43 protein-coding genes (1 of these 43 running past the window's edge) are annotated in these 57,671 nt (G+C 52.9%); 6 read left to right on the top strand and 37 right to left on the bottom strand.

The genetic code is table 11. From position 1 onward, the window contains the following. Positions 1-815, bottom strand: the 5' portion of a protein-coding gene (locus HGA34_00215; GenBank protein NTW21953.1) for an NAD-dependent epimerase/dehydratase family protein. 88 nt of this gene lie to the left of the window's left edge; the window shows 815 of its 903 coding nt (coding positions 1-815); it begins with the start codon at positions 813-815; its stop codon lies off the left edge, out of view. A 152-nt stretch (positions 816-967) separates the two neighbouring features. On the opposite strand from HGA34_00215, the gene HGA34_00210 reads away from it, so the two are divergent. Further along, entirely contained in the window at positions 968-2,167 is a 1,200-nt protein-coding gene (locus tag HGA34_00210) for a glycosyltransferase family 4 protein (protein ID NTW21952.1), read from the top strand. Between the two features lie 51 nt (positions 2,168-2,218). Here the strand turns inward: HGA34_00210 and HGA34_00205 are convergent, their stop codons facing one another. The 8 genes from HGA34_00205 to HGA34_00170 form a co-directional block, all read right to left on the bottom strand. Beyond that, complete coding sequence (locus tag HGA34_00205; GenBank protein ID NTW21951.1) at positions 2,219-3,073, bottom strand: hypothetical protein; 855 nt, start codon at positions 3,071-3,073, stop codon at positions 2,219-2,221. Between the two features lies 1 nt (position 3,074). Further along, positions 3,075-7,307 (bottom strand): hypothetical protein, encoded by a 4,233-nt coding sequence (locus HGA34_00200; GenBank protein NTW21950.1) that lies wholly within the window; start codon positions 7,305-7,307, stop codon positions 3,075-3,077. Between the two features lie 12 nt (positions 7,308-7,319). Next, positions 7,320-7,841, bottom strand: coding sequence for a hypothetical protein (locus HGA34_00195; protein NTW21949.1), 522 nt, complete (start codon positions 7,839-7,841; stop codon positions 7,320-7,322). Then, the gene (locus HGA34_00190) at positions 7,842-11,525 is read right to left on the bottom strand and encodes a LamG domain-containing protein (protein NTW21948.1); all 3,684 of its coding nucleotides are present in this window, start codon (positions 11,523-11,525) and stop codon (positions 7,842-7,844) included. Positions 11,526-11,694: 169 nt separating this feature from the next. Continuing rightward, positions 11,695-11,913: a hypothetical protein gene (locus HGA34_00185; protein NTW21947.1), complete on the bottom strand. Its 219-nt coding sequence runs from the start codon at positions 11,911-11,913 to the stop codon at positions 11,695-11,697. 227 nt (positions 11,914-12,140) lie between these two features. Next, a complete protein-coding gene (locus tag HGA34_00180; protein NTW21946.1) occupies positions 12,141-15,659 on the bottom strand; it encodes a hypothetical protein in 3,519 nt (1,172 codons plus the stop codon). Between the two features lie 480 nt (positions 15,660-16,139). Beyond that, complete coding sequence (locus HGA34_00175) at positions 16,140-16,928, bottom strand: hypothetical protein (GenBank protein ID NTW21945.1); 789 nt, start codon at positions 16,926-16,928, stop codon at positions 16,140-16,142. A 32-nt stretch (positions 16,929-16,960) separates the two neighbouring features. Further along, the gene (locus HGA34_00170) at positions 16,961-17,530 is read right to left on the bottom strand and encodes an RNA polymerase sigma factor (protein ID NTW21944.1); all 570 of its coding nucleotides are present in this window, start codon (positions 17,528-17,530) and stop codon (positions 16,961-16,963) included. A gap of 627 nt (positions 17,531-18,157) precedes the next feature. Between HGA34_00170 and HGA34_00165 the strand changes: the two genes are divergently transcribed. After that, positions 18,158-18,415: a helix-turn-helix domain-containing protein gene (locus tag HGA34_00165; GenBank protein NTW21943.1), complete on the top strand. Its 258-nt coding sequence runs from the start codon at positions 18,158-18,160 to the stop codon at positions 18,413-18,415. An 80-nt stretch (positions 18,416-18,495) separates the two neighbouring features. Here the strand turns inward: HGA34_00165 and HGA34_00160 are convergent, their stop codons facing one another. The 25 genes from HGA34_00160 to HGA34_00040 all read right to left on the bottom strand — a co-directional run bounded on the left by HGA34_00160 (position 18,496) and on the right by HGA34_00040 (position 49,054). Then, positions 18,496-19,710: an MFS transporter gene (locus tag HGA34_00160; protein NTW21942.1), complete on the bottom strand. Its 1,215-nt coding sequence runs from the start codon at positions 19,708-19,710 to the stop codon at positions 18,496-18,498. A gap of 284 nt (positions 19,711-19,994) precedes the next feature. Then, on the bottom strand, positions 19,995-22,262 hold the full coding sequence (locus tag HGA34_00155) for a protein kinase (GenBank protein ID NTW21941.1): 2,268 nt from the start codon (positions 22,260-22,262) through the stop codon (positions 19,995-19,997). A gap of 92 nt (positions 22,263-22,354) precedes the next feature. Beyond that, the gene (locus HGA34_00150) at positions 22,355-23,371 is read right to left on the bottom strand and encodes a hypothetical protein (GenBank protein NTW21940.1); all 1,017 of its coding nucleotides are present in this window, start codon (positions 23,369-23,371) and stop codon (positions 22,355-22,357) included. A 99-nt stretch (positions 23,372-23,470) separates the two neighbouring features. After that, positions 23,471-24,658: a hypothetical protein gene (locus HGA34_00145; protein ID NTW21939.1), complete on the bottom strand. Its 1,188-nt coding sequence runs from the start codon at positions 24,656-24,658 to the stop codon at positions 23,471-23,473. A 211-nt stretch (positions 24,659-24,869) separates the two neighbouring features. Next, on the bottom strand, positions 24,870-26,234 hold the full coding sequence (locus HGA34_00140) for an adenylosuccinate synthetase (GenBank protein NTW21938.1): 1,365 nt from the start codon (positions 26,232-26,234) through the stop codon (positions 24,870-24,872). Positions 26,235-26,265: 31 nt separating this feature from the next. Further along, positions 26,266-27,210 (bottom strand): hypothetical protein, encoded by a 945-nt coding sequence (locus tag HGA34_00135; protein NTW21937.1) that lies wholly within the window; start codon positions 27,208-27,210, stop codon positions 26,266-26,268. Between the two features lie 63 nt (positions 27,211-27,273). Further along, entirely contained in the window at positions 27,274-28,755 is a 1,482-nt protein-coding gene (locus tag HGA34_00130) for a hypothetical protein (protein NTW21936.1), read from the bottom strand. Positions 28,756-28,779: 24 nt separating this feature from the next. Further along, positions 28,780-29,745, bottom strand: a complete 966-nt coding sequence (locus HGA34_00125) for a serine/threonine protein kinase (GenBank protein NTW21935.1) — start codon at positions 29,743-29,745, stop codon at positions 28,780-28,782. A 24-nt stretch (positions 29,746-29,769) separates the two neighbouring features. Continuing rightward, the gene (locus HGA34_00120; GenBank protein NTW21934.1) at positions 29,770-30,396 is read right to left on the bottom strand and encodes an AAA family ATPase; all 627 of its coding nucleotides are present in this window, start codon (positions 30,394-30,396) and stop codon (positions 29,770-29,772) included. A gap of 149 nt (positions 30,397-30,545) precedes the next feature. Then, complete coding sequence (gene nadE, locus HGA34_00115; GenBank protein ID NTW21933.1) at positions 30,546-33,056, bottom strand: NAD(+) synthase; 2,511 nt, start codon at positions 33,054-33,056, stop codon at positions 30,546-30,548. Positions 33,057-33,161: 105 nt separating this feature from the next. Then, entirely contained in the window at positions 33,162-34,073 is a 912-nt protein-coding gene (locus HGA34_00110) for a hypothetical protein (protein NTW21932.1), read from the bottom strand. Positions 34,074-34,103: 30 nt separating this feature from the next. Beyond that, entirely contained in the window at positions 34,104-35,078 is a 975-nt protein-coding gene (locus tag HGA34_00105) for a ribose-phosphate pyrophosphokinase (protein NTW21931.1), read from the bottom strand. A 22-nt stretch (positions 35,079-35,100) separates the two neighbouring features. After that, a complete protein-coding gene (locus HGA34_00100; GenBank protein ID NTW21930.1) occupies positions 35,101-35,916 on the bottom strand; it encodes a hypothetical protein in 816 nt (271 codons plus the stop codon). A 134-nt stretch (positions 35,917-36,050) separates the two neighbouring features. After that, on the bottom strand, positions 36,051-37,607 hold the full coding sequence (gene pncB / locus HGA34_00095; GenBank protein ID NTW21929.1) for a nicotinate phosphoribosyltransferase: 1,557 nt from the start codon (positions 37,605-37,607) through the stop codon (positions 36,051-36,053). A gap of 21 nt (positions 37,608-37,628) precedes the next feature. Next, positions 37,629-38,693: a hypothetical protein gene (locus tag HGA34_00090; protein NTW21928.1), complete on the bottom strand. Its 1,065-nt coding sequence runs from the start codon at positions 38,691-38,693 to the stop codon at positions 37,629-37,631. A gap of 165 nt (positions 38,694-38,858) precedes the next feature. After that, positions 38,859-39,584 carry an isochorismatase family protein gene (locus HGA34_00085; GenBank protein NTW21927.1) on the bottom strand — a complete coding sequence of 242 codons (726 nt, stop codon included), beginning with the start codon at positions 39,582-39,584 and terminating at the stop codon, positions 38,859-38,861. Positions 39,585-39,607: 23 nt separating this feature from the next. After that, positions 39,608-40,699: an NUDIX domain-containing protein gene (locus HGA34_00080; GenBank protein NTW21926.1), complete on the bottom strand. Its 1,092-nt coding sequence runs from the start codon at positions 40,697-40,699 to the stop codon at positions 39,608-39,610. A gap of 275 nt (positions 40,700-40,974) precedes the next feature. Then, complete coding sequence (locus HGA34_00075) at positions 40,975-41,649, bottom strand: NUDIX hydrolase (GenBank protein ID NTW21925.1); 675 nt, start codon at positions 41,647-41,649, stop codon at positions 40,975-40,977. Positions 41,650-41,762: 113 nt separating this feature from the next. Beyond that, positions 41,763-42,746, bottom strand: coding sequence for a D-alanine--D-alanine ligase (locus HGA34_00070; protein NTW21924.1), 984 nt, complete (start codon positions 42,744-42,746; stop codon positions 41,763-41,765). A gap of 124 nt (positions 42,747-42,870) precedes the next feature. Beyond that, positions 42,871-43,875, bottom strand: a complete 1,005-nt coding sequence (gene trpS, locus HGA34_00065) for a tryptophan--tRNA ligase (protein NTW21923.1) — start codon at positions 43,873-43,875, stop codon at positions 42,871-42,873. A 326-nt stretch (positions 43,876-44,201) separates the two neighbouring features. Then, positions 44,202-44,543, bottom strand: a complete 342-nt coding sequence (locus HGA34_00060; protein NTW21922.1) for a hypothetical protein — start codon at positions 44,541-44,543, stop codon at positions 44,202-44,204. A 77-nt stretch (positions 44,544-44,620) separates the two neighbouring features. After that, entirely contained in the window at positions 44,621-44,845 is a 225-nt protein-coding gene (locus tag HGA34_00055; protein NTW21921.1) for a hypothetical protein, read from the bottom strand. 5 nt (positions 44,846-44,850) lie between these two features. Then, complete coding sequence (locus HGA34_00050) at positions 44,851-45,591, bottom strand: hypothetical protein (GenBank protein NTW21920.1); 741 nt, start codon at positions 45,589-45,591, stop codon at positions 44,851-44,853. 122 nt (positions 45,592-45,713) lie between these two features. Then, positions 45,714-47,186 carry a lysine--tRNA ligase gene (gene lysS / locus HGA34_00045; protein NTW21919.1) on the bottom strand — a complete coding sequence of 491 codons (1,473 nt, stop codon included), beginning with the start codon at positions 47,184-47,186 and terminating at the stop codon, positions 45,714-45,716. A gap of 137 nt (positions 47,187-47,323) precedes the next feature. Beyond that, entirely contained in the window at positions 47,324-49,054 is a 1,731-nt protein-coding gene (locus tag HGA34_00040) for a DEAD/DEAH box helicase (protein ID NTW21918.1), read from the bottom strand. A 265-nt stretch (positions 49,055-49,319) separates the two neighbouring features. On the opposite strand from HGA34_00040, the gene HGA34_00035 reads away from it, so the two are divergent. The 3 genes from HGA34_00035 to HGA34_00025 all read left to right on the top strand — a co-directional run bounded on the left by HGA34_00035 (position 49,320) and on the right by HGA34_00025 (position 53,268). Next, a complete protein-coding gene (locus HGA34_00035; GenBank protein NTW21917.1) occupies positions 49,320-50,291 on the top strand; it encodes a hypothetical protein in 972 nt (323 codons plus the stop codon). A 246-nt stretch (positions 50,292-50,537) separates the two neighbouring features. Continuing rightward, on the top strand, positions 50,538-52,427 hold the full coding sequence (locus tag HGA34_00030) for a hypothetical protein (GenBank protein ID NTW21916.1): 1,890 nt from the start codon (positions 50,538-50,540) through the stop codon (positions 52,425-52,427). 130 nt (positions 52,428-52,557) lie between these two features. Beyond that, entirely contained in the window at positions 52,558-53,268 is a 711-nt protein-coding gene (locus HGA34_00025; GenBank protein NTW21915.1) for a hypothetical protein, read from the top strand. 89 nt (positions 53,269-53,357) lie between these two features. Here HGA34_00025 and HGA34_00020 read toward each other — a convergent pair whose 3' ends face one another. The 3 genes from HGA34_00020 to HGA34_00010 form a co-directional block, all read right to left on the bottom strand. Next, positions 53,358-54,125 carry a MerR family transcriptional regulator gene (locus tag HGA34_00020; GenBank protein ID NTW21914.1) on the bottom strand — a complete coding sequence of 256 codons (768 nt, stop codon included), beginning with the start codon at positions 54,123-54,125 and terminating at the stop codon, positions 53,358-53,360. Between the two features lie 446 nt (positions 54,126-54,571). Continuing rightward, positions 54,572-56,275, bottom strand: coding sequence for a hypothetical protein (locus HGA34_00015; protein NTW21913.1), 1,704 nt, complete (start codon positions 56,273-56,275; stop codon positions 54,572-54,574). Continuing rightward, entirely contained in the window at positions 56,272-57,045 is a 774-nt protein-coding gene (locus HGA34_00010; GenBank protein NTW21912.1) for a hypothetical protein, read from the bottom strand. Before HGA34_00010 ends, HGA34_00015 begins: the two co-directional genes overlap by 4 nt. A gap of 400 nt (positions 57,046-57,445) precedes the next feature. Between HGA34_00010 and HGA34_00005 the strand changes: the two genes are divergently transcribed. Beyond that, positions 57,446-57,671 (top strand): hypothetical protein (locus HGA34_00005; GenBank protein ID NTW21911.1); only part of this gene is annotated, 226 nt, incomplete at its 3' end.

Below are 57,671 nucleotides of genomic sequence, written 5' to 3'. Positions count from 1 at the left end.
CCATTATCAGCCAACGTGACCTTGGGCTCCAGCCGCTCTGGCAATGGTGCGGTCGGGCCGCCGATTATAGCCGCAACCTCATTGACACTGAAATTACGGCCGCGGCCGATGTTGATGGACTCGCCCTTGCTAACGCCGCTCTCGGCGGCCATGATATTAGCGCGGACAATATCGATGACTGAAGTGTAATCGCGCTTCTGTTCGCCATTACCGACTATGGTCAAGGGTTCGCCGGCCAGCTTCTGGCGGATGAAGATGCCAATGACCAGTGTGTAGGCACCCTCCAGCGGCTGGCGATAGCCGTAAACATTGAAATAGCGCAAGCAAACGGTAGGCAAACCATAGACTTCGCTGAACAGGCGGCAATAGAATTCCCCGCAAAGCTTCTGCAAAGCATAGGGAGACAATGGGTTGGTCGGCATACTTTCGGTCAAAGGCATCTGCTCCTGGTTGCCGTAAACGGAAGATGAAGAGCTATAGACCACCTTCTTGACTTGCGCATCGCGGGCGGCCACCAAAACATTGAGGGTGCCGGTCAGATTGACCTCATGGGTGGTCACCGGATCCTGGATCGAAGGCTGGACCCTTGGCCAAGCCGCCAAGTGAAAGACGTAATCGATACCGGCAAAAACCGGCTTGATGGCTTCAAGGTCGCGGATGTCAAGCTGATGAAAGGCGGCTGCCGGGTTGATATATTCCCGTTTACCTGCTTTCAAGTCGTCGATTATCACGACCTCATGGCCGAGCTTGACCAGCTGGTCGACCAGATTGGAGCCGATAAAACCGGCGCCGCCGGTAACTAAACATTTGCTCATATTTTTGAAAAATTAGAATAAAAATGCTAAGATAAAAGGGCTAAGAGCTTTTTGTGCGGCCGGGAATTCATGTTCCTTGGCCGTAAATAAAGAAAACCGCGATCGGTTTCTTACACTAATTATCGCCAAAAAGGGAGGTTAAGTCAATAAAAATGAAAAAGAAGATACTTTACATTACCACTGAATCAGAATTAGGCGGGTCACAGCGTTATATCCTGGACCTGGCCAGAAACCTGAAAAATGAGTACGACATCGTCGTAGTATTCGGCAGTCAGAACGGCGATGGCGAATTCGGCAGCCTATTGGAAAAGGCTGGCATCAACTATTTCGTCTTGCCGCACCTGGTCCGCCGCATGTCCCCTCTTCACGATTTTTTGGCTTACCGCGCCATCAAAAAGCTGATACGGGATATCCGGCCGAACATCGTGCATCTGAGCAGCCGCAAGGCTTCAACCATCGGCTCGTTCGCGGTGCATTGCCAAAAATCAGGATCAGCCAAGCCGCTGGTCGTCTACTCGCCGCACGGCTGGGCCTTTAACGAGCCAGACAGCTCGCTGTCCCAAAAAATATTCCTAAGACTGGAGCGCTACACCCAGAAATACAAAGACAAGATTATCTGTATCAACAAATCATACATTGAGCAGGCGGAAAAACTGCTCCATATCGACCCGCGCAAACTCTCCCTGATCTATCACGGGATCGACATCAAGCAATATCAATACTACGCCAAAGAAGACGCCAAAAAGAGGCTCTTCAGTCTGATCGAGAATGCCCAGATGCCGGACGAGAAGACCATCCTTGTCGGCAGCATCGGCAATCTCTACCCTTCCAAGGGCTACTATTACCTCATCAAGGCGATGCATTACCTCATCATCGATTACGGCTTCCCGATTACGGCCATCCTGATCGGCGAAGGTCCTGAGCGAGGTGATTTGGAAGCCCGCATCATAAAATTCCACCCGATGGATTACAACGCCATGGATGGCAATGTCAGCCAAAAAATCATCTTGGCCGGTCGCATCGCTAACGCCGCCGAAATTCTCCCGGCTTTCGATTTTTACGTCTCAACCTCCCTAAAGGAAGGCTTTCCTTACACCATACTCGAGGCGATGGGCGCCGGTTTGCCGGTCATCGCCACTCGCGTCGGCGGCATCCCGGATATGATTACGGATCAGGTTAATGGACTCTTGATTGATCCGCAAAATTCAAGAACCCTAGCATCCAAAGTCGCTGAACTCATAAACGATCCAAGCAAGAAGCAACGCCTGGCGACCCAAGCCCAACACGATGCCAACCACCTGTTCAAGTTCAACAAGATGCTCGAACAGACCAAGAAAATATACGAAGGCTAAGATATAAAAACAGGACCGACTCGGCCCTGTTTTTTTATTTACCTGAACAGGTTATTTCTTAAGTTTACCCTCACCCAAAGGATTGAAACCGCCACCGACTTCTTCACCGTCAGAATGCTTGTCGCCGTCAGTATCCGCCTTGACCGGGCTTGTCAGATATTTTTCCATCTCCTCCCCGTCCTTGAGCCCATCACCATCCGTATCGGCCTTGAAAGGATTTGTACCATAGCCGATTTCAGTCGTGTCGGAAATGCCGTCTTTGTCGGAATCCTTGGGAGCGCTGGCTGAGGCCATACGGCAGCTGCTCTTGATATCCTTATCCTTCACCGAATCGCAACCCGTGCCGTCGCCCGTTATGGCCAGCTTCGAGTTGACCAGATCCAGACATCGCTGCTTGTTCGGCTCAGCGAAAGGCTCACATGACTTGATATCGCTCAATCCGGAAAATATCTGACTGAAACAGCTCTCGGCCACTTCGCTTGATTTGAAGGCGGCGCAGAATTCATTGGAAATTTTCTTTGTTCCTTCGCGAAAAACTAGGAATTCTTGGCAAACTGTCCGTTTGTTGAAATCAAGGATCCGTTCACATATTTTCTTATCTGAAGTCACCTGAGCGACGGAATACAAACAGCTGTCCAAAACCGATTTTTCAAGCTGGAGGCAATCGTCCGGACTCTTCGATTTGACTGCCTGGGAGATGATGGCATAACCGACCGAGACTTCTTTTTGAATCTTTTCCTCGGCCTGCTTCTTCGCAAGGCGAGCCGCTTCTTCTGCTGCAGCTACTTGACTTCTATCCTCTTGTACTTGGCGATACCGCCAATAGCCGAACGCCGTGCCAGCTATCAAGAGCGCAGCTAAGCCGATTACTAATGCTTTCTTCCTTGAAGTTGGTATTGTTTCCATATTATTCGATCCTTAAGTTGGTAATAACCGGGGTGACGCCTGGCTGTTTGCTGCGCATTAAGACCTTGATTTCCACGAACTGGCCGACTCGGGCGGTCAAAGGCAAGGCGTTCCAGGCGGCGGCCGTGTTCCAGGGCGTTCCAGGCAATGCCGCCTGCGCGTTGTTCGCTCGGATGAAAATATCTGCTGTCTGATTGGCTGACGGCACTATCAGATCATACTGCAACAAGCCCCAATGCTGGTTCTGGTAGACGCCATCAATCGACTTGAACCATGTGGCGGAACGCAAAGCCATGGCCCGGTTCAACCCCGTCATGTCGCTATAAGTATAGGTGCCATTCGGAGCGCCGACGTTGACGTCAGCCTCCAATTCAGCGTTAGTCGCCCCGTCATAGACCTTGGCGTGACCCTCGTAATACACGGCCCAAACCTGGCCTTCAGAATCACCGCACATGCCGTGGTTATCGCCCCACCCTGCGCTTCCCGTGAACACTGTGGTTCCTGCGTTCGTCGCCTTGACTGCGACATTGCCGGTATAGCCGCCGCCCCAGATATTGCCATAGATGTCCGTGCTCAAGCCCAATATCTGATAAGCATTCGGGTGATGCACAGCATTCGAGTTGACGGCGGCGCCTTTGTCGACTTTGAAAAATCCGCCGCTCTGATAGCCGCCTCCCCAAGCATTGCCGAACGGGTCCACTGTAATTCCATAGACCCAAGGGGCGGCGTGTATTGAAGCAACAACATTCGAAACGGTATCCGCCTTGAACATGGCGGTATGGGCTCCGTTGGCCGCCCACAAATTGTCATCACTATCTATAGCGAGACCGTAAACTGAGCCGAAACCGGAAATAACGGCTGACGCGGCACAAGTCGTGTCATCAGCCGGCAAACGCCAGGCCTGGTCACTGCCTGTCCCAGCCACCCAAGCATCACCGTTCTGAGCGATAGCTACGCCGCGGGTTCCGGCCGGTGCTGGACAGTTCTTAAGCGTAACTCCCTGGTTATCGAATTTAGTGACAACACTGCCCGCTCTGGCACCGACCCAGACATCTCCAGTTTCGGCGTTGACCGCCGTTCGAGAAGGATCAGCGCCCGTCGCAAAGCTTCCCAAAAGCTGGCCCCTTGTCTCGGTAACCGTAGTATCATATAGGCAGGTCACATTACCGGCGCCATCACGGGTGCAAACCCGCTTGTACCCTGTAAAAGCCCGAATCTTATTGACCAGGTTGGCTGTAGACTGGGCTACCCAGATATAAGGCGTCGGCATAATGCCCTGGATCTTGATGAAAGTTCCGCCAGCGACTGCAGCGGCTGAATTAGTATTATTATTATTATCATAAACAACGGCATCGCCCTTGCTATTAAGCAGGCTATAGGGTTCGGTCTTGACCGTCCAAGCGCAGTTGTTATCGCAAGCATCATTATTTACGGCATTGGCGTCATCGCAATCCTCGACGCCGTTATTGGCCGGTCCGTTTGCGCCTTCGGTGTTAGGGGTTTGGACTACTCCGTCTCCGCAGTAGTTGTTGATTCTCAGATTGAAACCGACATTAGGACCGGTGTAGCTGAATTCATCAGTCGCATTAAGCTGAATCGGGTAACTTCCGACGTCGCCAATGGTCACGTTACCGCTGATCGTGATGGCATTAGCCGCCAAGGATGAGGTCAAGTTGCCGCTTCCTGGGAGATTGGCTACCGTGTGGTTGTTTATCATGTTGCCCTGGGCGTCAGAGACAGGTAAAACGCAGTTAAAAGGCAAGGAGTGGCGCATGACCGTGCTACAAGTAGGAGGCGCTATTTCCGGTCCTGAATTAGAGATGCGAATCGTGTAGTTGGCACCAGCGCCTAGGGCGTATTTATCAGCTGACGTCATCGAATAGTTCAAGACCGTGACCGGATTGGCAAAGACATTGGCGTTAGACAGGTTCCCACTCACGGTATAGCGCAAAAGGCTGCCGTTGACCGTCGACACGACCGTGGTGGTGCCATAAGTATAGGTAGTCGCCAGGCCAGGATGCAGGACAGTCGTAGTGGCACCGGTAATTCCGGTCGGCAAAACTCCAGCCGTTATCGAGTAAGTCAGCGGAAAATTAGAAAGCAGATCCATCGCTTCCCACATCACCTCGCTTATTGGCACGGTCGTACTGGCTACCCAATTTGCCACATTTGGCGTGATAATCGGTGGGTCGTTCTTGATGGTTATATTGAAAGTCTCCGACGCACTATCACCTTCTTTGTCCGTTACGGTCACTGTCACTTGATAGATGCCCGCTGGCCGGTCGATAGCCTCCTTGTCGACATAGCAGTTATAACGGCCGGTCAATTCGCCGAAAGGAGAGCTGGTGGCGCTGCAAGACATGAAATTCGGTATCGCAGCCATCGTCCCTAAATCTATGGCATCGAAAACGAAATTCATCGGGTATTCCTTCGATGGTTCTGAGGCGTAGACGGTCAGAGCCCTGACTTCCTCGCCGGAATAAACTGATTGGTCGGCTATCGGCTCGATGGTCGGCAAAGTGGCGCCGATGCCGATATTGCAAATTTTACTGGTTGAGGAGCCAGTGGAGTCGGTGACTGTCACGCGGAATTGATAAGTTCCCTTATCACCAGCCTGGGTGGCATAAATCTTTTTCTGGGTGTTGACACCGGCCGACTGCAGGACCGGACCACCGACCCAGCCCGGCCAAGCGGCCGTAATCGAGGTATCGATTCCCCAGGTCAAGGTAGCGTTGTCTCCGGGATCGGAGTCAGCGGCATTGACGTATTTAGTGAACTCCTGATGCGGAAAACTGACCATGCCGCCGCACATCACGACCGGCGCGGTATTGCCGGAGGGTGTTGAAAACTCCAGGGTTACCGGGACCGAAACTCCGGCCGTACAGGCAGATCCGACACAGCTCAAACCGCTCTCGGTCGCTGCCGAAAAGCCGCAGCTCTTGCCATCACGGCTGCTTTGGTAGATATATGCATGGCTGCCGATCGGCAGATCAAAGACGTTGTCAGGTGTCGGGTCAGCGAATACCCTAGTCTTTTCATCCCAACAAGTCGTAGAGTTATATGGCTTACCGAAAGAGACTTTGTGTATACGGAGATTAGAATCTACACCGCCAATATTGGAATCATTAGTCCAATTAATGCTGATGGTGCGATTGCCGGCAGCCAAACCGGGCAGGACGATGGTAGCCACTTGTGGCGTCTTGGCAGGCCCTACGGCTTTATTTTTGATAACGCCGATGGCCGTACCATCAACAGATATGGTCATGTCGTGATAAATAGTTGTCGGATTAGGTGCAGGCGGTGCAATAAGCTGATCGAGGTCGCCAAAAGCGCTGGAGTTGGCGTTGGTGGTCTCGACTGTCAAGGTATAATCGCCTGGATTCGATGCGTTAAAAACATATTGCCAAGTGTTGGCAACGCACGAACCAGTGTAGGTCGGGCCATTGTTCGGACAGAAGGTAGCACCTAGGTTCGAATATTGGTTACCTGTCTTGGTTGTGCCATCGCAAAGGCCGAGCTTGTTGACCGGATCGAACGGCAAACTGACGCCCAGGGCGCTGCCCAACTCCTCTTGCCAAGACGGCCAAGTCGAAATCGTCCTATTGGGCATATAGCTACCAGACTCAAGCTTCGGGCACAGGCCGCCGTGGCTATTGCGGTATCGCTCGAGGTAAATATTCATATCGACCAGATCGGACAACCTCCTGGTGTCACGCACGGCGACATCATGCGAGCTATCGCAATATTCGTCTTTGCGGCAGTTAGTACAAGGCTGAGGCGAGGCGCAGCTCGAACTATAGACGCAGGACTGCGCTGTCGTCTCGCTGCAGGTGCCGGCAGTCAGAATGTTGTTATTGAATTTCCAGTTAGCGAGAATCTGGCCGAAGATATCCTCGGTCGCTTTCTCGGCATCCTGATTATAGGAAATGATGAAGATGTTGGTGTAAAGCTGATCACCGGCGGTGAAGATATTGTTGGCCGGAGCTGTTTCGACCACGTTTGCCACGTCGATATAGACGGTGCGCCCGTCACGGATAGCCTCATAGCCATCAACCAGGAGTGACTGAGGCGAGCCCTTGAAGCCCTGCGATTCATACCAGCGCAAGGCCGAATAATGCTTCGGGTTGGGCGCCACGCGGACGCCGATAGCGTCGGGTGAAGGGGCGGCGATAGCCCAGCCGATGCAGAGCGCCAGGGCGATTACCGGAACGATTGACAGCTTGATCATTTTCATAGATATTTTCAACTATTTTTTGATAGGCGGATTTTTCAATTTTCCATCGTCGATCGGACTGAAGCCCTTCTTGACCTCGTCACCGTCACTGTTGCCGTCTTTATCGGTATCCGCGACTTTGGGGTTGGAAAAATATATCATCGCTTCTTCATAGTCAGACAAGCCGTCATTATCGGTATCCGTTTTTTTAGGGTCAGTTTCGTAGCGAGCTTCCCAAGGGTTGGTCAACCCGTCTTTGTCGTCATCGGCCATAATGTCGACATACAGCTGCGGATTCTTTTGAACGTCATCTTTGGCTGGATTTTTTTTGACTCCACGTTCTGATACGGAGGTGGTTGAAGAAACGATTGTCGCTGGGTTGACTGTCTTACCTGAGGGTGTCGGACGATATTGCTCCTTGAATGGATCAGATTTTGGCTCGACTGACTGCGGCGCAGGCTTAAGACGGCTTGAATAATACCAAAATCCACCCACTATAGCGGCTGTGGCTAGCAGTGTCAACGAGATGATAATGGCTTTTTTTGATGGCTGCATTTAATTATTATTGCACTTCAATAGACTGAGATCATCGACATAGATGTCCGTACCTGCGGTGGTGTCGTTATATCCGAAAGACATGCCGAAAATCAGCTGCCGGTTGCCCGCAGCGTTCTTGACGTTATTCAAATCATTACTAAAGAAAAACGAGCGCGCATAATAGGTCCAATCGGTGTAGGTATTATCCGGAACGCCCGGTCCGCCGATACTGGGATAGCAGTCAGTCTGATTGGCTAGTGAATTCTTAAGCATGAGACAGGTACAGCTATTGGCTAACGGCCAATTTATGCCGAATAGATTATAGTCGGAACAATTGGGCGGATCGCCAGGCAGCGTCCGATAGCCGCTGAATGCCCCGTTAGCGCCATTGCATGCCCAATTGATGATACTACCCTGATTGTAACAATAACTTTGCCAGCCCGGGCTGAAACTCAAGGAATACCAGGTGGAGTTCTGCAATCGTGAGACGCCCTTGTAATAATAATTCAGGATGTAGGTATCGCCGACATTGAATGGAAAAGTCGAGAGATCGTAGGCCATATAGCCCCACATCACGGTATTGGTGTTGCCCCAGGCGATGGCTTCCCCGTTGTTATAATCGGCCAGATAATCGACTCCTAAATAATTTCCCTTGATCGTTGAGTCATGAGCTCCATCAGCTGCCGGGAAATAGCAATGGCCGCCACCTGCCGGGTCCCACATGCAACCACGATTGGCTGCAAAATTAGGATCGGTACAGATTGCCTGCGTGCATGTGCCGCCATAAAGGCGATTAGCATCTTGATGGAGCAGCATGCTATTCGTGCCTGAGGATGAGTGATTTTCTTTGCCAGAAATGCCCACGAAAGAGCTAACCTGACCACCACCGCTCCAGCCCGAAGGAAAAGCCGAGGTGACCGTATTGTCCTGATAGGCAACCTGGATTTTCGCTTCGACCAGAGCCTCTTTGTGAATCTGCACTTCGTCAATATCACCGGAAAAGGTTTCTAAATCGCCGACATAACCGCCGCCGATCCTGATGTTTTCCCAGCCGTTATTCCATTGCGGCGGAGTCGGAGTGATGCCGTCGAATTGCCCGTTCAGATAGTAGCGGATGTTGACGCCGTCATTGGTCATGGCTATATGCGACCAGGTATTCAAAGGCAGTTGCGTATTAGCGTGATTGGCTGCGTGGTAGGCCAAAGGATAACCGTCATAAAGGTAATAAGCGGAGTCGTCCCAGGCAGCGAGATAATTATTGTTGATCTGCACCACTGCCGCGTAGGGCTGTGCGTTATGCTGATAGGAATCAGGCCTGACCCAAGCCATGATCGTGCTGACGGGCCAGTTCGGCCCATGATTTCCTAGGTCGATATATTGGTCAGTACCGGTGAAGTGCAAGCCTTGGCCGTCGTGGCCCGTCGTGAAGCTGTAGGTGCCATTGCCGGTCGGTGCCATGGCTTGGCTGCCCGAGTTAGCCAAGTTGCCTTCGAAATGGAACATGCCGAAAGGCTTGGCAGCCAAACTGATATTTTCCATATCCTGGATGGTTGATCCGATGACGATAGAGGTCGTAGCATGGCCATCGACACGATTATCGCAATCGTTGTCCAGTCCGTCATACTGAGTGCAATCATCCGGCTGGCCCGGATTGATCTGATTGCCATTTATGTTGAATGGCCCATACAGTCCGGTTACCATATGCAGTCCGATCGTGTCATCGCAGTCATTGCCGTCATTGATACATCCTCTTGTCTTGCCGCAGTTCGGGCAGACGCCGAAACCATCGGCATCCTTGTCATCGCAATAATTCCCTACCCGGATCACCCCCGAAGAGGTGGCGATTCCGCCGCGGCCATCGTTGACCGAGACATCGAAGGTATAGTTGCCTAAATCACCTGACTTGGAACTGACCAAGCGGCGTTGGTACTTGTTGGCTGGCGATGTCTGCAAAGTCGGTGCCACCCAAGTCGACCAGTCGCCCGTAGTAGTCAGCGTCCAGTTTAGGTTATCGTTATCCGCGTCCTCCGCCTGGATGAAGCCTTGATACGGAGCATAGCGAATGCCGGTCGGCATATTGATAGTCAGGATTTTTGGAGGCGTATTGGTCGCTGAACCCGGGTTGCTTGGGGTTCCGAACGGAGCCGGCGATCCCAGATTGACTCCCACGGTGCATTGGCCGGAGCCGTTGCAGTTAAGTCCGGATTCGGTATTGACATAGAACGAGCACTGCTGCCCATTCGGACTCGATAAATAGATATAAGCCCGGCTGCCGTCTGGGAGATCGAAATTGGTATCAGCCGGTGTCGGGTCGGCAAATGACCGTGTGGTTTCATTCCAGCAAGTCTGAACATTAAAGCCGGCGCAATCTCCCATCTTGTTGATAGGATCAAACGGCAGATTAGCTCCCAAGGTCTTGCCCAAAGTCTCCTGCCAAGACGGCCAAGTCGAAATCGATTTGTTGGGCAGATAAGAGCCTGATTCCAGTTTTGGACAAAGTCCTCCGTTCTTGGTCTTGTAAGCAGCTAGAAGGTCGTTCAGGTCGTTCAGGTCGGCCAAGCGCTTAGTGTCGCGGCCCAGCACGCCCTTGGCGGCACTGCAATAATAAGCGCTTGGGCAATCAGGGTCGACTGAGCAGGAATTGGAAAAAGTCAAAGTGATTTCCTGGTGCTCCAAGGTGCGCTTATAAAGCCTGACGCCGCCGATAATGCCATCGAAATACTGCCCCATACTCGGGTCGCGCGCGCCGATTCTCAACTCGTTCCAGTTAGTGTGCACGTCACCGACGACACTGCTGCCTGTGAAGTCAAACCTGTGCACCTCCTCGCCATTAGCATAAGTAATGACCGAATTGCCGCTCAAAGTCAGAACGATACTGGTCCATTGGTTAAGCGGAGCAACAAACCCCGTGTTGCGCCATGCCCAAGTCGTGGTCGAACCGCCATTAACCCCGGGCGCGGCAATCGCCCAACGGATCGTGCCGTCAGCATATCTGGCAACCTCATATTCGCCTTCTTTATTGACGATAATTCCACCGCTTGATCCCGGACCAGTAGGAAAAATATTAGCCACGATTGAAAACTTGTCAGCCACCTTGAATTCCGGGCGATCTCCCATATTGATCTGCGAATTCACGCCATTGAATTTGGTGCTGCCATTGGAGATGGTGACATTACTGCCAGCACCATCCAGGCCGTTCTTTCTGGCGTCATTATAATCATTGCTCAACGGCCAGCAACCGACAGCATCGCCGCAACCGCTAGTGATGCTGGCGTCACCTTTGCAGATGCCGACCGAATTGATGTTATTGTTGAATTTCCAATTGGACAAAATCTGGCCGAAGATGTCCTCGGTCGATTTTTCCGCGTCCTGGTTATAGGAAATGATGAAGATGTTGGTGTAAAGCTGGTCACCGATGGTCAGCTGGCTGTTGGCTGGGGCGCCTTCAACGATGTTCGAGGCGTCGATATAAACAGTACGGCCGTCCCGAATAGCTTCGTAACCATCGATAATAAGCGACTGGGGCGAGCCCTTGAAGCCTTGCTCCTGATACCAGCGCAGGGCCGAGTAGTGCTTCGGGTTAGGGGCGACGCGGACGCCAATAGCGTCAGGCGAGGGTGCCGCAATCGCCCAGCCGATGCAGAGTGATAACAAGATTGCCGGGGTAAGCAGATACTCGGTTTTTAATCGCGAAAATGCCATCAATGGATTATTAACATATTAAATTTATTATACCACAAAATATGCAAACCTAGCTAACATAAATCCAGTGATTCAAATGCTTCTGATTTCAAACAAAAACAACCCTCTTAAGGTGGGCTGTTTGATTTGCCGAGGGGCAACTCCCCTCGAGCTATTATGATCTTGTATATTACGCTGTTTTTTGGTGGACAACCGGCTCGGTAACGTATTTGCGCTTCAGATAGCCCCGCAAGAAGACTAAGACCGGCTCCTGGCATTCGTAGCACAGCTTGGTGCGTGGCGAGCCGATGCCGTATTCCTCGTGGTCCGCTAAAAAAATCGAAAACAACCGTTCTTCATAGGCGCTCAAGTTTTTTCCGCACTTGTCGCAAAAGTTGGTGGTCAGCATATCGATTTTTATATTTTTTAACGCCACACAATTTTATCACTCTCGAGCGACGAGGGTCAACTGGACGAACCTTAGCGCCAAACAGCCTGAATTCGTAATCACTGCAACGTAAACACCGAAAGGGCTGTGCATAACGCAAAACCCCTCCCCGGAAAACCGGGGAGGGGTTTGCTCTGCCCTTGCGGACAGTATATCGATTTTAGATATCGAGAAACTAGAGCCAGGACTTACTTAGACAAAGTCTGGGTCGGGGTGGTTAGACCAGGAACCCTCTTGCCATTGGAGTAAGTGAAGGCAGAGATATCAGCGCCATCAGACCAGATGAAGCTGCCAGCCACAGCGGTGGTAGCACCGGTAGCATAGGTAGCATCCTCGACGATCTTGGTGGTGACTGATTCGGAACCGTTGCCAGAAACGCTGACGGTCGACAAGATCTCGAAAGTCTTGGAAGAACCGGCAGAGATAACTTCTGGGGTAGCACCGAAGTCAACGGTGATGGTCTTGTTGGCCAAGCTGACGGTAGCAGCGAAGTCCTTGGTAGAACCATTGACTTTGACTGCATTGTTAGCGATGGTGGCAACAGACGAATTGGTGGTGGTAGCGTAGGTCAATACAACCTTGCCCAGGGTAACATCGCCATTGGCATCAGCCGTGACGGTGAACTTGGACACAACCTTGTCACCAGCGGTCAACAGTGTCTCAGGCAAAGCCTGCAAAGCGACGGTCGGAACAGTCTTCCTGATACGGAAGCCGTTAGCGATATCACCTTCGAACTGAGGACCAGTCAAAGTACCAGCCGAAGACTTGAACTTGACATCGGTCAAGACGATCTGCAGATCCTTGTCGGTTGCAGTAGCGTCATTAGAGATCGAGTTCAAGGAAACCTTGATGGTCAAAGTCTTTGAACCATTAGCTGGAACAAGGGCCTTGCCGTCGATCAGGAACCTGCCGATACCGCTAACCAAAACGGTAGAATCGAGCAAGGTAGCGCCATCATACAGAGCGATTGCAGCGACAGAAGAGTCGACAGCAGAAGATGTAGCGATAGCGGTTGAAGATGAGGTGTTGACGAAGTTGATCTCAGTCAAGCTAGCGCTATCATTGATAGCGGTGAACTTGTACTCAGCAACCGACTGCTCAGCACCCTTGGCAGCCAAGATGGCAGCCTGAGGAGCGTTGCCGCCCAACTCAACCTTCAAAGTACCAGCGTCCTGGATCGAGAAGATCTGGGAAGTGGCCTGGGTGATGCCAGCGCCGCCGGTGATGGCAGTGCCGCGTGAATCCTGTCCATTGACAGTCATCGTGGTCTGGAAGCCGCCGGTAGCCGAAGAATCGAAGGAAGCCTTGATTTCAACAGCCTTGGTGGTGTCCTTAGCGATCACGAAGTTCAATGAAGAGAAGGTAGCGCCTGAGGTGCCGAAATCGACAGTGTTGCCGACCTGGACGCCGCCGACGAAGAGCTTCGCATCATAGATGGAAGATGCCAGGGTGCTGGATGCGTTAGCGCCCAAGGAGATCGAAGTGACCTTGATCTCGTCATTGGTAGCCTTCAAGGCGAATTTGCCCAGAGAAACATCGGTAGCGCCCTTGACGACAACCTTGTTGGCAGAGTAGCCGTCGTTCCTCACAGTGGCCAAGGCAGCGCCCTGGACGGTGAAGACAGCGCCGGTAGCAGTACCAGAGATGTCGCCAGTGCTGACAGCATTACCAGAAGACACGTACTGTGGGTTCTGGCTGGTGAAAGCAGTGCCGTCGACCTTTGCCAAGAAGGCAGCGCCGGCGGTGGCAGTGGTCTTGGCCTTGACCATGACCTTAACCTCATTGTCGCCCTTGTTCAGGGTCAATGAGCTGGAAAGATTCTTGCTGATCATCGAACCGCTAGTAGCAGTGATGTCGAAAGAATCAAGCAAAGTACCATTCAAGTAAACGCGGACGTTCTCGAACTGGTCAACGGTAGCGGCTGCAGAAGCAGAAGAACCATAAACCAAGTTCAAACCATCAGCGCTGATAGCTTCGTCGGCGCGGATGTTGGCCAACAGAATGGTGTTATCAGAACCCTTGATGATAGTGGTATCTGCTGGTGAAGTAGACTTCTTCGAGATGGAAACAACACCGGAGGTGATGGTGACATCAGAGATGAAGCGGTTATCAGCAACAGTGGAACCGGTAGAAGCGTTGTAAACGTTAACGCCGAAACCGGTGGACTTTTCGTAAGCTACAACGTCAGTGCTCTTGTTGATAACGAAAGCATAGCTGTTGATAGCGGTATTCTCTTTAGCGATGATATCGCCTTTGACCAAGAGGATCTTGGAAGTGTCATCCTTCAACAGGTCCAAGCCGGTGGCTGGGAAGAAGAAGGTGACGAAGCGGCCGTCAACCTTGGCGCTCTCAGAAACCTTAGTACCGTTGTATTCCAAGTACAGGTTCATGGAAGTCTTAGCCAGGTCTTCGATGCCGTTGTTCTTCAGCATGACGGACTTCAAAGTCACATCCTTGGCAGTGCCGTTGAATTCAACGGTGAACTTGCCCAATTCAACCTTCTCGTCACCAACCTTAACGGTTGAAGTGGCGGTGCTTGGATTGGTGATAGCCAAGTTGGTAACAGTGTAATCGATCGGAGCCATCAGGTTGCCATTGACTGGCAAGCCAGCAATGTTAGCGCCGCCAGCGGTTGCGCTGACAACACTCAAGCCGATGTTACCGGAAGCGTTGACCAATGAAGCCAACAATTCGATGGTAACGGTCTGACCAGCGCTGATGACCAAAGCTGGAGAGAAGGTCAAGCTAGCCTCGTCATTGGAGTTGATGGTCTTCTTAGAAGCGACGATAACGCCGTCCTTTTCTGCCCAGACCTTGTCGATCTGGTTGTAAGAAGAAAGACCGATCCTCTTCAAGTTGAGGGAGCTGACAGTAACAGCACCGTCGTTAGCGGCGGTCAAGTTAACCTTGGCCATCGGAACGCGAGCGCCATTCTTTGGCACAGAAGCTGAAGCTGGGGTCATGCCGCTCAAAGCGACAGTCACGCCAGAACCGCCAGTGTAGACAGTTCCGCCAGCACCAGAAGAGGTGTCAGCAATCTTGGTGTCAACACCGGAGATTTCAGCACCCATGGTTGGGATAGCCAAAGCGGTGGTGATAACGTCACTGAACTTGAAGCGGTTGCCGGTGAAAGCGGATTCGCTAGCGACCTTGCTGGCAGCGCCAGTTGCAGTGATATAGTAAATGTCAGGTGAAGCAGCAGTCTTGATCAAGCTGCCTTCTGGATAAGCGGTAGCGGTCAATGAAGATGCGGAAACTTTATAGTTAGTAAAGAAAGCATCTGGAACATCGACGATGCGCTTTGCCCAGTTATCACCATAGAGGGCCTTGGCAGTAGCCTCATCTGGAACAGCAACCAAGTTGCCGCCAGGAGTCACTGCGTAAACCTTCGGATTAGTAGTGATCTTAACTAATTTGGTGCCAGGTCGGATAGTGACGTTGGCGCCCAATGGATATGACTCCAATTCAGCCTGAGGAATAGTCATGACTGAAGAGAAATCGCTATACCATGAGAAATATGTCTGCTCATTAGGGAAAACGTAGCGTTTGCCATCGCCACCCAGGTAATAGACGGAAGAAAGACCGTCCATCTTGATCAAGTCACCGGCTGAAGCGGCAGCTGAAGCCTGTGGGGCTACAACGACGCTCAATGAGAGCACGGTTACGAAGATCACGCTGAGAGCGATAACTTTTCGTAAGGTTTGCATAGAATTCTTAGTGTGTCGTCCCGAGTTAAGGGGGACGAAGTTTGAGTTCTTATTGCGCTTGCGGCGCGTTAGTTCGGACAAATCAACCGGAATCCCGCTCCCCCACACTTGCGTTCACAAGTGTCGGAGGCAAATTGCATGGGGTAATTCACCATTCCCACAGGTTCATCCGTTATGGACACAAGTGTGGGGGTTATTCGGCTCGATCCCATGCAGTTGTAGAGGCTGCAGGGGCTTTAAGCTATCTTACCGAATTAGCTTGTTGATTTGCCCTACGCGGGCAAACATTGCTCTAAGAACCGACTTTTAATTATAGAGATAAGACCTCCGCGTTCAACGGATCGACCTTGCTGATCCCATCTGCCCTGAGCTCGCATCTGACAAGACGCTTGCCCGGGTCCTGCCTTCACGCGTGTTAAGCGTAAAAGCATTGAGCTATGCTCCAGCCGTTCGGGCTGGAACGCAGTCCAATATTGTTGGCTATTTTGTCGACGTTGCCTTCTCTGTTTCCTTTTCTTCCTTAGGCGTAGTCGTGGCTTTGGTTTCGGCCGGCTTAGCGTCCAAGGATTTGGCGGCCTGATCGATCTTCTCGATGGTGCCGGAAATATCCTTATTAGCGAACAGCTGCTCAGCTTCGATTATCTGCATGCTGACATTGTCCTTGCCCAGATTAGCTCCGAAGACTTGGACCTTCTCATCATTTGGTACGGACTGCTTGATATCGCTAGGAGCGGCGTCGGTCTTGGGTGCGACTGCCACTGGCTGGCTCTGCTTGATTTTGGTCAAACGGCTTTTGGCAGCGGTCAATTCGCTGGAAAAGCTGGTCTTTAAGTCAGCGATCGTCTTTTCCTGCTGCGGCGTCGGCGCTTCCATCATCTTGACCAGCTCCTCGGCGCGGTTGGTAGCGAACTCCAGATTCAGCTTGGTCTTGTCGGTCTCGTCGAAGGTCAACGCCAGCTGGGTCTTCTCATTGATGATCTTAGCGATATAGAGCGAATCACCCGGCGTGGTCTCGCGCGCGGCGCGGACCGAAGCGTATGATCCAGTCACTACGGCCAAAACGATCATGGCAAAAACGGCGACCGGTCTTGAGGCAACGCCAGAAACCCAGGCCGGCATCAGGTTGTCGAGGACAGCAAAAAATCCGGCACGCTCCTCTTGGGCGCCGGCGCAGATCTGGCTCTGAAGCACATCACGAGTCCTGGCCTTCCATTCGGCCGAGGGGATGATGCTCGAGAGGTTATTCAATTGTGACTCGATGGTTTTCATTATGGAAATTTTTTCAATACTGCCATTTAATGTCAACGCGGTTCTACGCTATCACCCATCAGCTCTTTCAAGGCGGCGGTCGCTCTATATATGAGGACTCTGACATTGCCTTTGCTCTTGCCGATGATTTCCGCGATCTCGTCGATCGACAGATCGTTGACGTAGCGCAGGACCAGGATCTCGCGATACTCATCCTTGAGCTGTTCCATCGTCTGCTTCATCAATTCGAGGTCGGAAGAGATTTCAGCCTGTTTGGAAACGTTCTGCTTCTCGTCGACTATCGACTGGCCTTCCGGCGTCTCAATCGAGACGATGTCGCACTTATTATTCTGGCGGTAGTGATCAATGATGACGTTGCGGGCGATGCGGTAGACCAAGGCCGGCAGCGTCTTGACGTCAGTGACGCTGTTCTGCTGGATGTGCTGCCAAGTCTTTAAGAAGGTCGCGGCGGTTAGGTCCTCGGCCTCGGCCGCGTCACTGACCTTGAAATAGATGAAACGGTAAACCTTGTCCACATAGCGGTCATAGACTTCGAGAAACGCTTCCTGGTCTTGACTCTTAAGTTTCGCAAAGAGTATTTTTTCTGTAAAAAAACCTTTCATGTAAATATACGTGATATCAGGACCCTTGTTACAGTACTTCTCGTTACAGTACTTTATTTATTTATTTTTAACTAAAATTAGCCAATAAAATTTGTCCTGTTTTGCGCGGAACACAAAAAATGAGCCAAATGTCTCAGCTTACTGACCAATTTTTCTAATTATTCTTGCGGGATTCCTGTTCAGCAAGAGTCATTAGCGGCCATCTTGGTTTCTGGCCGTCAATTATAGTTAATAGATTAACATGTTTACTGGCAAATGGCAAACAAACACAAGCCTGATGCCCAAGGTCCAGAGACCGGAAAGCCGCCGTTTCTGCTATGCCCTCGCAGGCGAGAAACTATTTAACACAGCCCGCTTGATCCAGCGACTAAGCCTGCCGGCCGGCGGGTAGGAGGAGTGACACAGACTTGTTCCAGCCTTTAGCCATACCCTGCTCGCAAATGGGCTTCTGACTTAAACATCACCTGCCATTGATTTATTAGCATGGTTGTGTCAAGATGGGGGTACTTATGTCCATAATATCATGGACTTTGACTCAAAAAGGAGGGAGATTGATTCGAAAAAATCAGAAAATAGCTTAAATTATTCATACTTAAGTCTACATATTTGTGGACTTATCTACGAGTCATGAGCCAGAATAAAGAAAAAACTCCCGAACCTGCACTGCTCTGGTTATCGGTTTCCGAAGCCGCCAAATTCGGCGGTGTAACCGGCAAAACCATACGCCGCGCCATCCAGGCCAAAGCCTTCCGCTTTCGCGTAATCAAGAACCGCTACCAGATCGAGGCCGGTTCATTGATCGAATATTTAAACTCGGCAATCAAGCTGCGCCACAAATTCAGACAGAACGGCGTCGCTCAATATGTCAAAGAGTGGGTGGAATAAAAAAAGGGCCTCATTTTACTAAGGCCCCGCGAGACTGCACGCTGTGAAGCGTGTTTTTTTGTTGGCTAGAAAGAGATGCTTCAAGTCGGTTGTCTGCCCTCCCTGAAGCTGCCGTTACGGCGAGAAAAGACTAGGGTGAACCCGGCTGCAAGCACTACGGCGGCCATAAGCCAGGCCGAACCGATTCCCAGATATTTCGCTACGTAACCGGAACAGATCAATCCTAGAACGGCTCCGCTGTTCGCAAGCATTGATTCGAAGGAAAGAATCGTTGCCCGACAGCTGTCATTCTCTATCTGCTGATTGAGCAGAGCGTCATTCAAGGGCTCGAACATGCCCCGTCCGACTTCGTGTGCTAGGAAAAAAATGAAGGTTGTCAGCCCGCCGAGCATCAGCGAAGCAATCAGCATCGAGCAGGCCGTCAAGATCTGCGAGAAAACCAAGGCATGGAACTCCTGCCTGATTGAGCGGTTGAAGTGCGGTGCGAGCCAAGCTCCGAACCATAGGCAGCCACTGATAGCGGCCATAGCCAAGCCGAGCTGATTGACCGACATCCCGAAGCCTTTGAAGGTAACCGGCCACATCATGTTGAAGGGCATGGCTACGAAAGCCATGATGGCGCTGAGGTAGACGAGCTGCATCACGCCGCGGTGCCTAAGCCCATAATCGACGCTGTCGCGGGCGATCTTGGCGATCGGCTTGAAGGAAATGGCCTTACCCGTCTTTTGCAGCTCGCGCCGCTCTTTCATCAGCACTGTTGCTACTGCCAGGGCCAGCGCCATGAAACCAGCACTTAACAGCCAGGGATATGCCAGGTTTCTGGCGCCGAACTGCGCGCCGACTCCGCTGCCGAAAATCATGGCCAGGTATTTGAACTGTCCGCCGACGGCAAAGACTTTGACATTATCCCCGTTTCCGCCTGCCAGTTTGCGCTCATCTACGAACCAAGCCTTGAAGGCGCCGGAGACGCAGGTGCCGCCGAAAGCGCCGATGACTTCGGCTAAGATGAAATACCAGAAAGTCTCGGCCAGGTAATAAGCGAAAAACGAGAGACTGAGCGCCGCCAGTCCGAGCTGGACCGATCGTTTGCGTCCGAGTAGGTCCGCAAAGACCCCGGTCGGAATCTCCATCGCAAAACGCGAAGCCATGAAGCAGGCGTTGATCAAGTTGATCTGGAGATAATCCAGACCCTTGGACAGGAGGAATAGCTGGTAGGTGGCGTAAAAGAATGCCGGGGCCAATTCCATGAGGAAATTCACTGTCAGGTAGCTGCGGTCGATGTTCTTGGTTTTCATGTCTTTTCTCCTTTTTTGGGGGTTTTAAGGTACGAAAAAGGCTCGGCCCCCGAATGGGACCGAGCCTTCGTTTTGTACCTATATTGACGTTGTTCAAATATTCAATCTAAGCACAATAAGACACTCGCTCTCCGATTCAAGGGGGCGGTTGGCGACTGGGGAGACGCCGTTCTGGGCGAATGAAATTGTGTGCTTGTAACAATACATATGTTTAGGTTTCATATAATAATACGTAAAAACGGCCATTTTGTTACACTTAGCCAAAAAAAAGCGCCTAACCAGGGTTAGGCGCTTTCGAACACGATAATTTCGTTGCCGTGCTCGAATTCTATTTGCCGATACTTGAGGCGCATCAGCTTGCCTTTAATGAGCAGGGTCGTCTCCTTGGCATATGGGTCCAAGACAGACGCCTTAATGCCGATGCCATGAAACCAGCGGCACAGGCTTTCTTCCGGGGAAAGGTAACGGAATGATCGGGTGGCGGCCAATGCTTCCCTTTTGGAATTCACCAGATGGACGCTGACACGGCTGCTGACGAAAGGAATCGGCTGTTTGACCTTAAGGAATTGTTGCAACTCATTGAAACTGAGTATGCGTTCAACGCCGCTGCCTGCAAGCTCCTTGAAGGCAGCTTGATCCCCCTCCCTGATGCTCTGGCGCAATGACTCGCCCCAAGAGCGGTTCTCATACTGTACCTGTTCTCGGCCGAAGACGGACTTCTGGTCCAAAATCAGCTTGCCAGGAAACAGGACATGGACCTCCGGATTGCCGGAGGCGACTGCGATTACGTTTTCCCATCCGGGCATCATACGGAAGTGTATGTCTAATTCGTGCCTCGTCGCGTAGAGCGGCGTAAAAACGAACTCGAAATTTTCCCGACTGATACCCCGATCAAAGAGCGATTGAGCCACCATCTTCATGGTCAGCCATTTGGGAACCGGGTCGTGCTCGGTCAGGATATAGCTGCACTGCAGCGAAATCTTGACGTAATAGCCGAGCTCCACCAGGCGGGCGATATATTCGATGTGGCCGTGATGCGGAATGGACATGCGCGCCGGAAACAAGACCGTGTTAGCCTCTTTCGTATTGCCTCTGGCTTCAACCAACGGCATCGGCGCGTATTCAACGGCCTCACTGCTTCGCAAAGCCTCAGCCACTTCTTCTGCTGTCGGACGTCTCCCGGGTTCTTTGTCTAACATCTGCCGAAGGATATCCAGTTGCGGATCATCAAACACCCTTGCTAAATCATCTTTGAAATCAAGCGCCATGGCTGGCACCAAATACTTGATGATTTCACCAGCTTTATCCTCGTCGCCTTCCGGAAGATTCCGATGAAGGCAGAAGGGGTGGCGACCGGTGAGAAGCTCATAAAAGACCAGGCCGAGCTGAAAGATGTCTGTGGCGCAGCCACCTTGCCCATGAAGCCCCATCTCTGGAGCGGCATAGCGCGGCGAACGCAAGACGACATCGACCATGGCTGATCGGTCAGGCACGAGGCGTGACAAGCCCAGATCGAGGATGGCCAGACCTTCAGGTGCAACGATGATATGTTCCGGGCGCAAATCCAGATGGGCAACGCCTGAACGGTGGAGCTGAGCCAGTTTCTCTGCGGCCGAACTGATTATTTTTTTTGCCTGTTCTAGACTCATTTTGCGCTTGGCTGCAACAAAGGGCGCAAGAGACTGCCCATAGATGAAGGGCTGGCGCAAAAAATTGCAGTTCTGGCTGACTGTTTCGGTCTCATACGGCTCGGGCAAGAAATCACACTCACCCAGATTGCTGTAAACGGCTTCCTCGCTTTCGGAATGCGGCATCCTTCCTTCGGGTTCGATCACCTCCTTGAAAATCTTGATGACGCCATCGTTGTCGAGCGCCTGATAGACCCAGCTGCATGCGCTGAGGCCGCGTCTGCCGGTTTGCAGGCAACGCAGGATGCGAATGCCTTGTTCCGAGCAGAACTGCCTGAACGTTCGGTCTGTTTGATCATCTTTCTGTCCGACTTCCTGGATTGCCGGCTCCTCCCGTCCAGCCAATAGGCTGACCAGGCGGCGGCGCAACAGCGGTATTTCCTGGCGCGACTCGGCTTGACGCCTGACTTCTTGCCAGAAAGAATCGCCAAGTCCCAGTTTCTGGACAATCAGACCGATAAGGGCGGTGTCGTCCGGATGAATGTAGCCATGACCTGTACCGCGGTCTTCGAAGAGATCGAACCACCAGAGGCCTTCATCCTTGAACCATTCCGTAAACTCGCTCTGCCAGTCAGCCAAACCGAGCGCTTGTCCGGCGAACCAGACCAAGCGGAAATGGCGGCGCAGCTTGGCTAAGCGATAAAGCTCGGCCAAAAAGTCTGCCCTACCTGAGCGTACGAAGTGTTCGATAGCGCCTTCGGCAGCTCTGGGGTCAAGGTCGACGAACGCCAGGTAAGCTAGGCCGGCGAGTTCGCTAGCTTCGTTTGACTGTCGTTTCGGATTATCCTTGAATTTCTCAACGAATTGCTGATCGATCGACTGCAAGCCCGGCGCTAAGTAATAACGCGTAAGCGTTGCTAGCATCCGTCTTCTTTTATACTGTCTGCTCACGAGCTATCACCTCCTTTGGAGTGAAACGAGCCAGGAGTCTCCTCCTGGCCCGGGGTTTGGCCGGTTTACACCAGCACGCGTTGCATCATCGCCTCGATCTCGCTTTCAGGCGCTTCGAGGTATTTGCCGAAACGCCGGATGGCTTCCTTGGCTTTCATTTCGGTGTTTGCTCCGAAGACTGGACTGGCCAGCCATTTCTCATACAGGCCGGCCAGGAAGACCTCGACCATCTGGATTCCCTGCTTGCGCGCTACCAGGAACAGGATGGCGTTGGCAGTGATGCCGAGCCGGTGCTCGTGTTCCTTGATGGCTGAAAGGTCGATAAAATCGTAGGCCAGGCGTTCGGGACTCAGGAATTTTTTCTGCAGCTCAGCTACTTTGGCTTCATTGCCGCAGCCGATCACCTCAAAGGTGTCATAAGTCTCGTGGACTCGCTCGAGCTCGTCGCGCCAGTTGACCTGGAGCGGACAGCCGTCGTCTCCTGATCTGCCCATGCCATGCGCCACTTCGTCACTGACGAGATAAAGGTGCTTGTACAGGGCGCCGCCGAAGTCGAGCTCGCAAGCGCGCTTCATGGCGCACTCGATCGCTTCCGGAGCATCGCCGCCACCGGCGGGATAGATCCGGGAAATGGTCGAGAGCAGGATCAGGTCGCCTTCGGGTGTCGGCGGCACGTAATCCACTTCCTGCATGATGCGCGAACCGTCGCAGTGGTCGCTGAAAAAGATATTGGCAAAGTCTGATTCGGGGTCGATTACGCCGTGAACGGCGGAAAGATAACCCGATGACTTGCGCAGCCCTTCAGCGATCGCCCGGTTGGAGCCGGAGTTGTCGACCAGGAAGATATGGACCCTCTTGGCGGTCGTGCTTGGCTTGGTGATGCCGAGCCTGATCTTGCTGGGGTCGACCTTCTCTTCTCTCGTTTCCTCGTGCTTCTCTTCGGTTACGGTCTCCTTGGCACGGTGTATCCGCTCTCCGCGGGCTTCACTTTCTTTGGCTCGAGTACCAGCATCGCCGGTAAAGGCCTTCTTGGTGCGCGAAAAGCTTTCTTCATATGAGTCTCGTGAACATCCGCTTCCCATGGGCATTCTCCTTTCATTCGGAATTTTTGAAACGAAAAAAGGGTGATGAGCTGTATTGCTTAAGCTCACCACCCTTGGTTTCAAAGGTGCGTTACTGTTCTAGAATTTCTCGAATCCCGCTTTCTTCTTGCCGTTCTTGTCGGAGCGTTCCGGGAGCTTGTCCCAGGGGATGCTCAGGCCGAGCTGCAAGAGGGCGCCGACGTAATTATACTCCTCGTTGCCCGGAGTGACTTTCGGGTACTCCATGATGCCGAGGGCGTAGCGGACAATCGAGCGTTCCAGGCGGATGTAATCGGAGGTGACGGCCACGTCGAGGTCGAGGAGCATCTGCTCCGCGTCGACGGCACCGCAGGCGGCCGGAAGGCGCTCATCGGTCAAGAGCTTCTTGACGCGCTGGGCGTCCCAGGCCAAGGCGCGGACGATCGGGATGCTCGGACCGGCGAAGACGGCGTTGATCGTTTCGATCACGCTCTCGGCCGCATCGCGGAGCGGAGCGGTGTCGGGCGGGGTCATCATGCCGGGGGGCAAAGGCTGACCGGCGGAACCCATGGCCATGACACTGAACATCATCATCGGATTGGCCATGCCGGCGGACCAGGAGTCGCGCCAGCCGATCAGCTGGTTCTGGAAGCTGAAAAGGGCGTCCCAGAGAGTCGGATCGATGCGGTCGAGCAGCTGGTTTTTGCGGCCTTCGGTGGCGAATTCGCCCGGAACTTCGAGGGCGCGGAAAATCTCGGCGTAGGAACGCTGGGTCACGAGCTTCTGGAGCTCGTAGTACTCGGGGCCGCTGGGCTTGCGGGACTTTATCGCCTTTTCTTCGATCAGCTTGAGCAGGACTTTGGGCAGGTCATAGAGACCGACCCGGTTGGCGAGGGCCGAGCGGATGGCGCAGATGACTTCGGTGGTACCGACGCGCAGGACGCCGCCGACTTTGAGCGCTTCAAGGAAGCTGTCATCGTCGGGAACGGCCGGCAGGACGTCGGTGGCGAAGCCGGAGGCAGCGGGTGCTGCGGCGGGTACGGGAGCGGCAGCCGGTTGTTCGGCCACTTTCTCTTTGCCGCGCAGCAGGTAGAGGTTGAACTTCAGGACGGGCAGCGGGATCTTGGGACCGTCGTCGGTCAGGACAGGCTTCAGGTCTTCGATCGGGGTGGAAGCCTCATCTGCCAGGATTTCAGCGGTACTGTCGTTGAACTCGCCGAGGTACTGCTTGAGAGCCTCGGTCACTTCTTCGACCGTCTTACTGACTGCTGCTGCGAATGCTGCGATTCTTGCCAAGAGCTGTTCCATGTCTGTTCTCCTTTGGGCTGTTGATGGTTGACGTTGACTTACGCTTCAGGGCCGAACTACAAAACTATCACTGCGGGGTGCTGATTTCTTTTTTTGAGCTTAGATTGGATATTTTTTCAAAGGACAGCGATTTTTGACTTTAACCTATTTACGGTAATTTGTCAACTTTCGCAAACCTTCTCGGAATACCAACTTTTTACTCAAAAAATTGCTAAAATAAGCTATAAATTTCCTCCTTATCTTGAAGTGTCGGTCCGGATGAGACGATAGCGACAGGAACGCCGAGCGCTGTTTCCAAGCGCTGGACGTAGGCTTTTGGGTCCCTGATGGACAAGGTGCGGTATATGGGACGGCAATCATAGAGGATGCCGGACAATGCCGCCTGCTTCTCCGTGCTAGGATTAGCGTCTGCCTTAATCCTTTCTATCACTTTTCGCCCGCCGAATTGACGCCACTCGAAATCTTCATCGAGCGGCTGGTCGCCGGAATACTCATAACCGATGCAAAGCTTGACTACCCCGAAATCGCTGATGCGATCCAGGTTGGTCAGGGCTAGGCAATCGATTCCGCCCGAGGCTTCGATAGCGTAGCTTGCAGCTACGAGATCGAACCAGCCGACGCGGAAGCGTCCTTGCCAATCACCGAAGCTGTTGTGCCTGTCCGGAATCGCTTCAGCAAGAATGATATCCTCTGTCACGAATGGTCCGGCGCCGTGGCGGGTAGCATAAGCGCGGAGCACGCCGACTCTGATGATCTCATGGCCTGGCCAATGCTTGGTTGCCAAACGGACGGCTGCCCTGGGGCTGACGTCAGATTTTGCGACGTGCGGATGAAAACCGTAGGTGTTATCAAGAAGCATGCCTTGCGCTCCTTCGAATACCAGTGTGCCGCTTGTAGGCGGCTGATCGCTGATATTGAGCCGGGACGCGATTGAAGCGTAAGCCTCAAACACGTCTTCGACATAGCCAGGAGCGGCTAGCAAGTCAAACTCCTGGCGCAATGCTTGATTGCCGGTATGTTTGGCGAGCAGCTGCTCTGCTTGGTCGATCTTCAGGCGCCAGAGGAAATCGAGCTTGTGCCTCGCTTTTTCGCTGTCGTTGAGATCGCCGAGACGTAAGGCCATGTTGCCCAAGTAGCGGGCATCGCTTATGGTCTGTCCGACTCCCATGCCGCAGCTGCCGTGGCGGGCGTTGCCGCGCGCCAATTCCAGCATGCGGTTATGGTGTTTGTGGAACGGGGTCGCTACCAGGCACGAGGGACTGGCAATCAGCCGTTCCAGCGCGTCTGTGACCCCCTGCTCTGAAAGCGTGTCTGCTTCAGATAATAAGGAAATGGGGTTCACTACTGTCTGTTCTGACAGAAAGGTTTTGACGCCATGTTGGAAAGTCGCTGAACCGAATTGCGCGAAGCAATGGTGCAGCTGGTTCTGGAGCACGACGTTGTGGGCCGCCTGCGGTCCGCCGTTATAGCGAACGACGCATCCGGCTGAATGACGCTGTGCCATGTACTCCGTTATCGTTCCCTTGCCTTCGTCACCGAAACTTAGGCCGGTGACGACGATGATCTTATCAGCCATATCGCCACCTCCATTCTTTGTTGGTTGTTGTTCAGTCGAGCGTAATCCGACTGACCGTGTCTCGCGTCCGTTCTCCAAGTACTGCCAAGGTTTCCATGGCGCGTAAGAAAGCGTCAGTATCCTTGCAAAGTTCGTCAGAGAGCATGAATTCACGGTAGCCGATCTGACGCAGAAGCATCAGGTCAGCCAGATCGCTCAGGCTCGGCTCAGTACTCTTTCGGAGCGACTCGCAGAGACGCGAAGCGACGATGGCCTCCGACGTGGAATTGATGATAGATTGCAGAGCGGAGAAAATACGGAATTTATCCTGTCCGATATTGGCGTACAGGTCATCCCTGGCCGCCATCGGACGTACGATGTTTAGAGCGACATACTCGTTGAACTCCAGGGTTCCGATGTAGGCGAGACCTTTCAAGGATTCGATCTTGGCAATCATCTCAGCCTTGGAGTCGAGAGCAAACACATCCTCGATATCCTGACTGCCTTCGACGAAGGACAGCATGTAGCGGTGGATGCCAAGTTCTTTGGCTGCCTTGATGTAGGCTTTGTCTTCACGGGTCAGATAGCCGTCGATTTCCAGGTTTTCACCATGGATATTGACGGACTGGCCGCGACCGAGGGCGCTGGGCGGGTCCGGTTCGACGAAGATACGGTTGCCCCGAACTTCGACGATGTCTGAATATTGCCCGCCGCGGAACTCGATCCTGGCGGGCAGGTCGACTTTGACCTTGTGGCTCAGGATGATATCTCCGTAGGTGGGCACGGCCCACTGCATGATGCGCAGCTGGCGGCCCTTGAGATCGATCCAGAGCGGCTTGCCGCCCATGGCAGCAAGCAGGCGCTCCAATGTCTCTTTCGGGCCATACGGCGTGCGCATGCCAACGTTGAATCGAGCTTCCTCGACCAACGGATGTTCGGCCACCGCTTTGAGCCTGTCGGCTTGATGGGGCGGCGGCAGGGTGGCGATTATTTTCATGTAGCCTCCTCGATGGAAAAGTTGGCGGACGGGCACGGATTCCGTGCCCGTCCGTTTGGACGGTTAAATCCTGGTGGTGCGGTTCCGGCGGTTTGCCGGACCGCTGCGGTCAGGCAGTGCCGAAGCGTCGATCTTGGCGACCGGGGCCGATGCGCTGGCTAGCTTGCTCAAGGCAGTTGAAACTACGGTGATGCGCTCTTCATCCTGTCCTCGGGCCTCCATATCAGCCATATACTTGCGCAGATCGGCTGAGCCGGATTTCAGGGCCATGGCGCCGAGCATCAGGTCGACACCGGCACGAGGGTCATCAATGATCATGACATGCTCGTGCGGCAGAACCGATGCCCATTGGGCGATAATCGCCTGGTCATCGTAGGCGGCATAAACGGTATCATCTACCGGTCGCTGCCTCGGATCGTAGTCGAAGTCGAAGCACAGGACGTTGCTTTCAGGGCCGGTTGAACCAGCTTTGGTCTTGCCTTCGAAAAATTCGACGTCGCCGTTAACTACCTTCTGCACCTTGAACGGTACTGCGTTGTAATTACCGCTGTGATAGGCGTAGTTCTGTACGACAACGCGGTAGCGTCCGGCCGGAGCTGTACCCCTGACCCAGACAGTGTTTTCTACCGGCTTGGTCGTATAGGGTGGGTTGGCATTCTTATCGACATCCAGTTCACCTCCGCAGCGCGACCGTTTGTGACCGTAGTATATCTCCTCGCCGCTCGGCGGGGTAACGCGCAGATCAAGGTCGTCCTGGGTTGGCCAAATAAGCGAAAATCCCATCTCGACATCGTCGACGCGGCCACCGAACTGGCGGACACGTTTGGCGATTTCCTCGTCGATGCCGGCTTTGCGCTCGGCCCAGGCCTTGCGGGTGTAGATGAAGAACACGTGGTACTTCTCCTGCAGGGCGTCGAAGACCATCTTCGAATCCATGATGTAGTCGATGTCGTCGCCAAACAGCTCCTTCAGCTGCTTGGGGTCGAGATGCTCGTAAAAGCGCTCGTCGCCGAAGATGAAACAGAAGCCTTTCTCGCCACGCTTGTTAGCGTCGAGTTCCGACCTGGTGGCGTAGAAGTATGCCGCCAGCTCGTAAGATTCCTGACCGGAGCCGCCGCCGCCTTTCTCAATGATGAATTCTTCCATGGCGACGTCGAGACGGTTGTCAGCTTCGAACTGCGAGACCTGGAGCGGAAACCGGTCCTTGTCGGTCATATCGCCGACAACGGCCAGGCTCAGCACCGGATGAGGCACGTAATTCTGGAGATACATCTGGCCGATGAACATCGGCAGCTTCTGCCACAAGAAGAGGAAATCCTCCCCCCGGGACAGCGTGCCGTCCTGGATGACCACGATCGGCGTGGTGTTGGGGTGATCAGCCGAATCGCGGGCTTCGCGTTTCTTGACCCCATGAGGGTTCAGTATCGGGCTGATGGTCGTGCGCGTCGTGCGCTGGTTGCCGGTTCCAGTACTGCGCTGGAACGCTTCGGTTCTGGTCGAACGGGTCCTTGAAGCAACATCGTCGTCGTAAAAGTCGTCTCCCACGTGACACCTCCATGTCGGTTAAGCTCAGACTTCGAGCGGCGTGAATTCATGCTCGCCCCAGATTTCCTGGCGGAGCGGTTTCAATAGCTGGTGCATCACCCAGGCGTCTTGCGCCCGAGCTAGCGGGTCTTCCAGGATCATCAGCTTGATCAGTTTCTGGAACCTCTCGTCGACTGCGCCCGGCATCTCACCGGTTGCGATGTTGCCGCCTAACAGGGCGACCATGCTCTTGCCGATGGAATACAGGTCAGCGGACGGATGAGGCTTGGCGCCGTCCCGTATTTCGGGAGCGCTATAGCCGATCTCGTTGAACACCCGGTAACGGTCGCCGGTCTGCAGCGGGTTGATGGCCGCGTAGCTCCAATCGACCAGGCAAAGGCCATGGTTCCTTGGGCGTATCATGATGTGTGCCGGCTCGATGTTGCAGTGGACGACTCCGCACGAATGCGCGAAGCCGGCTGCGCTCAACGTCCGCTGGAGGACCCAGCCGACGTGGTACGGGTCCATGCCCTTGGCGAATTTCGGACGATTCCTGACTTCCAGGATGTCTAATCCGTCAAAATACTTGAGCACCGAACCGTGGCATTCATCCTCGCCTCCTTGGCCGCCCGTTACGAAACGGTCGACCAAAACGGGCAGATGTTTCTGCTGGCTGCCGGGATGGACCTGGAGATACTCGAGCACCCGCAATTCGTTCTGCAGGAGATCGTTATCTGCCGGATCGTCCACGATCTTGATCACCACCCGTTCTTCTTCGCCGGCCTCGTCGGCCATGTAGGCGCCGAACAGCTGGGAATAGTCTCCCTCAGCCACCCGGCACACGACCTGATAGGCGCGGCGCAGCGTCTCGAAATGACGATCGCCGACTTGCCCGCCTTGACGCTTGCTCAAGGACTGGTCGAAAAAATTCTTGCCTTGGGCATACGGCGACTGGGCGCACAATTCGCGGATCTGCTTGACTGCTCCGTCCAACTCTTCATTAGCTGTCATACTTTCACCTCCCCCTTTTACGGTTTACAGGATAATTTCCGCCATCTCCTTCTGTTTTTTGCCATACGGTTGCCAGATCGGCCAAACACGCGTACCGAAAACTGTTTTTACCTGTTCATCGGTTACTGCATAAAGCCTGGTGTCGCGGTCGATGCGCCGGCTGAGACAAACCTCCAAAGAGACATCGAGATAGACGAAGAGTTTGCGCGCATCAAGATGTTTGACCATCTCGAAGACGAACAGGCCTTCGGCAATCAGGATTTTCGGAGGTTTTAGCGGCCTTTTCGCCGCTGTACGGCGGTTTGTCACCGTGTCATAAACCGGCGACTCGGCGTTTCGGCCAAGCATCAGGCTTCTGACGTGGGACGTGAACTCGCTGCCATGATAGGCTTGCGGATGATCATAGATGATCTTTCCGTCAAGCCTAGGCATCATCGGATCATCGGCATTACGCATATAATCGTCATACCTGATGGTCTCGATGTGGTAGCTCTTCATGAACGGATCCTTGGCCAGCGCCTCCGCCAGCGTGCTTTTGCCGGAACAAGTCGGTCCGGTTATGCAGACTACGAGCGGCAGCTGCTTGCCTAGGACGGTTGATGCGATCATTCTCGCGGCTTCGTAGACTTCCTGTGCGTACCATTCTTTCATGTCGTTTTCCTTTCTGTGATTTATTTTGTTTTCAACGAGCGTTTTATCATTTTATTTATCTGGCCGCATGCCTTGGCATCCGGACAGAATGGATGAAATGATGGTGCGGGGGCAGGCTTGTGGCCTTGCCCCGCGCACCGATTGCGACCCTACTCGAGGTAGAGGTCGTGTTCATAAATATAATCCGCAACTTGGGGGGAAACCAGGTCGTTTATCGCAAAGCCGTCCTTGAGACGATCCCGGATGAGTGTCCCGGACCCGAAGACGCCTTCGACCTCGATCAGCATGTGGTGCGGCGGCAGATCAGCCTTATCGGCTCCATAGCCCTTGCGAGTCAAGACCGCCCAATTCAGCGTTTCCCAGATCTGGGGTCCGCGATTCCAAGTGCGCTGGATTTCTGATTCGCCCTTGCTACCGCCGGCGATAATATCTTCACCGATGACATGCCAGATTTCCGACCCCGGATAAAGCTCTTTGTAGCGCCGATCCAAAAGATAGGTAGGCGTATATTCGCCGGTTTCAAAATCATGCAAATCCAACTTTATCCGTTCGCTTTCGGGGAATGCGAGCAGTGCCATAACGCGGCGGTGTTCTATCGGCACGATGTTGGCCGACGGCTTATCTGCCCTTGCTCCGCAAGGGACGATAACGATCTTGTCGAACATGGTCAGCATTCCGGCGATTTCCTGGTGATGCCTTCCCGGGGGATTAAAACTTCCCCCGAAGACGGCTATTTCCAGAGGCGCCGGAAAGACTTTCAACGCCAGGTCCCGCAGAGTGTGGTAGCGGGCTGTAAAATGGGCGCTCATCAGCGCCTCGCGAAGGTCGAAACCGAAGGCTCGCTTGGTTACGATCGGGATGGGTGGTGCCTGTACCCGCTTGCGGTAGGCGTCAAAGAACAACCGCCACGATTTTTCAAGATCGGAGAGGAAGTCCCGCACGTTGGGAAACAGCCGCTTGAGCGTTCCCGGTTCGAGCTTAAGCTCCTTTTCGAGCTTGCCGGCAACATACTTCTCTACGAATTTCTCCGGATTCCAGCGGAATTCAGTCATGGCGCGGACCATCTCGTCGTGGTAGCCGCGGACTTCGAGGTTGCCGTAGTCGAACGGGTCTTTCTGGTCCCGCTTCAATTCGGCCTTGGGCTTTATTTTGAAGCACGACTGCGGTATGATTTCCCTTTCGAAAACGACGCGGTTGAAGTAGTCTGCCAACTGGTAGACTTCCCGCTTGACTAGGTCACCGAAGGCGGCCAGATAGCCGGCGATGTCTCCGTACATTGTGCCGTAGCCGAAAGCGACTTCCACTTTGTTGCTGTTGCAGCTGAACAGGCCGCCGAGCTTCTGTGCCTCGGCTGCCAAGATCTCCATGCGCACACGCGCCTGGATATTCTCGTAGGTCAGCTCGTCCTTTTCCGGATCGCACCCGGTGGCTTTGGCGATGGCGTCGACCACGCCTTGGATAGGTACGACTTCGTAGTGCGTTCCCAGGTTGCGCGCAATTTCCGCCGCAATTGATTTGGTCTCGTCGCTATTGAAATCGGTCGGCAGGTTGTAGAGATAGACGTTTCTCGGGCCGAGGATGTCGACGTAGAAGGCAGCTGCCAAGGCTGAGTCGATGCCGCCGGACAAGCCGATGATCATCTTGCGCCTTTCTGGCGGCATGTTCCAGAGAAACTGCTTCACCCCATGGCGGAGCGCCTGATACAGCTGAGTAGTGTCATCCAGGATGATCGGTTCGATTGCCGGCATCTCCCAGGACAGGTCGAAGGTTTCGGTTCCGGCAAAGAAAGGCGGCACTTCGAGGGCGATGTCTCCGGCCTGATTATAGACTGTCGAGCTGCCATCGAAAATGACCAGGTTTTTCCCGTTATTCTGCACTCCGGTGTTGTTGACGTAGACGAAAGGAACCGGATTTTCGGTCAGAAGTTCCTTGACTACCGAGTGGCGCTTGCGGTTCTTCTGCCAGGTCCAGGGCGAAGCCGAGAGATTAATGATCAGCTCGGCCCCCATTTCGACCAGGATCTTGGTGGGGCTGAAAGGATAATCCTTGTCCCACATATCCTCGCATTCAATAATACCGGCAATGATGCTGCCGGTTGCCAACGGGATTTCTACCGTCTCGAACATGCTTTGGATAGTCATTGCACGATTGGCGCTGGCCTCGATCCGGTCGCGCAGTTTGCGCTTGCTGCAGAAATGGCGATCGTCGTCGAACATCCGGTAGTTCGGTTGCAGAGACTTTTCGCCCTGATACAGCCATTCTCCGTTCGCTGCGGCGAAGATGCCGTTGCTTTTAAGCATCCGTCCGTCCTCGCCCCAGGCTTGCGCGTGGGCGCTGATCGATCCGAAGATCGCCGTAATGGCCAGGTCCTTGGTTGCCAAGCGCAGGCGCTCGTTACAATTAAGGACGTCAAAGACGAAGGACTCATCTTCATAGGCATCACCGATCAGATAACCGGGGACGCACATCTCGGGAAAGATGATGATTTCGACTCCGTCCGCAGCCGCCTTCTTGATTTCCTCCTCCATGTAGACCGTGTTGAGATCGGGACGCCCCAATGTTACGGGCATCTGGCAGATTGCGACCTTGGCTTTCTTTTCGCTGTTCGGCATCGTACTCCTCCTTTTTTCTCGGTTGGATTTGATTGCGGATATATTCATTGTTGTAATGAACTGCTTCACCTAAGTCCCCGAAATGGCTTCGGAAGCTTGGGTGAAGCGGGCAGGAACGGATTCCTGCCCGTGTTTCGGATATCGATTACATAACTATTCGTGGAGCGCAGTGCAGACCTTCATCGGGTATTCCCGGCGGAGCGCTTCCATGGCGTCGGAGAAGATCGTGCCGTGATGGCCGATGCCGAACTCCGGATAGGGGTCGGTCGCCAGATTGACGAATGCCATCTTCTCGGCATCATCGCCCGCACGGAACCAGCGGGTCAGCATCTCCTTGTCGACCGGGAAATCTACCCTGATCGGCAGGATGTAGGCCGTAGTCCAGTTGATGCGCTTGGCCTTCAGGTGCGGCCTCTCCTCTTCTGCTGAAGTCTCATAGGTTCCGAGCAGAATCAATTCGCTGTCGGTCTCGGAGACTTCGCGCTGTCGGAGCTTGACTTTCACCGGCACCCTCGGGATGAACGGACGGTGGAAAAAATCCTGCTCGGCGCCAACTTGGGGCACGAGCACCAGATTCACTTCCTCCATTGCCTCCATCTGCAGGGTGGCAGTCGGAGTCTGGAAGTAGGGTCCGATCACCTCCTCGTTGCCACCGATCAGGGCGATCTTGCCTTTGCCCGGGTCGTATTTCCGATGGATCAGGACGAAGAAAGTGTTGCCTTCGCTGTCTGTAATCACCGGAATGATATCAGCTGCCAGAGAAGGTTTGCACCGCTGCAGCCGTCCGATGAACTCAATCTGGGCGACACAAGCCCCCTCGTTAAGCCGGTAAAAGCAGACGACGATCAGATCGCCATCCGAGCCGAATTTTCCCCAGCCATCGTAAGATGTCTGGACGAATTCAATAATCTCGTCATTCTGGCAGTCGTGGTGGCAAAGGTGGGTCCTTTCCTCAAGCATCGAGGCCGTGTCCAGGACCAGTTGCGGTTTCATTTCCGCGGCTTTCTCCTTGGTCACCTCAGTGACCTTGCCGCCGTTCCTGCCGAAAAACATCCGTCTTTCCATATGCTCTCCTTTCAAAACAGTTTTGTCGTGCTAGTTGTTGTTCAAGACTTTCTGGATGGTTCTGACGAATTCGCCTGAGACATCGCAGACCTGGAACCGGCCGGCGAGTGGGCTCTGGAGCTTGCTGATGTGGGCCACTTCTTGGGATATTGGATGGGTATTAGTCGTGATCACCTTCTTGATGGGTGAGTTGATCAGATGGCCGATGATGTTTGGGTGGTTCAAGGCGCAATGGCTCAGGACCGCATAGACGCCGGTAGCGCCATGCTCGATATAGGCATTGGCAGCATTGATGATGGTGGTGGCGCTCCGCGTCATGTCATCGTAAATGATGACGTTCTTGCCGCGGACATCGCCGATCACCGCCAGGACTTCTGTCTCATCGAATTCCCTGCCCTTGTCTATCAGCGCGAAGCTGGTCTGAAAGAGCTTGGCAAAAGTCGCTACCCAGGCCGGCCGCCCCAGATCCGCCGAAGCGAACATGAAGTTGTCCAGCTTGAGCTCGCTCATCGCGATGGTCAGCTGTTTCTCGGCGTAGAGCTCATACCGCTGGCAATCTCCCTCGAAGTAGTGTACCAAGCCGGAGACATGCAGATCCATCATCAGGAAAACATTGCCCATCCCGGAATTCGGGATGTTCGAGAGCTGGCGTGCGATGACCTTGGCCATCACGACCTCTCCCGGGTATTTGGCCCGTTCCATGGTCGAATAGCCGAGAAACGGGATGACGAAGATCCGCCTGACTGTTCCATAACCCGCGAGAGCGCTGCCGACCCGATAAAGCTCGTTGACCTGGTCATCCGTATGTGTACTGCCCACGAAAATAGCGGTCTTGCCGATGAGGTCGTCGCGGTTGGCCATGCCGATGCGGTAGTACTGTTCAACGCCGCCGAAATCCTTATGCTCGATGCTGCCGACTTCGAGGCCGAGCCTCATGGCGATAAGTTCAGCGAAATACAGCGATGCCTTGGTAGAAAAGATGACTACGTTTTCCAGATTCTTCATTGTCTCCTCCGATTTGGGGTGATCATTCGCCTCGTTCGATTTGCTGGGCCAAGGTGGTGCGTCTAGCCTGGAAGTCGATACCGCTCATAAAGCCGAGCGCTATCGAGTGCTCCGATGGTTCGATGATGAGCTGACGGATATTTTCCGCCTTGAAACCCTTGCCGTCTGCGTAGCCGTTGATCTGGTCGCGTGATTCCATCTCGATGGTGATCGTCTGCGGAGTCACCACATCGCAGGGATAGGGTCCGGTGGCGATACCGCCGATGAACCAGTTATTGGATTCGAGCGGCAGAACTGCCATGCTTCCCCGCGCTTTTAGCGCGTAGCCGGTGGTTCCTTGGGGCGTGGCGACGACGAGCCCGGTTCCGGAAACTTTGCGCTCCGGAAAGTGGCTCATCTCTCCCTTGATCTTGAAACTGATGAAATCCGAGACGTCGTGTCCGACAACCACATCGTTGAAAACGACGCTGTGCGTCCTTCCCCAATCACTGTGAACAAATGTGACGTTGAACAGCCTTAGCTTGAAGAGGGTCAGCTCTTCGAATGACTGCGGCAGCTCGGTGATGTCGCTGATCGGATTCAAGAGAAAGCCTAAGCGGCCGCAATTGATACCGACGATAGCCTTACCGCGCTGATACCTCTCGTGGGCGATGCGCATGAGGCCGCCATCTCCGGTCGCAACCAGATAAGCATTAGCCTTGCTTTCGTCCATCGTGGCCAGTCCGGCCGGGATCAGGAATTGCTCTACCCACTTCTTGACTTTGTCGCTCCTTTCCGAGCCGTTCCTTTGGGGGTCGTGGAAAATAGGATAATACACAATCTTGCCTTTGGTTTTCATGGGTCGCTCCTTTCTGTAATCGATATTCTTATTTCAAAGGTCGTCCTCCTTGCTGCAAATGCCGAATCGATCGGCAGCTCCAGTAAGGAGGCGGAGAGAACTGGTCTCTCCGCCGAAATGCTGACGCTTGGGCGTCAACTCAATATTTCAACAGGTACTTCGGTATCGCGCAGCGTTTGGATCTCCTGGTAGAGTTTTTCGCTGACCGCAACTTTGTAAGGCCGAGGGTTTTCTGTTCTCGACATGTCTTCGGGCATCCCTTGCAGCTGGCTGATAACCAGTTCCCGGCGGTCAGCAAGAGAAGCCGAGGGGCGGATTCTGGAGCCATTCCAGGCGCAGCGATGCAACGGTTCAACGCTGGTAGGCACCACGATGGCGCGCTTGGAGGGGTTGAACGGGTGGCGGCAATGCGTCTTTTCTCCGATTTGCGGCGAAGATTCTTCTTCGCCGGTCATCAGGTCGATGATCGGCTTGCCGTCGTGTCCGTAGAGCCGGTAAGGTATTTTGACTCCGGGTATAGTGTTCTTTTCCGGAACTTGGGAAAACTTCATCCGCGGGTCGCCATTGATCTTGCTCAGCTTGTAAACTCCGCCGAGCGCCGGCTGGTCGGCGCAAGTGACCAGGGCCGTACCGATGCCGTAGGCGTCGATGGCGTGCTTTTGCGTTTTGAACGACAGCAGCTTGCCTTCGTCCAGATCATTGCTGGCCACGATCTTGCAGCCAGCCAAGCATGGCACTTGGTCGAAAACTTCCCTGATCCTGGTTGAGAGGTAGGCCAAATCGCCCGAATCCAACCTGACGCCAAGCGCCTTGTAGCCGAAGCTGTTCAAGGCCCTAGCAACGAATGAAAAATTCGGTGCGCCGGATTTCAGCGTGTCGTATGTGTCAACCAGGGCGAGAAAGGTGTCGGGATAAGCCATGGCATACTGCGTAAAAGCGGCTAATTCTCCGCTATTCGTCTGCTGTCCCTCGCCCGCATAAATGGCGCGGAAGTATTCGACGCTTTCGACGAAATCGCGGATTTCGCCTTTCGCGTCGGGCATCATACGGTTCGGCAGCTGGGCAAGGCTGGTAAAGCTCATTACCCAGGAGTGGGCGTGAGTGCCCCTGACCTTGATGCCGTACCGCTGGCCAGCCAGGACGTTGCTCGTGCCATCGAAGCCGCCCATGTAGGCATACTTCGAGGCCCGCATCGCGTCCTGAGCCCGGCGGATACCGAATTCCAGGCATTCTTTGTCGAAACCGGCTGCCAAACGCAGGCGTGCTGCCTGAGTCGTGATGAGCGACGGGAAATTGACCATGTACAGGAATGCTGTCTCGACCAGCTGGGCGATGCCGAGGTGGCCGCTGGCACGAAGGAGGGGTACGCTGGGAAAAACCAGCTTGCCTTCGTCGATGGCGTCGACTCGGAGGTTCGAGCAGTCAAGCTTCTTGAGCCAGTCGAAGAATTCCGGCCGCCAATGAGGCATCACGCTCTTGAGATAGGCGATGTCATCATCGTCGAACTTGAATGCTTCGAGGTAGGTAATGACATCTTCCAGGCCGGCAAAGATAGTGAACTCGCCGCCGAAGGGGTGCTTGCGGAAAAAGAGGTCGAAGCTCGCTTCTTCCTCGTGCCGCCCGGCTAGCCAGTAGCCGTAAAGCATCGTCAGTTGATACAGGTCGGTAAGCAAAGCCTTTAACTGTGACATTATTCGTTCTCCTTTTCAGTGTTATAGTGGCAGGAATTTGTCGCAAAATCGCTCCGCAACATCGAGAATCTTGTCTTTTTCCTTGAGGCCATCGACGAGCGTTTGCGGGAAGACCGCAGTGCCGTTCTTGGCTCCAAGCAAGGCCCCGACGATTGAGGCATTGGTGTCGGTGTCGCCGCCGACCCGGATCGCGTTGATGACAGCCTGGAAGCTGTCGTGGTCCTTGAGGAAGCAGGCGTAAGTTAGCGGTAGCGAATTATAGACGTAGAATGGCTTGTCGCCGTAATAATCCGCCAAGAACGCAAGGTCTTTCAGGTGATGCTTTTCGCACATCAAGTTGATGATCCTTCTCGAAAGATCAGGCTCGGCGTCGATGTCGAAATCGAAATGCTCCCTTCTGGCCTCGACCTGCAGGCTCAGCATGATCGCGCGCTTGAAGAACTCCGTAATGAAGCCGTTGCCATTCCTCCAGTCGAAACAGAGCGATGCGAGACTGAATTGCATTATTCCCTGTTCGACACCCAACCTTGTCTTGTGAGTCATCTGTGCCAAATCGAATAATCCATCAGTGGTCCGGCTGGCCAAGGCTGCGGCCTTGACGTGCGGCTTAGGGCCTAGACCGTTCTTGAACGGCTGTTTCTGCAAGATGAACATCGCAGCCAACGGTGATATTTTCATCATCACGCCATTGCCGCTAGTCGGCATACCGGACTCGCGCCAGGACACGCCTGACTTGAGACGTTCTACTGCCGTCAACGTGCCTTTGCCCCAGCCAGAAACCCGATCATCCATGGCCTCGACATGACGTCGTGCCATGTCATCCATGTCGATCCTTCCGCAGGCGATCAAGGATTCGGCTACGACCAGCGACAATTGCGTATCATCGGTCGTCTCGCCGGCCTTGAGCTTACCGTCGTGGAACTTGTGTCCTGGCGGCGGATCCTGATAGTCAGCGAAGACTTCGTCCGGCATCGCCAATAGCTCAGCCGGGGTAAAAACCTTCTCGAACGGCATTCCGAGCGCATCGCCGATGGCGATTCCTAGGAACATCCCTATCACCCTGTCTCTCAATTCATGTTTCCCCATTGGTCATCCTCCCTTTCTCTGTTGAAATATGTTGATGTAAAGATCTTTTGCCTCGACACGATGTCGAGGCAAGAAAGCTGCGACCGATTCTTCCAATCGCAATTTTCTAAAATTGGGGTGGCGGACGCTTGCTTAGTGCAAGCGTCCGCCGATGCGACAATTCGATTACAGGATATCTGTCGACTGGATGACTTTGACGCCGCGTTCAGCGAACGACTTTCTGATGGCAGCTTGGCTGCCGTTCCAGTCAACCGGACGGGTGGCGTCCTCGATCACGTAGGCCATGAACCCCATTTTCACAGCGTCGAGGGCGCTCCAGCCGACGCAGAAATCCTCTGCCAGGCCGACAAAGAAACAGCGTTTGATGTCGTCGGCATGGAGGAGGGCAGCAAGCTTGGTTGCTTCACCGCCATTGTCGCGGAACGCACTATAGCTGTCGGCAAGCGGACTGGCTCCCTTGTTGATGATCGCCTTGAACTCAGATTCTTTGAAGGCTGGATGCAACCTGGCGGTAGGTGTGTCAGCGACGCCATGTTCGGGCCAGAGCCGCTGTTCGCCGACGACCGCAAGATATTGCAGCAGTTCAAAGACGTTGAACCGGGCGTTGCAGCTCAGGTAAGCGGCGTTCGTTTCGATCCATTGTCTGACGTCAGCTACTGCGATGACCGGGGTGTCCGTAAAGACGTAGGAACTGGCGAAGGAGACATGCCCCTTGGGGTGCCAGTCCTTGCTGGCGTATCTTCTCTTTTTGTCGAAGACATCCATGAGACGTCTGATGACCGGCACGATCAGGTGCCCGTCTCTTACTGCCAGTTCGCCGCAGGACATGAACGTGGGCTGCACGTCGATGGCCAGAAGCGCATCTTCATTTCCAATCGAAATCTTCTTCATCTTTTCCCTCCTCGTCGGATGTTTTACAGGCAATAACCTGCTTTCTGTACCATTTCGAGCTGCTGGAATGCCAAGCCTTGCTTTTTGACGTAGTCTTCGGGGTAGAAATCGACCTGCAACAGCTCGCTTGATTCCTTGATCAGCGGACGGAGCTCGCGCGGATGGACATCCAGGCGGAAGAGGAACGGCTGCGATGAGCCGCCTTGGTCTCCCGCCTTGCCCTTGTCCGGCGTCGAGAAGATGCCGAGCGACTTCATTTCGCACAAGACGTCGATGCCTTTGAGCATGACATGCGCCGGTTCCAAGCAACGATCAAGGATGACGAACTCGAAACCGGTCTCTTGCTTGACCTCTCTCAACGTCGTGTCGATCGGACTTTCGAACTGCCAGACACCGCCACCCGGTATGGCCAGGCACCCGGGGAAGTTGCGCTTCTCCGGACTGCGGTAGCCGCACATGATCCAGGTCTTGCCGCGATGCTCGGTGACGATAATCGCATCGACGGCTTGACGGCCAGGCACGAACCGCTTGCCTTGGTTGGCGAGCGCTTGCCTGATGCCGACGAATCCGCCGACGTTACCCATCAGCGCGACCGTGCCCGGTGCGGCGATTTCCAGAAACATCCGGTAATCTCCCCTGAGCACGGCATTGCGCAAATCGGTCGCGCGGTAGTTGTAGCGGTACTGCTCCGGCAGTTCAGCTTCGCAGTTGACCAGCTTGAGCCAATCCGGCAGCAAGCCTTTCTCGGTCAACGGACCGATGATGTCTTCGACATTGCCAGTACTGACCTGCTTGGCGCTGTAACGCTTGCAGATCGTCATGATCTTCTTCCACCAGGCTTCCCAGTTGTTGAAGTCCTCCAGATGGACGATCTTGATGCGCCGCATATCCACTCCGGCCTGCTTCAGGCTGTAAAGCAGCATCTTTTCCCGATAAATCGCGAGCAAAGGATGCCTTGGCGTACCGACTTCGTAGCAGCTCCCGAGCACGATGACCACCCGGTCATACATTGCTAGGAGCCCCAGAATCGCCTTGATGTGCCCTTTGTGGGGCGGGCTGAACCTGCCAATGAAAAGTATCGTTTCCAAGATTTTCTGCCTCATCAGTTTCGACATGTCGACCTCCTTCAAAATTTTGGCCAAAGTTAGATATTTTTTAATCGAATTATTCACGATGAAAAGAGCGCCCTTTTTATGCAAAAAGATTACAAACCATAGCATTTTCAACCATTTTTGTCAATTACTGGATGCCACTGTTTTACAACCACTTATTTGCTAATATTTGAAAAAATGACTTGTTCTATTACTGGCCTTGTTTCCCTGATTTATTGTAAATACTACACTAACTCACCTTAAAAAATATATCCTTAAGCTTCCCTATCTCTCCCCTGCTACAATATCTCGATATTCTTCAACTTCTTCTCGATGAAAGAATAGAGCTCGGCCGGGCGATTCTTCTTGCCCAGATCCAGCTTGCCCGTTTTCCTGATCATGCCCAACGAAAGGACCTTCTTGCGGAAATTGCGCTTGTCCAGCGTACGGCCGAGGATCGTCTCATAGGCGCTCTGCAGCTCGCTCAAGGTAAAGGCGTCGGGCAGCAGGCTGTAGACGATGTTGGTGTATTCCAACTTCCCTCTCAAGCGCTCGATGGCCGACCTGATCATCGCCTTATGGTCATAGGCCAGCTTGGGCAGCTCATTGACGCTGAACCAGCTGATCTCCCGATGCTCGTCGGAAGTTGCCAATTTGAGACCGTCACTTGAAATCAAGGCGAAATAGGCCACTGAAACGACGCGGCCGAACGGATCGCGTTTGACCTCGCCGAAAGTATAAAGCTGTTCGAGATAGACCTGTTTCAAGCCGGTCTTCTCGGCCAGGATGCGCTTGGCTGCCTGGTCGACCGACTCGTCGATCTGGATCAAGCCGCCCGGAGCGGCCCAGCAATCCTCAAAAGGAGACTTGTTCATCTTGATCAGCAGGACCTTCAAGGCGCCGTCCTCGACGGTAAAGATCGTGATATCGGTGGCGATAACGGCGAACTGGTATAATTTAGCTGGCTTGGCCATTTGTTTGACTTAGTGTTTATATAACACTAATATACACCCCGAATCATGAGGTGTCAAGAGGTTTTATCGAAAACAAAAAAAGAGCGCCCAAGACGCTCTTTTTGAAGTGTTTTTTAGTAGGCTAAGTCGATGATGCGGCTGACCAGTTCCCCGTAGGAGAGGCCCATCTTCATCAAAAGCAGTGGGTACATGGAAAACTGGGTGAAGCCGGGCAAGGTATTGATTTCGTTCAGATAAACCTTGTTGTTGGCGACGAAAAAATCGATACGGGCGAACCCGCGGCAATCGCACAAGCGATAAACCATCTGCGCTAGCGCCATGATTTCCTGTTCCAACTCAATCGATAACCGCGCCGGTATCCTGACCTCGGTACGATTATTCTTGTACTTCTCGTCGTAATCATAAAATTCCTTGGGCAGGATCAGCTCGCCTGGCCAGGAAGTGATCAGATGGCCATTGCCCAGGATGCCGACCTCGACTTCCCTCAAGCCGACCAAGCCCTCTTCGATCACGATCTTGGTGTCGTGCTTTCGCGCCTCAGCGATGGCTCGCGCCAAATCGCTCATGTCATCCACTTTGGAAATGCCGACCGACGAACCGGAATTGGCCGGCTTGACGAACACCGGGGTAAAAAAGCTGTTCTTCACCTCCTCGAACTTGGACTCGAGCTCAGAGGGCGTCAGCAGGCTGAAGTCGATCACCTTGAATCGGGTCTGCGGTATCCGCTGGCCCGACAAAAAAGTCTTGCACACGGCCTTGTCCATGCATAGCGCTGAAGACAGCACGCGGCAGCCGGCATAAGGTACGCCGAGCCGCTCAAACAAAGCTTGCAGGACGCCATCCTCGCCGAAGCGCCCGTGCGTCATGGGCAAGGCGACATCGAAGATATTCTTGAACTCCTGCTCACGGATGCGCTCGGTCGGGCTGACGATCTCATTGAAGTCGCTGACCCGATAAAAAGCGCCATCCGTGTGCCAATAGACCAAGACCGTCTCATACTTCTCTTGGTCGATATTGGCGAAGACGTTCTTGGCGGAAACTACCGAAACCTCGGCTTCATTGCCTAGGCCGCCGAAGAATAATCCGACTTTTTTCATACGCACATTCATTAAAAATTGAAATTGGTTGAGCCCGCATTCGTCATCGTTTTTATCGCGCATACGTACTCGTCTAAGCAGGAAAAACGATGACGAATGCGGGCTTCGATTGCCTGGACTAGCGTTAAAAATAATTTAGCTGCATCGCCTCCTTGACCTCCGCTAAAGTCTTGGCCGCCGCCTTCTCGGCCTTGGCCGTTCCCTTTTTCAGGATGTTCATCACCTCAGCCGGATCCTTGGCATACTCCTCGCGGCGGGCGCGGATCGGCGCTAAGAACTCCTGCATCACTTCGTTGAGATATTTCTTGACTGTGACATCTCCCAAACCGCCGCGCTGATAATGGGCCTTCAGTTCGGCCACCTTGTCCTTGTCGCTGGCGAAGGCGTCCAGATATGTGAAAACCGGGTTGCCCTTGACCTTGCCCGGATCCTCGACGCGCAAGTGCCCCGGGTCGGTATACATCCCCTTGATCCTGCGCGCGATCTCATCGGCCGAGTCGGCCAGATAGATTCCGTTGTCGAGCGACTTGCCCATCTTGCCGCTGCCATCGGTACCGGGCAGGCGCGAAACCTTAGAAATCATGGCTTCGCACTCGACCAGAACATCGGTCTTGTAGACATTATTGAAACGGCGGACGATCTCATTGGTCTGTTCAATCATCGGCAGCTGGTCCTCACCCACCGGCACGACCTCGGCCTTGAAGGCAGTGATGTCGGCCGCTTGGCTGATCGGATAGACCAGGAAGCCGGTCGGAACCGTGTCGCCGAAGCCTTTCTGCTGCATCTCGGTCTTGACGGTCGGATTGCGTTGCAGACGCGCCACCGAGACCAGATTCATATAATACATCGTCAGCTCGGCCAGCTGCGGCACCATCGACTGGATCAGGATAGTGTTCTTGTCCGGCTCCAAGCCGGCGGCCAGATAGTCGAGTGCCACCTCGAGGATATTCTTGCGGACCTTCTCCGGATTCTCAGCGTTGTCGGTCAGCGCCTGCATATCGGCGATCATGATGTACTGGTCATGCGTGTGCTGGGTAGCGACGCGGCTTGCGAGCGACCCGACGTAGTGCCCCAAATGCAGACGTCCGGTCGGACGGTCGCCGGTCAGGACGATCTTTCTTTTAGCCATGGTGATTTTATCTAATTTTAAAAAAAATATGAGTGCTGCTTGCTATAAATATATAAAAACTAGGGCTAATCGTCAAATATTATTATTTATTTTTAGCTAATATTAAATAAACATCAATATTGGCTCCCCAAAAGACTTGACAATATTCAAATACTATGCTATATTAGATTGTTAGATAAAAAATCTGACAAACAAAAAAAGCCTCACCAAGAGGCACAGACATAAAAACCAAAGAAACAACCAAGCAAGGCTCCAACAAATGGAGCCACCAAACTAAACCCAGGGACTAACGCAAGTTAGCCCCTTTTCCTTTTCTGAAGTTATTTTTAAGCTACTAAGATATCGGCGATCTTGTCCTTGAGCTTGTCCTCCAATTCCGAGGAGATGGCAATCGCCTTATCGTAATTGCCTGACCGTGCTGCCCTTCTGGCCGCCACGAAGGCCTTGAAATCGTCCTTGGTGATGATTTCGCCGATGCCATTACGTTTACCGACGCTTTCTTTCCAGGCGTCATAATCATCGTTCTCAAACGAAGCTAGGATCGCTTCCTGCCTGGCCTGAGCCGGGTTATCGGCTCCGGCCTGCCTGGCCGGTCCGGCGAAGGCGCCAGCGGTGAATAGTAAGGTGAGGAAGGCGATGCTCATCGCCGCTTGCTTATATTTTTGCATTTTGGTTTCGGTTATTTCTTATTTTCCGGGTACATTATATGATACACCATTTCCCGAAAAAAATCACGAGTCCGCTTTTAGAAGCCGAAGTAGATAGACAGGCCGAGCAGGCCGTGCATCAACGCGGCCAAGAGCGACACGGCAGCGAGCCTCTTGTGCCAAACCAAAGGAATCCGAGTGACTCCTCGGGCATTGAAAAAAGGAATGCAGGCGGTGGCTACCATCAAGATTAGCGTGGCGACACCGCCGTACATAATCAAGGGCTTGTCCAAAACCATTGCGTAAGCTATTTGACTGATCATATATCCTATTTTACCACGATACTCCCCGTCATATAAGGGTGGAGCGAGCACTTGTAATTGAAGGTGCCTCTTTTGGTGAATTTGAAGGTGTAGTATTGGCTCGGCATGAGCGTGCCCGAACCGAAGCCTGTTAGCGTACTGCCGACCGGGGTGATCGTATGTGTTGCCGGATCCTGATTGACCCAGTGGACCGAGTCGCCCAGCCTGATCGTAAGATTCTTCGGGCTGAACTCGAACCGATAGGCCACCACGTCATAAGTTTTTGCGGATACGGGCTCGACCACCTCCGGATATCTCGAATCAACGGCGATCTTGCCCAGGTTGGCATTGGTGATGCCCAGCCCAAGCTCGCGCATGATCCTGAAAGCATCGGCCGGCCGGCCCAGGTAATAACGCTTCAATGTTACCGGGCTGACGTACCAAGCCTCGCCATGGCTTTCGACTTGCAACAGTATCCGACCCGCCAGTTTCTTGACATAGGCGGTATTCATCTGGCCTTGCCCGATAATGGGTATCTTATTGATGTTGGCGTTGGTGATACCCAGACCGAGTTCGCGCATGATATTGAAAGCATCGGTCGGATGTCCCAAAAATGCCCGCTTGCCGTTTTCCGGCAGGACATACCAAGCCTGCCCCTTGCTTTCTACTTGTAGCAGGATGCGGCCCCTCAGATCAGTTGCGGCCGAGGCGGATGTCCATGGCAAGATGGCTGCTGCGACCGCGAAGATGATAATGATTCTTTTCATATGTTTCTTCTGCTTAATTCTTAATCTATCTTATCTTCGAAAAATTAAGCATTCATTAAAGCAACCGCCTCGTTTTACGATAAATGCCCTCTTCCGAGGGCATTTATTTTAGCATATTTCAATTATTCAGGCCGCATCAGGGGAAATAGCACGACATCGCGGAGATTGTCCTGTTCGGTCAGCAGCGCCACGATACGCTCGATACCCATACCCCAGCCGGACATCGGCGGCATGCCGTACTCCATAGCTTCGACGTAGTCGTTATCCTTGGCCATTGCCTCTTCGTCGCCGCTCTCCTTGAGCTGCTGCTGGCTGTCGAAGCGTTCAGCCTGATCGATCGGGTCGACCAGCTCGCTGTAAGCGTTGACTATTTCCCAGCCATTGATGACTAGTTGGAAACGGTCAGTGATCATCGGGTTGGCGTCATTGCGGCGGGCCAGCGGCGACAGGTCGATCGGATGATTGACCACGAAGGTCGGATTGATGATCTTGACGCGCGATACTTTCTTGTACAGATTATCGATCATATTGCCTCGTCCGAGCTTGTCGATATCATCGAAGGTCAAGCCCTGTTTCTTGATTTCGGCCCGCAAAGTTTCGGCAGTGGTGAATTCTTCGATATCGATGCCGGAGTCGCGCTTGATCAGGTCGCGCATGGAGATGACTTCCCATGACGGCGACAGATCAATCAGCTTCTTCTCGCCTTCGCGATTGATAATCTCTATTTCAAGCGAGCCCTTGAGCTTTTGGACGATGATGGTCAGCATCCGCTCGGTAAAACGCATATTCTCTTTATAGTCCCAATAGGAAGCATAATGCTCAAGCATGGTGAAATCCTGCAGATGGCTCGGATCCATGCCCTCATTTCGGAACGAGCGAGCGACTTCGAAAACCTTGTCGAAACCGCCGACGATCGCTTCTTTCAGGTAGATTTCCGGCGCGATACGCAGGAAGACGTCGGTATCCAGGGCGTTGTGATGGGTGATGAACGGTTTGGCCATGGCGCCCGAAGCGGAGTTGCACAAGACGGGGGTGTCGACTTCGACAAAGCCGCTCTCATTATAGAACTTGCGCAGCTCCCAGATGAAGTCGCTCCGAAATTTGAAGCGGTCCATCGTCTCCTGGTTGGAGATTAGGTCGAGATAGCGCTTGCGGTATTTGGTTTCCTGGTCCTTGATGCCGTGCCACTTCTCCGGTAGCGGCCGCAAAGCCTTGCTTAAGAAGGTATATTTGGTGACAAAGACCGAGATTTCGCCTTTTTGCGTCTTGCCGATTTCGCCCTCCAAACCGACGAAGTCTCCCATGTCGACGGTCTTGGAGAAGGACTTGTAATCCTCCGGGGCGATATCGCCTGAACGCATCACGAACTGGATCTTGCCATAATAATCCTTGATGTGACCGAAAGTGATCTTGCCCATATCGCGGAGCAGCATCACTCGGCCGACGACCGTCACTTTGGTGCCGATCTCCAGTCCGCCTGCTTCAAGGCAGGTATGGGAACGCTCAAACTTATCAGCATAAGGTATGACATCCTTGCTCTTGAGCAATTCCAATTTTTTTACACGGTCTAGCCGTTCGCGTTGCAGGTCTTCCATAATTTTAGTATATTATTCCTTTATTATTCTTGTTTGGTGTAATATTAGACAATATAACTCGAAAATCGCAAAAAGTAAAGCCGTAGCAAAAGCCACTCTTTCAAAGAGTGGCTTTTGCTTATTTGAATCGCTATTGTTTAGCGTCGTCCTTTGTATCGGCCTGGCCTGACATCCTTTTTTCTTGAGGCCGGTCGTCCACGATCCTTATCGGAAAATTTTCGGCTTGGCCCCTCGGCTTTAAAGCCGTCAGCAATCTTGGCTTCGAGCTTGCGCCCGTTATAATGCGATGATTTAAAGCTGCGGTCGATATCCTTTTCCCGGTTCTTGTCGATGCCGAAAATCGTGAAGGTATCAAACATCCTAATCTTGCCGATCTCGGCGCCCTTCAACTCCTTCTGGGCATTGATCAGCCCAAACAAGGTCTTCACCTCCAAGCGGTCCTTCTTGCCGATATTGATACGCACGTTGATGAAATTCTCTTCCGGTTGACGGTCGCTGCGCTCGCGCATGCTGCCGCGTTCCCCGCCGGTTTGCTTGCCTGTGGCTACGGCCTCCATATCCTTGGTGTCTTTATATAGGTTCAAGAAATGGTTGAACTCGGCCGAAACGAAGCGTGCCAGCAAATCGTGGCGTGACAAACCCTTGAGCCGCTCTTCGACGGCAGGCAGAAACGGCGCGATTTCCTTTTCGCTCACCTCGGCACTGACCATCTTTTCAACCAGGCTCAGAAGCTGCTTCTCACAGATTTCCTGACCGGTCGGCACGCGCTTCAGCTCGAAAGTCTTGCCGGTCTTGTACTCAAGATCACGGACTTTGCGCAACTCGCGCATGGTCAGGATCGAGAGCGAGACGCCGCTTTTCTGAGCGCGACCCGTGCGGCCGCTGCGGTGGACATAGACTTCGCTGACGTCCGGCAAGCTGTAATTGATGACGTGGGTCAGATCATTGACGTCGATGCCGCGTGCTGCCACATCAGTAGCGACCAAGAGCTGGATCTTGCGCTGGCGGAAACGTTCCATAATCTGCGTTCGCAGATTCTGCGAGATATCGCCATGCAGCGCCTCGGTCGAGTAGCGGTCTTCTTTGAGTTTGTCGGCGATTTCCTGCGTCTCGTTGCGGGTGCGGCAGAACAGGATGCCATAGATATCCGGCTCGGAATCGACGACACGGCGCAAGGCTTCGTATTTCTGTCCCGGTTTAACCAGGTAGTATTGATGCACGACTTTGTCGGCTCCGATATTCTTCTTGCTGACGCTGATCTCTTTCGGCTCGTTCATATACTGCTTAGCCATGCCATAAATGGTCGACGACATGGTTGCTGAAAAAAGCAGCGTCCGCTTGGTGGCCGGAGTCTCGGCCAGGATGGCATCGAGGTCATCTTTGAAACCGAGGTCAAGCATCTCATCAGCTTCATCAAGAACGACGAAGCGGATAGTGTGGAGATTGAGGATCCGGCGACGGATCAGGTCATGGACGCGGCCCGGGGTGCCGACTACGATATTGGCCCCGGCACGAAGTTCTTGTATTTGTAAATCGATACGGGCACCGCCATAGACAGTGGCCACGGAAACACCGGCTGAATATTTGGCAAAGGTAGAAATCTCACGGCTAATCTGCAAACAAAGCTCGCGGGTCGGACACAGGATGATGGCTTGCAAATCCTTGTTCTTGGTGAGCTTATTCAAAATCGGCAAACCGAAGGCGGCGGTCTTACCTGTGCCGGTCTGGGCCAGACCGATCAGATCCTGGTCGTTTTCCAAAACGAAAGGAATGGCCTGCTCCTGGATGGGAGTGGCCTCTACATAACCGATTTCTTTTAGGCTCTTCAAAATATGGGCATTCAGTCCCAATTCTTCAAATGTTTTCATAATAGATAGCTTAAGGCTAAATTTAAGTTAAATTAGCCCTAAAAATTTGATATATCGGCTTTAAACCCGTTAATACCCGATCTCAAAAGCTGCTGCCGAAATATAACATTTTTTTATTGTTTTGTAAATAGCGGCCCTGCCGGGACTCGCCCGGCACGAAACCGACTAACTTGCCTAAAGCTAGCTGACAAAAAAAGAACTGTAACAAAAAAATTGGCAGGCTGTAGTATATCCTACAACTAATAAAAAATTAAGAGATAAAATTATGTCTCAAAAGACTCTAGCTCCAAGGCGCTTGGCCGCGATTACTGCAATCGCCGCTTTTTCGCTTTACCTTGGCAACCTATACCTGGTTTCAGCCGAGGCGGCCGCGCCCAACAACTCAACTCCCGTACTTTTCCCGTTAGACCAATTGCCGACACAAGCTAACGCCGGGTCAGCCATTTATTATCAATTGGCGGCTTTTGACCCGGATAACGATCCTCTCACCTTCAGCATGTCGCCTGCCATTGCCGGTGCCAGTCTCAATCCTGCAACCGGAGAATTCTCTTGGACTCCGACCGCCGCCCAGGCTGGTGCCTATAACATCACTTTCAGCGTCACTGATGGCATAGACACCGACAGCATTCCAGCGTCTCTGACAATTGATACCAGTATAAATCTGCCGCCCGTAATAAATCCTATAGCTGGCCAGTCTGCAACTGTCGGGCAGACGGTCTCTTTTGAGATAATCGCCAATGACCCGGAGAATCAAATCCTCTCTTACAATGTCGGCCTGCCAGCCGGCGCGTCGTTCAACGCCACCAGCCATGTCTTCACCTGGACTCCGACTGCCAGCCAAGTCGGAACCAATCTGGTCGGCGTCACGGTTTCCGATGGAATCAACAGCGTTTCAACACAAGTCAGCATAACCATCAACGCCGCCCCAACGGAAACCTCAACCGCAAAACCAGTCTTCATCTCTTTGTCAGACAAGTCGATTGCAGCCGGCAAGACCTTGTCATTCAATGTCAGGGCTTACAGCCCCACCGGCCGTGCAGTAAAAATCAGCGCCAGAAACCTTCCGGAAAATGCCAAATTCGATTCAAGCACTCAGACATTCAGCTGGGAACCGACGCGGCGCGACATCGGCACGCATGAAGTCACCTTTATCGCCAGCGATGGCATCAGCAAGACCAGCAAGAAGATCGAAATAAAAGTGTACCGCAACTCGTACTCATCAAGAAGCCGTGATTAGCCAGCTTTCGCTGCTGATTAATAATACGGCAACTCTGCAACGCCTAAAAAATCTCTGACTCAAATCGAATGAGCATGTTTGCTCGTTCCTTTTGACCGATCGATTACCCTGCGTAATCGCTCGGCTAAAAGCCGCTCATTTCAAATTGAGAAACATGACAAACTAACCAAGGAGGAACACCGCTGAAAAATTAGGAATCGCGTCGACCACTCACTTCACAGCCCACAAACCCGAAAGGAGCAAATCATGAAAATCAGCCGTTTTATCTTCGCCGTCCCGTTAATCTGTCTATCAATCGCCGCCCAGGCTCAGGCCGCCACCTTGGCCGGAGTTTCGGTCACCGGACCGAATTCCGCCAATGAAAACAGTGTCGTCAATCTGGCCGCAAACGCAGTTTATTCCACCACGCCCGTCACGACCGCAAACGTCACCACTAGCACCGCCACTGTCTGGAAAGTCTACCAAAAGAATGCCTCCGGCGCTCTTGTGTCGACAGCCTTGGCCACCATCAGCAAAGGAACCCTAACAATCAAGGAAATCACTGCCAACACTTCGTTGTACGTCACTGCCGCCTACACGGAGGGGTCGGTTACCAAGACCAGCGCTGCCAAAAGTATCGCCGTCGCCAACATCGTCGTAACTCCCCCGCCTCCTCCAGTCAGCGGCAGCCACGCCGGACGCATCACCAGCGCCTACACCGGCTCCAAAGTCTGCCAACCCTGCCATCTCCAGCAAACTAAAGACAGTTGGAGCTCGCTCCACTACCAATGGGAAAACTACAGTACCGGCAAAGTTGCCAACCGGAAAACCGGCGTTGCCCTGGGCAAGCGCTACGGCATCAACGGCTTCTGCGGCTATGTCGGCGAGATCAACTGGCTCAGCAAGCTGACGAACGGCAACGGCCAACAGGTTGATGGAGGCTGCGCTCGCTGTCACGCCGGCATGGGTGAAAAACCCAGCCCCGTGGCCAGCCAGGCACAGTACGATAACGTCAACTGCCTGATCTGCCACAGCGATACCTACAAGCAGACTATCGTCAAAAATGCCGCTGGTGCATTCGTTTTCGCTCCCATGACCAGTGCGGGCAACGGCTCGATCGCCATGGCTTCGAACATCGTGCGCTCAAGCAATAACCTCTGCCTCAATTGCCACATCAAAGCTGGCGGCGGCAACAACTTCAAGCGCGGTACGCTTGGCGAAACCATGCGCAACCCGACTCGCGACCAGGAAGTCCATCTTTCGCAAGCTGGCGCCAAACTGCTTTGTACCAGCTGCCACACCAGCAAGAACCACAAGATTGCCGGCGTCGGCGCTGATCTGCCATCGGCTGATAGCTCGGTCAAAGTTAACTGCAGCACCAGCGCTTGCCATGTCACCGCTTCCCTGCACGCAGCCAACACCAGGATGAACGACCACGCCAAGCGCATCGCTTGCCAGACCTGCCACATACCATTCGTGGCCGCCACCGACGCGACTGACATGAATCGCCGCTATGACATGCCAGCGGAATACAACAGCACCACCGCCTTGTATGACCCCTGGATGGACAAGCAGATGAACATCAAGCCGGTTTACCGCTTCTTCGATGGCAAGGTTAATCTGTACCAGTTCGGCGACCCCATCACCACCGATGCCAACGGCATCTTTACGATGGTTGCGCCGACTGCTACGATCGCCTCAGCTGGAGCCAAGATCACCCCCTTCCGCTTGCATCAGACCACTGTCACCAAAGACGCCTCTAACCGCATGCTTCCGATGAAGATGGGGTTGCTCTTTTCAGCAGGCGACATTTCAAGCGCAGTTCTGAACGGCGTTTCCGGTGTCGGCTGGACCTACTCCGGCTATACCTACCAACTGGCCCAGCAATTCATGGCCGTCGATCACGGCGTCGTGCCCAAGGCTCAAGCTCTGACTTGCAACGACTGCCACTACGGCGCCACGCGCATCGATTTCAAAGCTCTGGGCTACACTCTGAACGCGGCCTACAACGGCAAGCCTTTGTGCGCCAGTTGCCATTCTGACAAATCGAACACCTGGGCCGTCGGCAAAGAACGCTTCGACAACGTGCACTCAAGGCACGTCACTTCCCAAAGACTCAACTGCAACGTTTGTCATCCCTTCTCAAAGGCACTGTAGAATCAGTGCCCGCAGCCAGCCCTGGACCACGGTCCAGGGCTTTTTTTTCGGACCAGAGAATAATCTTGAAATTAACGAATTCTTAATCCGTTTGCAATATTTTTTTAGTATCTACTAATAAATCACTCCTATGAACAAATCTTACTACTATGGCATCGGACTGGTTCTGCTTCTCTTGGTCGGCGGGGCTGTGTATTTTTACTCCCCGAACCCGGCACCTGAGCAGCCAGACACCGAAAAAACTTCCAAGCCGAGCGCCGACGGGATGAGCTTTTTTTTAACCGGCATCAACCCCGGAAAAGGAGCTAACCTGGGCGGCTTAACTGGAGCCGACAGCTACTGCCAGTCGCTCGCAACATCCGCTGGCGCGGGTAGCGCCACCTGGCGGGCTTATCTGAGTACCCAGGCGACTGAGGACACGCCGGCTATCAACGCTCGCGACCGCATAGGCAGCGGGCCGTGGAAAAATTTCCGCGGCGAGGTTGTCGCTAGCAACCTGGATGAGCTACACGGCAAGAACAACATCAACAAGCAGACAGCCTTGACCGAAAAAGGAGAAACTATTTCTGGGCGAGGAGACCAGACCAACCAGCATGATATCCTGACCGGTTCCGCGTCAGACGGCCGGGCGATCGCCACCTCAACAGATGTCACTTGCGGCAATTGGACCAAGAGCACCGATGAAGGGGCTGCCATGGTCGGACATCACGACCGTTTGGGCTTGAGCGACGACGATGTCGCCCGCTCTTGGAACTCTTCGCATCTGACGCGCGGCTGCAGCCAGGCAGCTTTGCCTAAAAGCGGGGGAGCAGGCTTATTCTATTGTTTCGCTGCCAATTAAGCTGACTGATAGCGAACTAAAAATGAACCCTAAGGGGTTCATTTTATATCCATCTGACGCTCACTAACAAAAAATTGCTCCAGCAAAGGCTATTTAGCATGCTTCAAGGCGTTGGCGATATAATACTTCATCGCGTCTTGCATATACTGGGCAAGCCCTTCGGCCACCCTTTCATAGTTCTTCTTGAACCGTTCGTCCGCCACATACATCTCGGCCAAGCTCTTGTATATTTCCATGTTCGGCTCGTAAAATGCCCTTAAACCATCGTAATGGCGGGCAATCAATTTCTGGGCCGCCTGACTTTCAGGCGCTACCCCGGCATGCATGCAGGCAGAAATTTCCAAAGTCAGCTTGCTCGATTCTTCCAGAACCTTTTTTAAGCCGTCCTTGCCCATATTTCGAACCCGCTCTTGCGATTGCTTATAGGCGTCGGTCTGTCCCCAGCGCTCTTTGGCCTCGGCGGCATATTTCTCATACTCATCTTTTGAAAAATTTCCGTACAGTTCTTCATCTTTCATATTATTTTTCTTATTTGATTTATTGATCGACTTATCTATCGTTTTGAGCAATCGCTCTAAACGCTCTTTCTTTAACAGTATCAACCGCTTGTGGTCCCTGAAGGCCTTCTGCTCATCAAAGTCTGATGCCATTAGAATCTTCCTTATCTCTTCAAGCGGAAATTCCAGCTCTCGATAAAACAGAATCTGCTGCAATCTCAGCAATTCCTTTTCTTCGTAGTACCTGTAACCATTTTTTCTGACGCCTGCAGGTGGCAATAGCCCTATTCCATCATAATAATGCAGGGTTCTCACGCTGACGCCCGATAAGCTGGCTAGTTGTTGTACTGAGTATGACATGTGTAACTATTAATCCTTCTCATAATCTATCATATACTATGACGTTACGTAATAGTCAAGTGCCAAGCTGGAGTAAATTTAAAACTGCTACCTATATTAATAAAAACGCGCACCCAGGTATGCCCGGGTGCGCTTTATATAAATGGCTGTTTGGTTCACGGAACCATGTCCGTAAGACCGGTTTTGATCAATAAGCGTCTCTATCCGCTTTTCATCGACCCTGATTCAGGGTTTTTGGCTCGAGTGATTCACTCGTCGCCTAACGAATTGCGAACAATCGCTTATTTTGATGCTATAAATATCTTGTTGTCTTGATCATCCGAAAGGATACACGATTCGAGTGATTCACTCGCCATCGGCCAATCAACAAGCTATTTTTCATAATCAAGGAACAACTTTATGAACGGAATAAATGACTTTTTCCGTTTGCGCAAGATATCTGATGATCAGTAGGATATCTTGAACTCTATGAATGCGTTCGTTGTATTTGTAAACGTACCTCCCCGCTCTTTGGCGATATCGGGAAGTCCGTATGGGTGCATTAATGCGCCCAGCTCCAGATGCATACTCTTATAATTCAAGAGCAATGAAGCCTTTGCGCCGAGCATGTCTTCCTTTTCTCCGGAATAAATTACCGGGTTAGTTTCGATGCCGAAATAAGTATCGGCACCGATTTTCTTCTGGAGTCCGAGCCTCACTAAGGCCAGGCGCTGATCAAGTCGTGCCAGGCTTTCCGGGCTGTCGGTTGAAACATTCTCCGAGATGGGCAGGAGATACTTGTAACCCAGCCCCACTCTCCACTGGTCAAAGCTTTGGGTATAGTCGGCCTTGCTGTAGAGCAAGACCGACGATTGGGCCCTGTTGTAATGCAGATACATCTTGCTCAAATCGAATCCGTTGAATTCAGCACCAGGAGGAAGGTAATTATCCAGGCTCAAGCTATCTACGATGTCTTCGGTATACTGGTACATTAGCCCGTTTCTCATTACGAGCTTTTTGCCGGATCGTTCATACTTGTAGGTCAATCCGCCTGCAACCGAATATTTTCTTCTATCCATGTGAGAATCGTAATCATCAAGGATTCCCACAGTCAGATCAGCCCCGATATTGAGGCCAAAATTGTGGTTGCCACCGTAGCTTGGGTAGATATCCAGGTTTCCTCCAAAACCTTGGCATTTCCCCATCATGTCCAAGCAGCCCCAAAAGTAACCGATCTCTCCATCAACCTTGAGGGCGCTCGCTTTACTGGGACTGTCCTCGATAGCCAATGGCTTGGGTTCACTCTTGGCAGGAGCCTTGGAGTGATTCAACATGCCTGCATCCACGATAGTCGGTGGTGCCGGATCACTGGCGCATTTACGAATCGCCTCGACCGGTTTTAAGTCAATCGCTTCGACCCTCGCGCCAGCGTGGCTGTCTTTAGGCTCTATACAGTGGATTGCTGGCATCGCCGCCTTGAATGGCTTTGCTGGAGCTTCAGCTTCTGACTTAGCTTCAGGAGCCGCGTGTTTCTGCTTTTCCTGAAGCGATGTCTCCTTCAACCGAGTCGGTGGTGGTATGGCTGCCGCTGTCACAACAGGCTGAACAGCTTCCGCGTTATCAGCCTTGGCTATTGCTGGTGGCAACGCACCGCCGACAATGACTTCGCGTGCAGCTTTTTCCGGTGGGGCGCTTGGCTTTGCCGGAAGTTCAGGCGCAATGGCTGGTTGCTCGGATGGCCGAGACAATGCCTCGGTCTTGATTGGCGGCCCTCTTCGCTGTGCCGTTTTTTTGATCAACGGCTTGCTTCCAGGGAATACCAATCTCTCACCCGGCTTGAGAAAACGCGGCTTATCGACGCTGATGCTGTTGGCTCGAGCCAAGCCTTTCCAGCTCGAAGATTTGCCCCACAGATTAAAGGCCAGGAACGATAAGCTGTCGTCCTTGACTACTTCGATATACCCAACCTTCCGAGCTTTGATGAAGCGCGGGGTGTCGCCTGAATAATCGGACCTCTTAACCTTTTTTGGCACGACCTTGATGCTTGTCGCCGTGATTGTTGTCTCCTGGAGATTCATGTGGCAATCTACGCAAACATTATACGCCGACCCCAGAGAGATTGCCGGAATGGACAGAAAAATACTCAGCAAAACAATAATTGTGGTTTTCATGGCTTCACTCCTGTATGATCAGTTTGGTTTATTGGACCGATTAGTTTCCATCTGTTTTCACGCACAAGCCCATCAATTAATCCTGGGTTGTCCCGCAGACTCCTGGCAACGCTCTTGGCCAAAGACTTCGGGTCATTTTTGAATGCCGACGTGACAGCTTTGCCGTCCTTCATTTCAGTATGAAGCACTTCTGACTTCCCTTCAGCATTAAGCGTCGGAATGAAATGATACCAATCCCCCTCATACTGAACAGCCACCGGAGCACCGAAACGCTTTTCGATCACTTCAATGACTTTCGTCTGCGGTCGTTTGGTTTTCATAAACATGGCGATGGCCAATATGACCGACAAAATAACCGCCATCGATATCTGCTTGGCGCTGATAATCGATCGCACTTGCCAACTTACCTGGACTGCACGAACATTAAGCTCGCTGCCGAATGGAATGACGGCGAACTGAGCTTCGGGAAAAGCCGATTTGAGGTAGCCTTCGACTGCGTGGGCGCGATCCTTGGAATACTGGCCATTTTCGGCCTTTGAACCTGTTTGATTAGCCGAACCGACGATCTTGATATCGAGACGTTCGAACATCCCTACTTTTACCTGCCCGAGGGTCTCCTTAACTGCCTCAAGTTGAACCAGGACATTGCCTTCGATTGCCGTTTCCCTGTTGCCATAGGGGCCGATTTCAACCGCTTGTTTTGCCCATACTGCATGGGCCCAACTCAACAAGCAGGCCGCTAACAAAAAACATGCCAATGACTTTTTCATGGTTTTCTCCTTTGCCCGATTCGAGCAGTTCCTGCGCCGATTCGACAGCAGGGTTGTGGTTAACAACAAATGGCCAATATTAAACCAATAAAACGAAATGTTTTATTTTTTTGGATTGTCAAAGTCCAGATTTTCCAACCCTCTTCTAATTTTTTGGAGTTCAAAAAACTAAGAGAAGGCTGAATTCACTAATATTTATTAATAATCCCTTAATTATTTTTTAATATTAGTAAAATATTATTAGTCTCATAAATCAATTAACGTCAAAAAGTACCATATTTTTTTAAATTAGTCAATATTGTATAAAACAACACTTGCCTTATTATGGACATAAGAATAAGATATTATATTGCTAAACATCTGCTGATTAACTTAATACATTATAAATAACTAAAAACTCATGAAGAACCACAAAAACCGCTTCAATGTCGGTCTCGTGCTCATGGCCTTAGTTTTGGGACAATTCGCAGTTGTCTTACCCAAAACCACTTATGCCGTTGTAGCCGCTCCGACCGCCACTGCCATGTCCTTCGCCAATCGCGTCGGCACGGTAACCGGCAACACGATCGATTTGAATCTGACCGGCGTGTCCGATGCAGATCTGGCCAGTGCCGGCAGCATCACCG

This window comes from Candidatus Falkowbacteria bacterium (assembly GCA_013336275.1).
In the GTDB taxonomy this organism is placed as follows: Bacteria; Patescibacteriota; Patescibacteriia; order Patescibacteriales; family GWE2-39-37; genus JAAXUA01.
This window is presented reverse-complemented; position numbering and strand designations above follow the sequence as displayed.

What these genes read in the sequence shown, in the direction of transcription:
- HGA34_00210 (NTW21952.1), top strand. Translation starts at nt 968, where the DNA reads ATGAAAAAGAAGATACTTTACATTACCACTGAATCAGAATTAGGCGGG.
- HGA34_00205 (NTW21951.1), bottom strand. Translation starts at nt 3,073, where the DNA reads ATGGAAACAATACCAACTTCAAGGAAGAAAGCATTAGTAATCGGCTTA.
- HGA34_00200 (NTW21950.1), bottom strand. Translation starts at nt 7,307, where the DNA reads ATGAAAATGATCAAGCTGTCAATCGTTCCGGTAATCGCCCTGGCGCTC.
- HGA34_00195 (NTW21949.1), bottom strand. Translation starts at nt 7,841, where the DNA reads ATGCAGCCATCAAAAAAAGCCATTATCATCTCGTTGACACTGCTAGCC.
- HGA34_00190 (NTW21948.1), bottom strand. Translation starts at nt 11,525, where the DNA reads ATGGCATTTTCGCGATTAAAAACCGAGTATCTGCTTACCCCGGCAATC.
- HGA34_00185 (NTW21947.1), bottom strand. Translation starts at nt 11,913, where the DNA reads ATGCTGACCACCAACTTTTGCGACAAGTGCGGAAAAAACTTGAGCGCC.
- HGA34_00180 (NTW21946.1), bottom strand. Translation starts at nt 15,659, where the DNA reads ATGCAAACCTTACGAAAAGTTATCGCTCTCAGCGTGATCTTCGTAACC.
- HGA34_00175 (NTW21945.1), bottom strand. Translation starts at nt 16,928, where the DNA reads ATGAAAACCATCGAGTCACAATTGAATAACCTCTCGAGCATCATCCCC.
- HGA34_00170 (NTW21944.1), bottom strand. Translation starts at nt 17,530, where the DNA reads ATGAAAGGTTTTTTTACAGAAAAAATACTCTTTGCGAAACTTAAGAGT.
- HGA34_00165 (NTW21943.1), top strand. Translation starts at nt 18,158, where the DNA reads ATGAGCCAGAATAAAGAAAAAACTCCCGAACCTGCACTGCTCTGGTTA.
- HGA34_00160 (NTW21942.1), bottom strand. Translation starts at nt 19,710, where the DNA reads ATGAAAACCAAGAACATCGACCGCAGCTACCTGACAGTGAATTTCCTC.
- HGA34_00155 (NTW21941.1), bottom strand. Translation starts at nt 22,262, where the DNA reads ATGCTAGCAACGCTTACGCGTTATTACTTAGCGCCGGGCTTGCAGTCG.
- HGA34_00150 (NTW21940.1), bottom strand. Translation starts at nt 23,371, where the DNA reads ATGGGAAGCGGATGTTCACGAGACTCATATGAAGAAAGCTTTTCGCGC.
- HGA34_00145 (NTW21939.1), bottom strand. Translation starts at nt 24,658, where the DNA reads ATGGAACAGCTCTTGGCAAGAATCGCAGCATTCGCAGCAGCAGTCAGT.
- HGA34_00140 (NTW21938.1), bottom strand. Translation starts at nt 26,234, where the DNA reads ATGGCTGATAAGATCATCGTCGTCACCGGCCTAAGTTTCGGTGACGAA.
- HGA34_00135 (NTW21937.1), bottom strand. Translation starts at nt 27,210, where the DNA reads ATGAAAATAATCGCCACCCTGCCGCCGCCCCATCAAGCCGACAGGCTC.
- HGA34_00125 (NTW21935.1), bottom strand. Translation starts at nt 29,745, where the DNA reads ATGACAGCTAATGAAGAGTTGGACGGAGCAGTCAAGCAGATCCGCGAA.
- HGA34_00120 (NTW21934.1), bottom strand. Translation starts at nt 30,396, where the DNA reads ATGAAAGAATGGTACGCACAGGAAGTCTACGAAGCCGCGAGAATGATC.
- nadE (NTW21933.1), bottom strand. Translation starts at nt 33,056, where the DNA reads ATGAATATATCCGCAATCAAATCCAACCGAGAAAAAAGGAGGAGTACG.
- HGA34_00110 (NTW21932.1), bottom strand. Translation starts at nt 34,073, where the DNA reads ATGGAAAGACGGATGTTTTTCGGCAGGAACGGCGGCAAGGTCACTGAG.
- HGA34_00105 (NTW21931.1), bottom strand. Translation starts at nt 35,078, where the DNA reads ATGAAGAATCTGGAAAACGTAGTCATCTTTTCTACCAAGGCATCGCTG.
- HGA34_00100 (NTW21930.1), bottom strand. Translation starts at nt 35,916, where the DNA reads ATGAAAACCAAAGGCAAGATTGTGTATTATCCTATTTTCCACGACCCC.
- pncB (NTW21929.1), bottom strand. Translation starts at nt 37,607, where the DNA reads ATGTCACAGTTAAAGGCTTTGCTTACCGACCTGTATCAACTGACGATG.
- HGA34_00090 (NTW21928.1), bottom strand. Translation starts at nt 38,693, where the DNA reads ATGGGGAAACATGAATTGAGAGACAGGGTGATAGGGATGTTCCTAGGA.
- HGA34_00085 (NTW21927.1), bottom strand. Translation starts at nt 39,584, where the DNA reads ATGAAGAAGATTTCGATTGGAAATGAAGATGCGCTTCTGGCCATCGAC.
- HGA34_00080 (NTW21926.1), bottom strand. Translation starts at nt 40,699, where the DNA reads ATGTCGAAACTGATGAGGCAGAAAATCTTGGAAACGATACTTTTCATT.
- HGA34_00075 (NTW21925.1), bottom strand. Translation starts at nt 41,649, where the DNA reads ATGGCCAAGCCAGCTAAATTATACCAGTTCGCCGTTATCGCCACCGAT.
- HGA34_00070 (NTW21924.1), bottom strand. Translation starts at nt 42,746, where the DNA reads ATGAAAAAAGTCGGATTATTCTTCGGCGGCCTAGGCAATGAAGCCGAG.
- trpS (NTW21923.1), bottom strand. Translation starts at nt 43,875, where the DNA reads ATGGCTAAAAGAAAGATCGTCCTGACCGGCGACCGTCCGACCGGACGT.
- HGA34_00060 (NTW21922.1), bottom strand. Translation starts at nt 44,543, where the DNA reads ATGCAAAAATATAAGCAAGCGGCGATGAGCATCGCCTTCCTCACCTTA.
- HGA34_00055 (NTW21921.1), bottom strand. Translation starts at nt 44,845, where the DNA reads ATGATCAGTCAAATAGCTTACGCAATGGTTTTGGACAAGCCCTTGATT.
- HGA34_00050 (NTW21920.1), bottom strand. Translation starts at nt 45,591, where the DNA reads ATGAAAAGAATCATTATCATCTTCGCGGTCGCAGCAGCCATCTTGCCA.
- lysS (NTW21919.1), bottom strand. Translation starts at nt 47,186, where the DNA reads ATGGAAGACCTGCAACGCGAACGGCTAGACCGTGTAAAAAAATTGGAA.
- HGA34_00040 (NTW21918.1), bottom strand. Translation starts at nt 49,054, where the DNA reads ATGAAAACATTTGAAGAATTGGGACTGAATGCCCATATTTTGAAGAGC.
- HGA34_00035 (NTW21917.1), top strand. Translation starts at nt 49,320, where the DNA reads ATGTCTCAAAAGACTCTAGCTCCAAGGCGCTTGGCCGCGATTACTGCA.
- HGA34_00030 (NTW21916.1), top strand. Translation starts at nt 50,538, where the DNA reads ATGAAAATCAGCCGTTTTATCTTCGCCGTCCCGTTAATCTGTCTATCA.
- HGA34_00025 (NTW21915.1), top strand. Translation starts at nt 52,558, where the DNA reads ATGAACAAATCTTACTACTATGGCATCGGACTGGTTCTGCTTCTCTTG.
- HGA34_00020 (NTW21914.1), bottom strand. Translation starts at nt 54,125, where the DNA reads ATGTCATACTCAGTACAACAACTAGCCAGCTTATCGGGCGTCAGCGTG.
- HGA34_00015 (NTW21913.1), bottom strand. Translation starts at nt 56,275, where the DNA reads ATGAAAACCACAATTATTGTTTTGCTGAGTATTTTTCTGTCCATTCCG.
- HGA34_00010 (NTW21912.1), bottom strand. Translation starts at nt 57,045, where the DNA reads ATGAAAAAGTCATTGGCATGTTTTTTGTTAGCGGCCTGCTTGTTGAGT.